This is a genomic window from Bradyrhizobium sp. 192 (genome assembly GCF_023100965.1).
Lineage (GTDB): Bacteria > Pseudomonadota > Alphaproteobacteria > Rhizobiales > Xanthobacteraceae > Bradyrhizobium > Bradyrhizobium symbiodeficiens.
Window position 1 is genome coordinate 576,277 of sequence record NZ_CP064690.1, and the last position, 55,225, is coordinate 631,501.

A 55,225-nucleotide genomic window follows, 5' to 3' on the forward strand; every position below is an offset into this window, starting at 1 on the left:
TGAATTCCGCGGTGGCCGTGGCGCATGATGGCCAGATCGTTTTCGAAGACGTCTCGGTTGCCCGCATGACCATGCGCGAGATGACCGAGGACGAGCTTTCAATCTATCTGGACGCTGCCGGCGACGCCGTCACCACCAGCGTCGGCGCCTATCAGCTTGAAAGCCTGGGCATCCATCTGTTCGAGCGGATCGAGGGCGATCATTTCACCATTCTTGGCCTGCCGCTGCTGCCGCTGCTTGCGTTCCTGCGACGCGAACGGCTAGTTGCCATGTGAATGACAGACATGTGAATAACAGACTTGGCTGGGCGCTGATGCGAATCCTGGGACTGACCGGCTCGATCGGGATGGGAAAATCCACCACCGCGAAACTATTCGCAGAGGCTGGTGTGCCCGTCTACGATGCCGATGCCGCCGTGCATCAGCTCTATGAGGGTGAAGCGGCGCCCGCGATCGAGGCCGCCTTTCCCGGCACCACCGTGTACGGCAAGGTGGACCGGCCAAAACTGTCGGCGCGCGTCGTGCATGATCCCGCTGCCATCAAGCAGCTCGAGCAGATCGTCCATCCGATGCTCGGCGCGTCCCGGCAAAAGTTCTTCGCCGAGGCGGAAGCCGCCAAGGCGCCGGTCGTGGTGCTCGATATTCCGCTGCTGTTCGAGACCGGTGGCGAGAAGCGCGTGGACGCCGTGGTCGTGGTCTCGACCTCGCCGGAACTCCAGCGTGAGCGGGTGCTGGCGCGCGGCACGATGGACGAAGCCAAGCTCGATGCGATCATCGCCAAGCAGACGCCCGATGCCGAGAAGCGCAAGCGGGCCGATTTCGTGGTGGATACGTCACACGGACTTGAACCGGTGCGCGCGCAAATCGCCCACATCCTGGCCGAGGTGGTTAAGATGCCGCAGCGGCGAGCCTGATTCGCCGCCTCAGACGGCTCTCAAAACACCGATCTCAAGGCATGCGCGAAATCGTTCTCGATACCGAAACCACTGGCCTCGATCCGATTCGCGGCGATCGTCTGGTCGAAATCGGCTGCGTCGAGATGCTCAATCGCATGCCGACGGGACAGACCTACCACGTCTATATCAATCCTGAACGGGACATGCCGGCGGAAGCCTTTGCGGTACATGGGCTGTCGGCCGAATTTCTGTCGACCAAGCCGCTGTTCCACGAGGTCGCCGATGCGTTCCTGGAGTTCATCGGCGATGCGCCGCTGGTGATCCACAACGCCTCGTTCGACATCGGCTTCATCAATGCCGAGCTCGACAAGATCAAGCGCGCGGCGATTCCGCGCGAACGGTTGGTCGATACGCTGCTGCTGGCGCGCCGCAAGCATCCCGGCGTGTCCAACCGGCTCGACGATCTCTGCTCGCGCTATGCGATCGACAACTCACGCCGCACCAAGCACGGCGCGCTGCTGGACGCCGAGTTGCTGGCCGAGGTCTATGTCGATCTGGTCGGGGCGCGGCAGTCGCAGCTGCTTCTGGCGTCGGAGGCTCAGGAGATTCGCGTCAATGCGGCTGGCGATGCGCCGCGGCGGCAACGGCTGGTGCCGCTCGCGCCACGGGTTTCCGATGCCGAGCGCGAGGCCCACCGGGCCTTCATCGCGACGCTCGGCGACAAGGCGATCTGGAACGAGTTTTTGCCCGCTCCAGCTCCTCCGGCTGGTTAGGCTTGGCCTATGCTTGGCCGCTCGTCGGGGCGGCCATTTGCCGCTCCATGTTCTGACGATAGAGACCGACGAAGTCGACCGGGTCCAGCATCAGGGGCGGGAACCCGCCGTCGCGCACCGCCGTCGCGATGATCTCGCGGGCGAACGGGAACAGCAGACGCGGGCACTCGATCATGACCAGCGGATGCAGATTTTCCTTCGGCACGTTGGCGATGCGGAACACGCCGGCATAGGCGAGCTCGAACGAGAACATGATCTTGCCCGCGGTCTCGGCCTTGCCCTCGACCGACAACGTCACCTCGAACTCCTGTTCGCTGAGGTTGTTGGCGCTGACATTGATCTGGATGTTGATCTGGGGGGGCTGGCTCTGCTGCTGGAGCGAGCTGGGCGCGTTCGGATTCTCGAACGAAAAGTCCTTGGTATATTGCGCCAGCACGTTGAGCTGGGGAGCCTGGGCCGCCTCGGGAGGGGTGCCGTTACCGTTGGTCATGAGAGTCTCTCCTTACCCGATTTGGGCTGAATTTCGCGGCGGTTGGCTAACATAGGGCCGCCTCATTCCACAAGGACGAACGGTCCCGGAGGCGGGATTGCGGCCGCGCCGCAACTGCCGCGTTGATCCGGCCTTTTCCGCTAAACTGCGCCTTAAATGATTGAAGATGCGCGATTTCCGGACAGGATCGGGTTTCCCCTTAAGCATAAAACGCGCTACACTCGGTGCTGTGCCAAAAGGCGCCATTGGCCCGGCAAGATTTCGTGCCTACATCCCACGGACCTGACGCGGCCCTAAAATGGTGATGTAGACTTGCCGTTCCCGTATGGAACGGTCTACTGGCCGGATTGATTTTCCCGGCGACGACCCCAAAGCGTGGACCCAGAGCAAAGACCAGAAAGCGAATCCGACGTGGACATCTACACCATCATCTTCCTGGCGCTGGCGGTCTTCATCTTTCTGCGGCTGCGCAGCGTGCTCGGGCAGCGGACCGGCAACGAGCGGCCGCCGTTCGATCGGACCGCCGCTCGCAATGCGCTCGGGGGTGCCCAGGACAACAACGTCGTGACCATGCCGGGCAAGGTGATCGACCAGGCCCCGCTGGCGCCGACGGCCGAGCCGACCCCGCCGTCCGACCGCTGGAAGGGTCTGACCGAGCCGGGCACCGCGCTGGCGCAGGGCCTGGATGCCATCGTCGAGAAGGATTCCACGTTCGACCCGCGTCATTTCATCTCGGGCGCCAAGGGTGCCTACGAGATGATCGTGCTGGCCTTTGCCAATGGCGACCGCCGCGCGCTGCGCGACCTGCTGTCGCCAGACGTCTATGAGAGCTTCGAGGCCGCAATTAAGGAACGCGAGACGAAAGAGCAGAAGACCGAGACCCGCTTCGTCTCGATCGACAAGGCCGAGCTCGTCGGCGCCGAACTGCGCGACCGCACCGCCCAGCTCACGATCCGCTTCGTCTCGCAGATGATCTCGGCCACCCGAGACAAGGCCGGCAACATCGTCGACGGCAGCGCCGACACGGTTGCCGACATCACCGATATCTGGACTTTCGCCCGCGACATCACCTCCCGCGATCCGAACTGGAAGCTGGTTGGCACCGGAAGCGCGAATTAAGGTCTTTCTGAAGACCGGCGCGACCGCGCTTTGCGCAGGCGTCGTCGCGCTGTCCTCGTTTTCGCTCGGCGCCGAAGCGGCGCGGCGCCACTATCGCAGCCATCACCATCATCCGCCGCAATTGCCTGCCGCTCCGCCGCGGGCCTTGCCCTATCCGCAGCTCCCGCTGCCGTTCGAAATTCCGGGCGCGCAATATCTGCCGCTGGCCTGGGCGGACGTGAAGGGCTGGAGCGATGACAATCACCTCGCGGCGTACAAGACGTTTCGCGCCAGCTGCAAGCCGATAAATGCACAAACCGGAGCGACTGAACCGAAGGCCGAATCAAAAGCAATTGGAGGTTCGTTGAGCGAACCTTGCCGGGTGGCGAAATCGCTCGAGCTCGGCGACGACGCCAAAGCAAAGACCTTCTTCGAGGAGAATTTCGCGCCGCTGCGAATTTCGCGCCTGGGCGAGCCCGACGGCTTCGTCACCGGCTATTACGAGCCGGTGCTGGAGGGATCGCGTACGCAGACCGACGTCTTCAACGTGCCGGTCTATCGCCGCCCCTCGAATCTGTTCGTGCGCGGCTACAAGCAGGATTCGGTCAGCCTGCCCAACAAGGGTCCGGTCTATCGCAAGATCGGCCGCCGCAAGCTGGTACCCTATTACGACCGCGGCGAGATCGAGGACGGCAAGATCGCCGGCCGCGGGCTCGAGATCGCTTGGTTGAAGGATCCGACTGACCTGTTGTTCGCGCAGATCCAGGGCTCGGCACGGATCAAGTTCGACGACGGCGGCACGGTCCGGCTGAATTACGACGCCTATAACGGCTATCCCTATACCGCCGTCGGGCGCGTCCTGATCGAGCGCGGCATCATTCCGAAGGAAGAGATGTCGATGCAGAAGATCAGGGAGTGGATGGCGCAAAATCCCGACGGTGCCAAGGATCTGCGTCGCCAGAACCGCTCCTACATCTTCTTTCGCGAGGTCAATCTCTCCGACAAGGAGGAGGCGGTGGGCGCGCAAGGTATTCCGCTGACGGCGGGACGCTCGATCGCGGTCGACAAGGCGCTGCATGTCTACGGCACGCCGTTCTTCATCGAGGGCGAGCTGCCGATCGAGTCCGAGCGCTCGAAAACACCGTTCCATCGGCTGATGATCGCGCAGGACACCGGCTCGGCCATCATCGGTCCCGCGCGCGCCGATCTCTATTTCGGCGCCGGCGCGGATGCCGGCCGCGTCTCCGGTCGGCTGCGCCATCCCATGCATTTCGTGATGCTGGTGCCGAAGGGCCTCGATCCCTCGGCGCGAGCTGCGCGGCTGCCGGTGCCTGATCCGCGCCCCTCGGAGAAGATCGCAAAGCTGTTTCCGCAAACCGATCCCGGGAAGGAAACGGCGAAGCCGGCCGCCGCGTCCGGCCCCGCGGAAACCAGGAGCGACACGGTCGCCATCGCGGGTCCAGTCCCGCTGCCGGCGCCGCGTCCGGTGATCGAGGCCGATCGCGAATCGCAGCGGCCAGCGAAGAAGCGTCCCCATCGGCAGCAATGAAGCGATCGTCCCGTCCGCCCGTGCTGGAGCCTCGCCCCTCGCCGCGCCGCCGCGCGCTGAGCGAGGAGGAGCGCGCGCTGTGGGAGGGCGTTGCCAAACAGGTGAAGCCGCTGAGGAAGCACCGCGCGGCGAAGGCGCATGCCGCTCCGCGCGCCGAGCCTTCGCCCGCAACACCGGTCACGCGGCCTGCGTCATCGCCACGGCAGGTTGCCGCTGCACCGGCGCCGCCGCGCGCCGCAAAACCGGCCGTCCCGCCCCTGGCGCCGCTCGGCAAGCGCGAGCGGACGAAACTGTCGCGCGGCCGCAGCGAGATCGAGGCGCGGCTCGATCTCCACGGCATGACCCAGACCCGCGCGCATCGCGCCCTGACTGGCTTCCTGCACCGCGCCCATCACGACGGCCTGACCTTCGTGCTCGTCATCACCGGCAAGGGCCGCAGCGGCGGCGAAAGCGGCGTGCTGCGCCGTCAGGTGCCGGAATGGCTGAGCCTGCCGGAATTCCGCAGCTTCGTCGTCGGCTTCGAGACGGCCCATATCGGCCATGGCGGCGAGGGCGCGCTGTATGTGCGGATCAGGCGGGCGAGGGGGTAGGAAATCAGCCGAGGACCGGGCTCCCTTTGCCTCTCCCGCTTGCGGGAGAGGTCGACGCGCGGAACGCGCGGCGGGTGAGGGTTCGCTCCTCTTGGGGCTTCCCGCTGCGGAGAAAGCGCTCTCCCCGACCCTCTCCCGCAAGCGGGAGAGGGAGCACACCGTCTAGAACGGCCGAATGATTCCGACGCGCGGGATCAGCGTGAGGATCAGGCCGAAGACGTTGGTCTTCCGATCCTCCGCCGGAATCAGCGGCGCCTCCCGCGCAGCCGGCAGCATCTTCACGGCGTGCAGGATCAGGAACATGCAGACCGCCCAGTTCGAGATCCAGCGCGAATAGTCGAACACCATCGCGAACATCACGAGATAAGCGAGGCTGACCCCGATCAGCGCCGCGAGCACGAGGCGGCGGTGCGTCTCGCTTGCGAGCGCGCCGATCAGGTTTGCGAAGAAGCGCCACAGCGGCGTGTGCAGCCAGATCAGCAGCGCGAACACGGGCACGCCGAGGATGTTGTGCGGCAGGCGGCCCCAGGTGTCCGAGACCTCCTTGGCCAGCGGTTGGTACCAGATGTAGGCGAATTGCAAGAGATCCGTGCGGGACGGATCGGCCATCCGCGTTTTCAGGTACGCAACGAAGTCGGCTTCAGGGATCGGCATCGTTCCCAAAAATTGCGCCGCAAAGAACAGCACCGCGACGATGGCGAGGGCGACGATGCCGAAGGCGACGTTGCTGCGATTGAGCCCGTAGGCAAGGTAGTGCCTGATCACCACGATGGTGACGATCGTCGGCACATACATCAGCAGATGAATGTGGTGGATCAGGACGAGCACGATCGAGAACAGTGCTGCCGTTGCCACGAACAGCAATGAGCCAGCCGGCATCAGCAGCAGGACGAGCGCCAGCGCACAGCCATAGATGTCGAAATGGCCGAGCGTGTGCATGAAGTTCTTCAGGAAGAACGGCGAGCCCGCGATGAAGACGAACAGCGGCAGCGTCTTCGCGGTGAAGCCAAAGCTCTTCTGAAACAGCCTTGCGTAGAGGGCCAGCGTCACCAGCCACGTCACCCCGCCGATCGCGAACACCGACCAGACCGGCACCTTGTCCGTGAACACCGCGACGATGGCCCCGATCAGTGCGCGCTTGATGAAGCCGAAATGGTAGTCGACCAGGAGATGGATATAGGGGACGTAAGGCGGCAGCTGGATCTTGTGGACGAACACGCCGACGATGACCGCCGCGTTGATCGCGAGCAGGAGCCGCCAGGGATTTTGCAGGATGCGTACGGTCACGCCGCATCAATAGCGTGACCGTTCCAAATTACAAAATGAACCGGCTCAGATCGGCGTTCTTGGCGAGGTCGCCGACGTGCTTCTGCACGAAATCCGCATCGACCCTGACGGTCTCGCCGCTGCGGTCGGGGGCGGTGAACGAGATCTCGTCCAGCACCCGCTCCATCACGGTCTGCAGCCGCCGCGCGCCGATGTTCTCGACGGTGGAATTGACGGCGACCGCGACGTCGGCGAGCGCGTCGATGGCGCCGTCGGTGACGTCGAGCGTCACGCCCTCGGTCTGCATCAAGGCGACATATTGCTTGATCAGCGAGGCCTCGGGCTCGGTCAGGATGCGGCGCATGTCGTCGCGGGTCAGCGCCTGCAATTCGACGCGGATCGGCAGGCGGCCCTGCAATTCCGGCAGCAGGTCCGACGGTTTGGCGACGTGGAAGGCGCCGGACGCGATGAACAGGATGTGGTCGGTCTTGACCGCGCCGTGCTTGGTCGAGACCGTGGTGCCTTCGATGAGCGGCAACAGATCGCGCTGCACGCCCTCGCGCGAGACGTCGCCGCCGGCACGGCCTTCGCGCGCGCAAATCTTGTCGATCTCGTCGAGGAACACGATGCCGTTGTTCTCGACCGCGTTGATCGCCTCCTGCGTCAGCTGATCCGTGTCCAGCAGCTTGTCGGATTCCTCGTTGACGAGAATCTCGTGCGAGTTCTCAACCGTCAGCCGCCTTGTCTTGCTGCGGCCGCCGAGCTTGCCGAAGATATCGCCGATCGAGATCGCGCCCATCTGCGCGCCCGGCATGCCGGGGATCTCGAACATCGGCATGCCGCTGCCGGACGATTGTGTCTCGACCTCGATTTCCTTGTCGTTGAGCTCGCCGGCCCGCAGCTTCTTGCGGAAGGATTCGCGCGTCGCGGAAGAGGCGTTGGCCCCCACCAGCGCATCGAGCACACGTTCCTCGGCGGCGAGCTGCGCGCGGGCGTGCACGTCCTTGCGCTTCTTCTCGCGAACCTGGGCGATCGCGACCTCGACGAGATCGCGCACGATCTGCTCGACGTCGCGGCCGACATAACCGACCTCGGTGAATTTGGTCGCCTCGACCTTCAGGAACGGCGCATTTGCGAGCTTGGCGAGCCGCCGCGCAATTTCTGTCTTGCCGACGCCGGTCGGGCCGATCATCAAAATGTTCTTGGGCAGCACCTCTTCGCGCAACGAGCCGGTGAGCTGCTGCCGCCGCCAGCGGTTGCGCAGCGCGATCGAGACGGCGCGCTTGGCATCAGCCTGGCCGACGATGAAACGGTCGAGTTCGGAAACGATTTCACGGGGAGAGAAGTCTGTCATGGGACCTTAGCTAGGGTCAGATGCGGGGTAGGACAAGCCGGATTTTGCGTCAGATGATGGGCGGGCCGGATTGCCATTGCTTTACGGCCTCGATCGGATGGATCAGCATCAGGATGTTGAGTGTCAGATTGTCGCGAATGTGCAGCGCCAGCATGATCTCGAAGGCGAGTCCGAACAGGACGGTCACGCTGACAGGCAGCACGCGTGCGGCGAGGAACCCCAGCATCATGGCCAGATTGTCCGACGCCGAATTGACGATGCTGTCGCCGAAATAATCCAGCGAGATCGTACCGGCGCGGTAGCGCTCGATGATGAAGGGCGAGTTCTCGACGATCTCCCAGGCGCCTTCGATCAGCATGGCGATGATCAGTCGCGCCGGCCACGACAAGGACAGGAACGGCATCCGCACGAACAGAAGCCAGGTAAGGCCATAGAACAGGAAGCCGTGCAGGACGTGCGAGAAAGTGTACCAGTCGGCGATGTGCTGGGAATTCTCCGAGCTGTTCACCACGCCGTGCCACAGCTTGACATAGCCGCAGGTGCAGATCGGCACCCGTCCCATGCCGAACAGGATGGCGGCCTGCAGCGCCAGCAGCAACAGCGCGATGCCGATCCAGGTGGCTGGGGGGATCGTCGTCTTGATGCTCTGAGGCGCGAGGGTCATGAGGGGGCCGTCTCGCAGTCCAAGCGGCGGTGCGCTCCCTCTCCCGCTTGCGGGAGAGGGTTGGGGAGAGGGTGCCTCCACATTGGGACAGCCCCCAAGAGGCGAGAGCCCTCACCCGGCACTACGCGCCGACCTCTCCCGCGAGCGGGAGAGGTTACACCGAATCCTGAGCGCCGCCGTTCGATCACAGCTCTAGCCGGTCGCCAGCGCTTCGACGGTCAAATTCCGGTTGGTGTAGACGCAAATATCCGCGGCGATGTCGAGGGAGCGGCGGACGATGGCCTCGGCGTCCTTGTCGGTGTCGAGCAGCGCCCGTGCCGCCGCCAGCGCGTAATTGCCGCCGGAGCCGATCGCCATGACGCCCGCCTCGGGCTCCAGCACGTCGCCGGTGCCTGTCAGCACCAGGGAGACGTCCTTGTCGGCCACGATCATCATGGCCTCCAGCCGGCGCAGATAGCGGTCCGTGCGCCAGTCCTTGGCGAGCTCGACCGCAGCCCGGGTCAGCTGCCCCGGATATTGCTCGAGCTTGGCTTCCAGCCGCTCAAACAGGGTGAAGGCGTCAGCGGTCGCGCCGGCAAAACCGCCGATCACGTCGCCCTTGCCGAGTTTCCGGACCTTTTTGGCGTTGGACTTGATGACCGTCTGACCGATCGAGACCTGGCCGTCGCCGCCGACCACCACCTTGCCGCCCTTGCGGACCGTCAAGATCGTGGTGCCGTGCCAGCCCGGCGAGCTGTTTTGGGAAGCCTGCATGAATGATCCTCGCTATCCGCCTGATTTAGGCGGTCCGGCGCAGGCGCACAACGGGCCGTTCCGGGCCGAATTTCGCTCACCATAGGTGGAAGTGCCGGCCTGCCAAGGCGATCCCGCGGTAGCGAAGGCGTCATTTGGCTGTTAAAAGACCGGCGTTTTCGGCCCCGAGCCAGGATGAGAGCTAGTTTCAATGCGCACCGCGAAGATCAAGCGCAAGACCAAGGAAACCGAGATCGAGGTCACCGTGAACCTCGATGGCACCGGCGCGGCTGATATCGCGACCGGCATCGGCTTTTTCGACCATATGCTCGATCTCCTCGCCCGCCATTCCCGCATCGACCTCACGGTCAAGGCGGTCGGCGATTTGCACATTGATTATCACCATACCACCGAAGACACCGGCATCGCGCTCGGCCAGGCGGTCAGGCAGGCGCTCGGCAACATGGCGGGCATCACCCGCTATGCCGGCGTGCACATGCCGATGGACGAGACGTTGTCGCGCGTGGTCATCGACATCTCGGGCCGCCCGTTCCTGGTGTTCAAGGCCGACTTCCCCCGCGACAAGATCGGTGAGTTCGACACCGAGCTGGTGCGCGAGTGGTTCCAGGCCTTCGCCATGAATGCCGGCGTGACTCTCCACGTCGAGACCCTATATGGCGATAACAGCCACCATATCGCCGAGTCCTGCTTCAAGGGGCTGGCTCGGGCGCTGCGCACCGCGGTCGCGATCGATCCGAAAGCGGTGGGAGAGATCCCGTCGACCAAGGGCTCGCTCGGCGGCTGACGTCTTTCGGCCGGCGGCACGCGCCGCTTGCGGTATCACTGAATTCCTGGAAACGGGGCATCACCATGCCTGTCTATACAATTCATGCTCCCTCCCCCGCCGGAGCCGATCTGCGCGCGACCGACAAGTTCGTGTTCGTGCGCGACGGATTCCATTTCTGGGCGATGATCTTCGGTCCGCTCTGGCTGCTGTGGAACAGGCTGTGGCTGGCGCTGATCGGCTATCTGGTCTTCGTCGCCGCGTTCAACGCGGGGCTGTCCAGCCTCGGTGTCGGGCGCGCTTCGATCTTCTTCGCCGATGTCATCGTCGCGCTCCTGACGGGCTTCGAGGCCTCGAGTCTGCGCCGCTGGACGCTTTCGCGCGGCAAATGGCGGCAGCTCGACGTGGTGGTCGCCGATGACGAGGACACCGCCGAGCGCCGCTTCTTCGAGCGCTGGAGCCAGAAGCAGCGCGGCATCGTCAACGATCAATGGGCCGTCGACCGCGGTGGCCCGCCACCGACCCGCAGCGTGCCGGGTCAGCAATTCTCGAACCCGCCGCCGATTCCGGCCGGTGGCATCATCGGGTTGTTTCCAGAACCGGGAGGGTCAAGATGAGCGTCGCCATCATCGATTACGGTTCCGGGAATCTGCATTCCGCCGCCAAGGCGTTCGAGCGCGCCGCGCGCAGCCTCGAAAATCCGCAAAAGGTTTTCGTGACCAGCGACCCAGATCAGGCCTACGAGGCCGACCGACTGGTGCTGCCGGGCGTCGGCGCCTTCGCCGATTGCCGGCGCGGGCTGGATGAAGTCAACGGCATGGTCGAAGCAATCACGGAAGCGGTGCGGGTCAAGGCGCGGCCGTTCTTCGGTATCTGTGTCGGCATGCAACTGATGGCGAGCCGCGGCAAGGAGCATGTCATCACCGAAGGTCTGAACTGGATCGGCGGCGATGTCGAGAAGATCGCGCCGCGCGACGAGAGCCTGAAGATCCCGCACATGGGCTGGAACACGCTCGACCTGTTGCAGGAGCATCCGGTGCTGAACAAGCTGCCGCTCGGCCCGAAAGGCCAGCACGCTTATTTCGTGCACTCCTATCACCTCAATGCTGCCAATGAGGCGGACGTGCTCGCGCGCGCCGACTATGGCGGGCCCGTCACCGCGATCGTCGGCAAGGACACCGCCATCGGCACGCAGTTTCACCCCGAGAAAAGCCAGCGTTTCGGATTGGCCCTGATCTCGAACTTTTTGCGATGGAAACCGTGATTCTCTTTCCCGCGATCGATCTCAAGAACGGCCAGTGCGTGCGCCTCGAGCAAGGCGACATGGCGCGCGCGACCGTGTTCAACCTCAATCCGGCCGCCCAGGCGCAGAGCTTCGTCGAGCAGGGTTTCGAGTATCTCCACGTCGTCGATCTCGACGGTGCGTTCGCCGGCAAGCCGGTGAATGCCGAGGCCGTCGAGGCGATGCTGAAGACGATCAAGATTCCGGTGCAGCTCGGCGGCGGCATTCGCGATCTCGAGACCGTCGAAGCCTGGCTCGACAAGGGCATCACCCGCGTCATCATCGGCACCGCCGCGGTCCGCGATCCGGAGCTGGTGAAGGCTGCCGCGAAGAAATTCCCGGGCCGCGTCGCGGTCGGGCTGGATGCGCGCGACGGCAAGGTCGCGGTCGAAGGCTGGGCCGAGACCTCGCAGGTGACGGTGCTGGAGATCGCGCAGCGTTTCGAGGATGCCGGCGTTGCCGCCATCATCTTCACCGACATCGCGCGCGATGGCCTGCTCAAGGGCCTGAACCTCGACGCGACCATTGCGCTAGCCGACGCCATCTCTATTCCCGTCATTGCCTCCGGCGGCCTCGCCTCGATCGAGGACGTCAAGGCGATGCTGACGCCGCGCGCCGAAAAGCTTGCCGGCGCGATTGCCGGCCGCGCGCTCTATGACGGCCGGCTCGATCCCGCCGCCGCCCTCACCTTGATCCGCAACGCGCGTGCGCCCGGGAGCTGACACATGTTCAAGGTGCGCGTGATCCCCTGCCTCGACGTCAAGGACGGCCGCGTCGTCAAGGGCGTCAACTTCGTCGACCTGCGCGATGCCGGCGATCCCGTCGAAGCGGCGATCGCCTATGACGCCGCCGGCGCCGACGAGCTCACCTTCCTCGACATCACCGCGACCCATGAGAACCGCGGCATCATGCTGGACGTGGTCCGGCGCACGGCGGAGGCCTGCTTCATGCCCGTGACCGTCGGTGGCGGCGTGCGCGAGGTCAACGACATCAAGACGTTGCTGCGCGCCGGCGCGGACAAGGTCTCGATCAACAGCGCGGCGGTGTCTCGTCGCGAGTTCGTCAAGGAGGCTGCCGAGAAATTCGGCGAGCAGTGCGTGGTGGTCGCGATCGACGCCAAGCGGGTCAAGCGCGCCGGTGGCGGTGAGCGCTGGGAGATCTTCACCCATGGCGGTCGCAACTCAACCGGCATCGACGCCATCGAATATGCCCAGGAAGTGGTCTCGCTCGGCGCCGGTGAAATCCTGCTGACCTCGATGGATCGCGACGGAACGAGGCAGGGATTCGACATCCCGCTGACCCGTGCGATCGCCGACAGCGTTGCCGTGCCCGTGATCGCATCGGGCGGCGTCGGCAATCTCGACCACCTCGTCGACGGTATCCGCGACGGCCACGCTACGGCCGTGCTGGCCGCCTCGATCTTCCATTTCGGGGAATTCACCATTCGTGAAGCCAAGGAGCACATGGCCCGGCGCGGACTGGCCATGCGCCTCGATGCCTGACGACTCCCGTTCATAAAAGTGCTACATGAAGTAGCGGGGAATGGTCTCCATGGCCAAGTGTGTTGCCAAGTGTTCTGACAAGCGTGTTTCCGAGTAATTCCGATGCCGCGTTTCACGATCCACGATCTGGCCGAGACCATCGACGTCCGCGCAGCGGCCGGCGGCGAAGCGTCCTATACCCGCAAGCTTCTCGACAAGGGCGCCGAGCATTGCGCCAAGAAGTTCGGTGAGGAAGCAGTCGAAACCGTAATCGCAGCAGTCGAAAACGATCGCGCGCATCTGATCGCTGAAGGTGCCGATCTGCTCTATCACTTCCTTGTGCTGCTCAAGTCCCGCGGCGTAAAGCTGGAAGAGGTGGAAGCCGCGCTCGACAAGCGTACGAATATGTCGGGGTTGGAAGAGAAAGCGTCGCGTAAGGGCTGACATAGCTCCAACGGAGAAGGTCGCGTCATGGATATCCGCGCACCCGAGCAGCAATATAATCCGTACCGCATCTATACGCGCCAGGAGTGGGCGCGTCTGCGCGACGATACGCCGATGACGTTGGAGCCGGGCGAGTTCGACCGGTTGCGCTCGCTGCACGATCGCCTCGATCTCAAGGAAGTCGAGGACATCTATCTTCCGTTGTCGCGCCTGCTCTCGATCTATGTCGACGCGATGCAGCGCCTGTATTACGCCGAGCGCCAGTTCCTTGACATCCGCGACCGCAAGGTGCCCTACATCATCGGCGTCGCCGGCTCGGTCGCGGTTGGGAAATCCACCACGGCTCGTGTGCTTCAAGCGCTGCTGGCGCGCTGGTCGCCCCGGCCGAAGGTCGAGCTGATCACGACCGACGGATTTCTCTATCCCAACGCGGTGCTCGAGCGGCAGGGCATCATGCAGAAGAAGGGCTTTCCGGAGAGTTACGACCTGCCGCTGCTGCTCAGCTTCCTTTCCGACATCAAATCCGGCCGCCGCCACGTGCGCGCCCCGGTCTATTCACATCTGACCTACGACATCGTGCCGAGCCAGTGGGCCGAGATCGATCAGCCCGACATTCTGATCGTGGAGGGCGTGAACGTTCTGCAGACCGGCAAGCTGCCGCGCGACGGCAAGGCGGTGCCCGTCGTCTCCGACTTCTTCGACTTCTCGGTCTATATCGACGCCGACGAAGCGGCGCTGCGGCAATGGTACATCAAGCGCTTCCTGGCGCTGCGGGACACCGCGTTCACCAACCCGAAATCCTATTTCAATCGCTACGCGCTGCTGTCGGACGAGGAAGCCACCGCCACGGCGATCGCAATCTGGGAGCGCACCAACCTCGCCAACCTCGAGGACAACATTTTGCCGACCCGCCCCCGCGCGACGCTGATCCTGAAGAAGGGCGCCGACCACACGGTGGAGAGCGTGGCGCTCAGGCGGCTGTAAACGCGGCGGCGGACAGGGGCCCCAGCGCATTCGCGCAGGAGTGTCTTTTATTGCAGACCGGCAAAAGGTATTGAGTTATGACCTTCGAAAACGCGAGGGTTCGATGGTTGATCGTCTCAGAAGCGCTGCGGAACAACTCGAAGCACCGACCTGCCCGGATTGCCATGTCGAGATGCGGTGGTACCGTTCGGAGCTGCTCGCGGACGAGCCGGTTCCGGTGATCGCGCATCTGTTCGTCTGCCCGCATTGCAAGCGCGCGGCAAAGACCGACACGATATTCGAGGACACTCAGGGGCCGCCCGAGAAGCTCTCCGCGCCGCGCTTCATAGCCTACGCCGCGTAGCAGGTCATTTGCGGACTTCCCGTTGCTCTTTCGAGCGGACGAAGACCTGCCAGGCCGTCAGGAACATGGCGGCGACGAGTGGGCCGATGACGAAGCCGTTCGCCCCGAAAGCCGCGAGACCGCCCAGGGTGGCGAGCAACACAATGTAGCTCGGCATCCGGATCGACTGTCCCACCAGGATGGGGCGGAGAAAGTTGTCCGCGAGGCCAATCACGAAAGTGCCGAAAGCGAGCAGGATGATCCCCTTCGTGACGGGGCCGGCCACAAGCAGATAGAGTCCGACCGGAGCCCAGACCAGGGCGGAGCCGAGCACGGGCAGAAGTGAAAGTAGCGCCATGATGGCGCCCGCCAGCAGCGGCGCAGTCAGGCCGAGCAGCCAGAAGATCACTCCGCCAAGCGCGCCTTGAATCAGGGCAACCAGGATGATTCCCTTGATCGTCCCGCGCACCGCGAGGGTGAACGCATCCATGATCTCGGCGGTGTGGCTCGCGCGCAGCGGCAGCGCGCCGCGGATGCGCAGGTTCAGCTCATCCCCGTCGCGCAGCAGGAAGAACAGCACGTAGAGCATCACGAGCACGCTCGCGACAAACTCAGCCGTGAACTGACCTATGTTGAGCGCGTGCCCCGCCAGCTGCTGGCCGGCCGGGACCACCAGGCTCGACAGGCGTTCTTTCAGGGATGTCAGATCGATGCCGGCCAGGCGATCCGACATCGACACGGCCCAGTCCGGCAGCGCGGCTTTCAGTTGCTGTAGCGGATGAGTCAGATCGATCTCGCCGGTCTGAACGCGCTGAACCACCTCGCCACCTTGGTCGACGAGCGAAGCGATCACGACCCCGATGGGGATCAGGACCATGACGACCACGACGATCACGGTGAATAGTGCGGCGAGATTATGCCATCCCGGCAATGTTTCCAGGCACCGTCGATAGAATGGCGCGAAAATGATCGCCAGCAGCGTGGCCCACAGCAATGCGCCGGAAAATGGCCAAAGCACCCAGCCGAACGCGATGGAGATGACGCCAAGCCAGACCAGGAATGAGCGGTCTTCCGATGTTTTCACCTGCCGTTGGCCCTTCGGTCGCGACTGAAGGGACGTTGGTAGCACAGGACCGTGGCGGGGCGAAAAGTCATGCTCCTCTCGGGCCGGTTCCCGCGAAATTCCGGATCAGACGGCCAGCCGCCGTGACGCCGCAAGCCCTGCCAGTGCTTCGTCCAGCTTGTCGCGATCGAGCGGCTTGATCAGGAATCCATTCATGCCCGCCTCGAAGCAGGCATAGCGATCCTCTACCAGAGTATTGGCGGTGAGTGCGAGGATCGGCGTGTGGTGGCCGCCGGTCGCGGCCTCATGCGCGCGGATGCGCTTGGTCGCCTCGATGCCGTCGAGCTGTGGCATCTGGATGTCCATCAGCACGAGATCATAGGGCGTGCCGGCCGATGATGCGGCGAGCCAGGACTCCAGCGCGGCCTCGCCGTGCACCGCGATGACGACGCGATGGCCGAGCTTCGTCAGCAGCGAGCGCATCAACAGCGCATTGATCTCATTGTCCTCGGCGACGAGGATCGACAGGCCTTTCGAAGCGGCCGCGCCGGCGGCGTCAGCCGGCGGTTCCGGCGCGAGATCTGGTGAGGCGACCTCCGGCGTCAGCGCGAGGCGCGCGGCGAGCGAGGCCGCCCGCAATGGCTTCACCAGAAAGCCGGTGAAGGCCGGCGACAGCTTTTCATGGCGCGAGCCCGACGTCAGCAGCACGAGACGCTGCAGCGCATGCGCGCGGGCCGTTTCGCCCAGCTGGTCGGCCGCGGCGGGGCCGACCGCACGATCGATCAGCACCGCGTGCCATGAGCGTTCCGGCAGCAGCGCTTCGGCGACCGCCACATCCGCAACCATGCAGGTCTGGCCACCCCAGCGCTCGAGGCGTCGCGCGATCAGCGAGGCCTCGATGCCGTCGGCGACGAGAAGCATCGACTTGCCGGCGAGGTCGGGGCTTGGAAAGGCCGTCTGCCCCGCGCTGGCTTGCGACGGCGGAAGCGGCACCGCGATCTCGAAGGTCGAACCTTTGCCCGGCTCGCTCACGAGCGTGATCCGGCCGCCCATGCGCTTGACGATGCGCTCGCTGATGGAAAGGCCAAGCCCGGTGCCGCCATAGGTGCGGGCGATGCGTTCGTCGGCCTGCTCGAATTCGCGGAAGATGCGCTGCTGCGCCTCCGGCGCAATGCCGATGCCGGTGTCGCGGACCAGGAAGCTGATCTCGTTCGGCCAGATGCCGGGCTCGACGATCAGCGCGACGCCGCCGTTGCTTGTGAACTTGATGGCGTTGCCGGCGAGATTGAGCAGCACCTGGCGCAGCCGCGCGGCATCGCCGACCACCTCGAGCGGCAGGCGTTCGTCGACATAGGCGGCGATCTCGAGCGACTTGGCCTGCGCGCGCGGCGCGAGCAGCTCGGTGATCTCCTCGATCAGGGTCGAGAGCGCGAAGGGACGTTGTTCGAGGTCGAGCTTGCCGGCCTCGATCTTGGAATAATCGAGCAGTTCCTCGATCAGCGCCATCAAGGCTTCGCCCGAGGTTTTCACCGCCTTGGCATAGGTCGCCTGCTCCTGGGTCAGCGTGGTGTCGAGCAGGAGGCCGCCCATGCCGATGATGCCGTTCAGGGGGGTGCGGATTTCGTGCGAGGCCATCGCGAGGAAGCGCGATTTGGCGCGGTTGGCAGCGTCGGCCTGGTCGCGCGCGTCGGACAAGGCGCGTTCGGTCTCGGTGCGGTCGGTCACGTCGCGTCCCACGCTCTGCAATTCGGCGGGCTGTCCGGCATCGAGGCGGACATAGCCTTCGCGCCAGGCGATCCAGCGCGCGCCGAGCGGGGTTGCGATCTTCTGGTCGTGGATGCGTGTGCCGCTGCTCTCGCGGGCGCTGTCGCCCTGCTCCAGCAGGTCGAAATCGAAACGCGTGCCGACCAGCGCGCTACGCGGCTGTGCTGCCAGCGCGCAATAGGCTTCGTTGGCAAAGGTGATGCGGCCATCGGTAGCGCGCAGCACGATGAGGTCGCCCTGCTGCTCGAACAGGCTGCGGGCGCGTTCTTCCGCTTCCTTCAGCTCCCAATTGCGATCGATCAGCGCCTCGTTGTGGGCGGCAAGCGTACGCAGCCGCTTGTTCACGAAGCGCAGGCGCATGCTCAGCGTCGCAAGTCCGAGGCAAGCGAGCGCGAACAGGAAGCTCGCGCCGATCGCAAAGGTGTAGGGATCGTAACCGGAGTTCTCGGACCGGCTGCCGGACACGAAACCGTAGGCGCCGCCGAAGGTCGCCGAGAAAATCATGAAGGAGCGGATCGCGAAGGCGATACGGGGATGCTGTCGCCTGAAGCGGCGCATGCGCACCTTGATCCGGAACGTCCGACCCATCGCCACCGACCCCGACTCTTTTTGTGGAATCCTGCCACCCGCCGGCTGCGACGATGTCGCGCCGACCTTGCGAACAGCTTGAGGCTTTGGCGTCGCCTCCAAACAGGGTTGACGAGGTGTTAACGCCTCAAGATCCCGGCGCGCGTCAGAGCGAAGCGGCCTGAAGCGGGAGCGGGCGATGGCCGCCATGGGCGCCGACGATCAGCGCCGCGGCCTCGCGCTGCGAAAACGACTTCGAGCGCACATAGATGCGGTAATCCGCCGGACCCTCAGTGGAGAGATAGATCACCTGGCCGCCATCGACGGGCTGAGCGGCAATCGAGACCAGGCGCGTCGAGGGATTGGCCTGGCAGGACTCCGGCTCGGACCCGAGACCGTCGTCGACCACGACAAAGTCCGCGGCGTCGGCATCGTCGGTGATCTGAACCCGCACCGTGGCCCGGGCGGGATCTTCGGTGAAGGCGACATGGACGCCGGCGGTCCAGAACAGCGAGGTGAGCTCGATCGAGGTTTCGCCGAGGGCGATGCAGGGATGCGAGACCGATCCGATCTCCGAGCGCGCGAACACCGCAGCCGCCAACAAGGGAACAACCGAGGCCAGGATCTTGAAACGCAACATGACGCTCTACTCGCCGGGCCCGGTACGGGAACTCAGTGGGCCTTATGGTTTGCAGAGCGTAAAGGAAACTCGTTACCGCCGGGTTGATGGCGTGGAATGATCAAGCCAGCTGCCGCACATCCTCCGCGAGTGCGCGGTAGGACAGCGCTTCGGCCAGATGCAACCGGCCGATCTTGTCGGCGCGATCGAGGTCGGCGAGCGTGCGCGCCACCCGCAGCACGCGGTGATAGCCGCGCGCCGACAGCCGCATGGTTTCGGCGGCCTCGCGCAGCAGCTTCTGGCCTTGCGCGTCCGGCTTTGCGATCTCTTCCAGCACGGAGGCCGGGGCTTCGGCATTGGTGCGAACCTTGGGCAGGCCGGCATCGGCATAACGCGCGAGCTGGATGTCGCGCGCGGCCGCCACACGGGCGGCGACTTCGGCGGAGCCTTCCGCCGGTGGCGGTAGGATCAGATCGGCGGCGGTCACAGCGGGAACTTCGATGCGCAGATCGATGCGGTCCATCAGCGGGCCGGAGATGCGCGCCTGGTAGTCGCCGGTGCAGCGGTCGACACGGCCGCGCTTGCAGGCATAGCCGGGCTCGAAGGCGTTGCCGCAGCGGCACGGATTCATCGCGGCGACCAACATGAAGCGCGCAGGGTAAGTCACGCGATGATTGGCGCGCGACACCGCGACCTCGCCGTTCTCCAGAGGCTGCCGCAGCGAATCCAGCACGCGCGGATCGAACTCCGGCAATTCGTCGAGGAACAGCACGCCCTGATGCGCCAGCGAGATCTCGCCGGGTTTTGCGCGCATGCCGCCGCCGGTGAGCGCGGCCATGCTCGCGGAATGATGCGGCGAGCGGAATGGCCGCCGCGCGGTCAGCGCGCCGTCCTTGATCTCGCCGGCCACGGAGGCGATCATCGAGACCTCCAGCAGTTCGCCCGGCGACAGCGGCGGCAGGATCGAGGGCAAGCGCGCTGCCAGCATCGACTTGCCGGCACCGGGCGCGCCGATCATGAGCAGATGATGGCCGCCGGCGGCCGCGATCTCCAGCGCCCGTTTGGCGCTTTCCTGACCCTTGATGTCGCGCAAATCGAGCGTGGAGGCGGCGGGCTCGTGCACCTTCGGTGACGGCCGCGACAGCACCTGCGTGCCCTTGAAGTGGTTGGCGATCTGGATCAGCGAGCTTGCTGCGATGATCTGGATGTCCGGGCTCGCCCACGCCGCCTCGGAACCGCACGAGGCCGGACAGATCAGCCCTTCCTCGCGCATATTGGCGCCGAACGCGGCGGGAAGAACCCCGGCCACGGGCGCGATCGAGCCGTCGAGGCCGAGCTCGCCGAGCACGGTGAAGCCGGTGAGTGCATCCGGCGGGATCGCGCCGATCGCCGCCATCAGCCCGAGCGCGATCGGCAGGTCGTAATGGCTGCCTTCCTTCGGGAGGTCGGCCGGCGCCAGATTGACGATGATCCGCCGCGCCGGCAGCGCCAGCCCCGAGGCAATCAGCGCCGAGCGCACCCGCTCGCGCGCCTCCGACACCGCCTTGTCCGGCAGGCCGACGATCGCGAACGCCGGCAAACCGGGCGCGACCTGCACCTGCACGTCGACCGCACGGGCCTCGATCCCCTCAAAGGCGACGGTGGAAACCCGCTGAACCATGCTCAAACCAGCCTGCCCCTTTTCACAATTAGGGGTAGCAGAGCCGTGCGCGCTTCGGTCGTGCCTCAGTTTGAAATTTCTGCGGTCTGATCCCGCTTCTTGTAGGGGCCGCGCTTCTTTGCCGGGCCTTCGCGCAAATCGATCAAGTTTACTACGTCGATCATAGTCATGGGGTCGGAGACGAGACCGGCCGCCATCGCAGGCGTAGCGCCCTTAAGTGATTTGTGCGCCTTCATGAAATTATACCACACGAAGTAGAGCGAGAGTGCGTGATAGTGGTTCTCCACCTTTTTCGAGAAGGCGTTAGTCAGGCGGGTAAAGCGGCGCATTGACATACGCATGGTGAGGTTCTGGCGCTCCACATAGGACGTGGAGACGTGCGCCATATCGGGCGAACCAAGGATCAAATCCTTTTCGATGCCAACAAGCTTAGCCGGGCTGTAACGCCTCTGAGGCTGCGGGTCGCTGCCGTAAATCTTCACAAGCATACCGTAGTCGATGCCGTCCGGCCCGAACTCCTCGCTAATCGCATTGAGGTAGGACTTGTGGCCGTCCGTGGTGAGCTGGACGCGGTTGGCAAGACGCGGCTTGAGATCGGCAATGAACGCGCTGGCCGCGCCCGCGTCGCGGTCCCCAACCAGCCAGGTCAGGATCAGCTTGGAGTCGGCATCGATGGCCGTCCACGTCCATACATCGCCAGAGCCAATCGGAGCAGCCTTGGCGCTATGGACATTCTTGGCCTTAGCGTAGGCAAAACTCCAGATTTCATCGCACTGAATTCGCTGAGACTTCACGTTTCGCACCGTTGCGTCATGGAAGGCTGCGCAGGCGCTGCCAGCATCAACCAGAAGCTTAGTGACAGTGTTCAACGAAACGTCCGCCACCCGCGAAATGGAGCGCATGGAGGAACCCTCGCAGAGCATCTGGAGGATTTGGGCACGCTTCTGAGTGTCAAGTTTGTTCATGCAGTTGAAAGTAATGCGTTCTGGATGTTTGTAAAGATAAAAGTTCAGTTTGAAAACGGTAATTGCGTCCGCGCAGTTGGCCCCGCGCAGAAAATGTTGCTGAATCAATAATATGTGCTATATTGAGGTGGCCCCGGCGACGGGGTTCGGACCCGTGACCTCCCGTTTAGCAAACGGGTGCTCTGTCCAGCTGAGCTACGCCGGGGAAGGACCTCAAGTCGGCCGCAAGGCAACGATCACGCTCGCAACGCGATCATTGCCCCGGTACCGATAGCTTCATGTTGTCATGTACCACCTACCTTTCGACCCGCCTTCAACGGGTGCCACACTTGGTTAGATCGGACTGAGTTATCCGGGGCCGTTAGGCCCCGGATTCCGTTAGGAGGTCTGGACCTCGGCTATTGCCCCATTCGGCAAGGCCATAACCTCCATATTCGCGCACGTTGTTGAGGGCATTCGAGTTCGACAAATATGCTGAGAGAGCCTTCACTGGCTCCGCTCCAGTGATGTCGATTCCCGCCGCAACCATTGCCGTTAGCAATTCGCTAGCGGGCGCCCTTGCAGCTTTGCTTTGAAGATATTTTACGGCGGCCCGTTCAATGCGCTGTGTCTTGGTTGTTAGGAACAGCCGACGAGCTGGCTGAGGACCTCCAGCCGGGATAGTTCGCATAACAACAGGGCCGCTAGGTTTCGGCCTTCCGAAATTAGCTGCGTGCTCTCCGATATACGCTGCATCTGGCGTGGCCCGATATAGCTCCACCACCTTCCTCGCGAGCTGAAGCTTTTGGTAGGCGGGGGTTGCCTCCAATTCGCGCTCAAGGCGCTCAACTTCTGCTTCTGCGGCCCTCAGCATGTCAGAGTTGGACATGGTTAATCCTCTGTTACTAAAGTCCCAGTATCAGAGGTTCTGAGTCGCTTCAAGAGATTCTGGCTCAGAGATCCAGATTCACACTAAAAAAGTGAGGGGAGGCTAGTTTGCTACCCGTCTTTCTTGGCTCTTGCGCTCGCGGCCTTTCGCGCAATGTGGGCGCGCTCAGATGGATCAAGCGATTGGGCTCTTGCCTTGCCCCCGGCCCTGCCCCCTTTTGCCCGGTTCGGGGCCTTGCTGGGCATGTCCTCGACCTCGCCAGTGGCAATCCTGCCGATCAGCATTGCGTTTTGTACGGTGTCGGCGTGGCGCTTCTCGCCTTTTGGCCCCTTGGGCATGGCAAAACCTTCATTTGTCTGGGTGGAACAAATATGGTAATAACTTCTTGCTGTTATCGGTTGAACGGATTGACTTTCACTCCATTTAGAGTCCATGAGCCACAAACATAAGATTCGGTGTGCGCGATGTGAAGAGAACGGCTTTGTAGCCGGGCTACTCAGTGGCATGCGCCCATTTTCTTCCTGGCTTTCCATGTATTATGAGCCTGACCATACGGTCAGCGTTCGGGGCAATTTAGCAGAAGATTGGTACCGTGTCGGACGGGACATCTCAAAATCCGCAGACCGATTCTGGGCGGGGCATAGAGACGAAAAGTGACGACGCTAACCCGTCCAATGGTCGGGACCTCGTTGAAGTTTCCCGTCAGGAACTCCAAGCAGAACTAACGAAACGGCTTCAGCCCCTTCTCCGCCACGAGAAGATGGGTGAGCTAATCACAAACGTGCGGCAGGCGGTGGTCCAAACCACCTCAGTGCAGCATCGCGGACCTATTCCATCGCCAGAGTCATTTGGAGGGTACGAAAAAATTCTTCCTGGTTCTGCTGACCGCATCCTCAAGATGGCTGAAAAAGAGCAGGGCCATCGGCAAGACTGGGAACGAAGGCACCTACGATGGGACGGGGTCATAAACCTCGTCTCTTTGGGCTTCGGGTGGCTCTTGAGCGTGGTTCTCGTTGCTGCCGCTGTCTACTGCGTATCGCTTCATGAGCCGACCGTCGCGATTGCGCTGACCAGCGTCGCTGCTTTCGGCGCGGTCGGCAGTTTCCTCAAGGGGAAACGTTTGTTTAGTAAGGCTGATCATCAGGTTCCAGCTCAAACCCAGCAGCAGACTAAACCCCCTCAGTCAAACAAGCGCGGCCCGAAGAAGAAGCGTTAAATTTCAAACTGAGGCACGACCCGCGCTTCGCAAGAACAATACGGGAACGTATCCTCCGCGGCGACCAATCCCCTAACCCATCGTAAACGCCACGCCGACACTACGCCTCGAATGCAACCGGCTCCACTCAGCACATCCCAACAATTGTCAGCTACTCCTACGCTTGCGGGATGGGCCGTGGCTAACGGGTGAACAGTTCAAATGCTTGCAAATCGCCGGAGAAGCGAACGTCGGATGTGCAGCCGGCTCGCCAAGATCCATTTTGGCGCGGGCTCGCTGCCGCGGGACTGCACGATCACCGATATTTCGGATGGCGGCGTGAAAGTGGTAGCGGAATTCCTGGAAGTGCCGCCGCAATTCACCATCATCTTCGCCCCCGACTATTCCCGCCAGTGCCGCCTGCGCTGGCGCATCGGCTGCGAATTCGGTGCCGAGTTCACCGACTGAGCTCTCGCAGGCCGCTTCCTTAACGGGACTTTAGCGTTAATCGGTAAGCATCTCTGATCTGTTGCCGAGTGATCAGAGTATGTCCAAGCGTTCGCCCCTCGCCTCTCCCCCGGCGAGATTGCTGTTTCCCGCCTTTCTCGCCCTAGCGCTCGGCGGCTGCCAGACCGCCGGCATCGAGGATGTGACAGGCGCGCTTGGTGTCAGATCGGAAACGGCTGCCAAGGCCGACGCCAGGCCCGAATTGGACGCGTTGCGCGAGCGCTATCGCGCCAAGCCCAGTGATCCCAATGTTGCGCTCGCCTACGGCAAGGCGTTGCGCGAGAGCGGCCAGCGCGCGCAGGCGGTTGCGGTCATGGAGCAGGCGGTGCTCGCCCATCCCAGCAACAAGGCGCTGCTCGCCGGCTACGGCCGCGCGCTCGCCGACAGCGGCAGCTTCCAGCAGGCCTTCGACGTCCTCAGCCGCGCGCATACGCCCGAGGATCCGGACTGGCGCATCCTGTCGGCGCAGGGTGCGGCGCTCGATCAGCTCGGCCGTAACGAGGAGGCGCAGCAATATTATGCCGCGGCGTTGAAGATCGTGCCGGACGAGCCGACCGTGCTGTCCAATCTCGGCCTGTCCTATATGCTGCAAAACAATCTGCCGAAGGCCGAGCAGGTGCTCGGCCGCGCTTATCAGCGCAATCAGAACGATGCGCGGATCCGCGCCAATCTCGCGCTGGTGCTGGGATTGCAGGGCCGCGAGGCCGAGGCCGAAATCCTCGTGAAGGCCGATTTGCCGCCGGAGCAGGCCGCCGCCAAGGTCGCGGCGCTGCGGCAGTTGCTGGCGAAGAAGCAGCAGCAGCGGGCGGACAAATAATCCGCCCCTTTCTGTGTACCCTTATGACGCCTTGCGATGCGGCGCGGAGTTGCGGCTTGACCTGCCCTTCAGCTTCTTCAGCAGCGGCCCGAGCAGCGAGCGCTTCGGCTTCTTGACCTCGCCGCGGCCGGCGAGGCGGTTCGCCATGTTCTGGAACAGCTCGGTGGTGCGGTGGCTCTTGGAGACCTCCGCGATCATCTGGCCGTTATTGGCCGCGGTCGAGAACAGTTTCGAATCGAACGGGATCACCGCGATCGGCTGGCTTTCCATGGTCTTGGCGAACGATTTGACGTCGATCTCCGCGCGCTTGTGCATGCCGACCTGGTTGATGCAGTACAGCGGCGGCCGGTCGTTCGGTCGCGCCGCCTTCAGCACGCTCAGCATGTTCTTGGTGTTGCGCAAATTGGCAAGATCCGGCTCGGCCACGATGAGGATGTCGTCGGCGTTCACCAGCGCGCGCCGGGTCCAGCCGGACCATTGGTGGGGGACGTCGAGCACGATGCAGGGCGTGGTCATGCGCAGCGTGTCGAACACGGCGTCGAAAGCTTCGGCGCCGAAATCATAGACGCGGTCGAGCGTGGCGGGCGCTGCGAGCAGGCTGAGGCGCTCGGTGCATTTGGAGAGCAGGCGCTCCATCAGCGCGGTGTCCGGCCGGTCCTGCGACAGCACCGCATTGGCGATGCCCTGCACCGGGTCCTGGTTGTAGTCGAGGCCCGCGGTGCCGAAGGCGAGGTCGAGGTCGATCACGACGGAATCGAGCGCGAGGTCACGCGCGATGGTCCAGGCCAGATTGTGCGCGACGGTGGAAGCGCCGACGCCGCCCTTGGCGCCGACCACCGCGATAACGCGGCCGGTGATGATGGCCTCGGAGGCCGAGAACAGGCTGCAGATCGAGCGGACGACGTCGAGGGTTTCGACCGGTCCCACCACATAATCGTTGACGCCGCGGCGCACCAGCTCGCGATAGGGCGCGGTGTCGTTGGGATTGCCGATCACGACCACGCGGGTGCCGGGGTCGCAGACGCCGGCGAGGTCGTCGAGTCCCTCGAGGATGTCGCGGGTGCCGTCGGATTCGATCACGATCACGTTCGGCGTGGGCATCGTTTCATAGACTTCGATCGCCGCGGCAAGGCCGCCGTCCTTGGCGGTGAGGTGCGCCTTGGCCAGCCGGCGGTCCTGCCCCGCCGCAGTCACCGCGGCGAGCGTCTTCTCGGTTTCGCAAAAGGCCTGCACCGAGATGCGGGGAACCGGCGCAATGTGTTCCTCGGGGTGCTGCGGATCGTCCGCTTCTTCGTCGTGGATAACGGTCATTTGCCTGTGTCGCTGAGCTTGGCCTTGTCGGATTCAGAATTGGGAGTCGAGATCGCAGTGCCCTTGCGATAGCGGTCAAAGGCGATGTCGCGCCGCGCGGTATAGGCCGGCGTCTCGGATCGCGGCTGCTCGAGGTCGGCCGGATTGTCGATCATCGCGGCGAGATTGCGCTGGCTGGCGCAGCCGAGATTGAAGTAGGGGCGGTTTTCGTTGTAGCCGGGATCGAGGATCGAGGGGCCGAGGTCTTCCGGCCACAGCCCGCAGGGGCCGGCCACCGCGGCCATCTTCGAATAGCTCAGGCGGATGGTGGGCAGCAGCCCGGGATCTTCGGGACGATAGGGATGCTGGACGATGGCACGCGACGGCACGCCGCCGGATGCGAGCACGGAACGGATTTCCTGATAGGTCGCGGCCGCCGCGCGCGAATTCGCGCTGTCGACGGGAACGTCGACGACGACGGAGCCGGTGCCCTCGCGCACCCAGTCCCGGGCGATGCCCGCGACGTCCGAATGCTGCGGGGGCGACAGGCCACCCCTCGCCTTGCCGACGAAGATCACGATCGACTTCTTGCCTTCCTGCACCGCGATCGGGTGGCGCTGGCGATAGTCGGTCGGCACCGTCTGGGTGACGATCTCGCCGGTGGTGTTGCAGGCGCCCAGCATGACGGAGAGCCCCGTCAGTGCCAGCGCGATCTGCAGCTTGCGACGTCGATCGGCTGATGTTGTCGTCATCGCCTCATCCCCTCTTGCCCGAATCCTGCCCGTTCCCCAGCCGTCCGTTCGCCTCAGTCGATGATGAAGCCGAAATCGCCCGGCGTGCCGGCGATCGGGTCGACACGGCGCGCGACGCCATAGAGGCGGTTCATGCGGCCAAGCAGTGCGGTCTGCGCATCCGAGGCCGGTGCGAAGCCGTCGTCGGGCCGCGCCAATTCCTTCTGGGCGACCGCGCGCACCACGTAGGGCGTCACGATCACCATCAGTTCGGTCTCGTTGTTGACGAAGTCCTGGCTGCGGAACAGTGCGCCGATGATGGGCACCTGGTCGATGCCGGGAAGGCCGTTGATCGCCTGCTTGGTCTGCTGCTGGATCAGGCCGGCCATCGCCATCGAGCCGCCGGAGGGAATCTCCAGCGTCGTCTCGGCGCGGCGGGTCTGGATCGAGGGGATGGTGATCGAGTTGCTCGAGGTCGAGGACACCGCCTGCGTCAAGGTGATCGAATTCGTATTCGACAACTCCGAGACCTCGGTCATCACGCGCAGGCTGATGCGGCCTTCGCTGAGCACGACCGGGGTGAAGTTCAGCGAGATGCCGAACTTCTTGTAGGTGATCTGGGTGGTACAGACGTGGGTGACGGGATCGCAGGAATAGCCTGCTGGAATCGGGAATTCGCCGCCGGCGATGAAGGTGGCGGATTCGCCCGAGATCGCGGTCAGGCTCGGTTCGGCGAGCGTGCGCATGACGCCGGCGCTTTCCATCGCGCGCATGGTGGCGCTGACGGTGGCGATGCCCTTGGTGACGCCGGAGACGCCGAGCCCGTTGCTGCCGACGATCGGCCCGCCCGAGACCGAGAACGGGTTGGAATTGTTGAAATTCACCACCGCGGTGCCGGCGTTCAGGCTGGCGCTGAGATCGACGCCGAGCTGCTTGACGATGTCGCGGCGCACTTCTCCGACGACGACCTTGAGCATCACTTGGTCGCGGCCTCGCACGACGATGTTGTTGACGACCTTGTCCGAACCGCCGACCAGCTTTGCGGCGACGTCGCCGGCCTGCTGGGCCTCGACCGGGCTCGACACCGATCCGGTCAGCATCACGCTGTCGCCGACGCCTTCGATCTGAACGCCTGGCAGCGACTGGCGCAAGGCCGCGCGCATGCCGTTGAGATCGCGCTTCACTGCGATGTCATAGGCGGCGACCTGCTGGCCGTCGGCGGTGAAGAACACGACGTTGGTCTGGCCGACCTGACCGCCGATGATATAGGCGCGCTGGGCCGAGCGGATGACTGCATTGGCGATCTTGGGATCAGCCACCAGCACGTCCTTGACCTCGCGCGGCAGGTCGATGACGACGGATTTGCCGACGCCGAGCGAGAGAAAACGCGTCCTCGTCGGCGCGATCGTCGCAACCGACGACACGCCGAGATCCGGTGCCTGCATCGGCGCCTGGTCGCCGACCGGCGCATCCCCCGCACTGACGAGGTCTGGGGCCGCGAGCAGCCCCAGCATCAGCATCGTCCCCGTCCAGAACGAGCGCGTGCGCTTCCCCCGAAGGCGCAGGCCCGTCCGATCATCCCCGTAGTTCATGCGATTCCCACCATCACTTCTGTGACGTCAATTGCCGTGCCTGCACCCCGTAACGGATCACGTTCACGCCGCCCGCACGCTTGATCCCCTGGTCCTCAGGTGTGCCGTCCACTGCGTTGGCATCGACGATGCTCCGCAGCGCGAGCTGGAGCGTGCCGCCCTGGCGCGCGGCTGCGAGGACTGCGACCTGGTCGGGCCGGAGCTCGAGCGTCACGGTCTTGCCGACGACGGCGTTCTGGCCGTCCTTCTCCTTCGGCGCCTGATCGATCGCGAGCACGCGGATATTGGTCAGGATGACCTCGGACAGGACGAGGTCGTTGCCGCCGGTCGGACCATTGTTGTTGTTGCCGCCGTCGGCGTTCTTCAGGCGGCGGGTCAGGACGATGTCGACGCGGTCATTCGGAAGGATGAAGCCGCCGGCGGCGGTCTCGGCTGAAATCTCGGTGGAAACGGCGCGCATCCCGGCGGGCAGGATCGCGGCCATGAAGCCGGAGCCGTCGGCCTTGACCAGCTTCTGCTCGCGGATCGGCTCGCCCTGCATCAGCGGGACGCGGGCGATCGAGCCGGCGATCTGGGTCTGCGCCTCGGGCCTGCTGTCGCGGCGGATGAAGGCGCTGCTCGCGGTTGCCGCAGGCCAGGCCTGCCATTGCAGGTCCTCGGGCTTCACGGCCTGCCCGAGCCCGATGTCGGACTTGGCGACGAGGACCTCGACGGTCGGCAGCTTCTCGGCGGCAGGCAGGACCGGCGCGGGCTTGTTGTCGAAGCCGCTCGCCAGATAGGCCGCGACGCCGCCGGCGCCCAGCGCGATGACGAGAACGACGATACGTGCGGTGTTCATACGCTTTTACTCATACGCGGGGCACTCGAACCGCACGTGGCGGGTTCCCCAACGTCGATGAGTAGGTTGTAAAAGTATAAGGGGTGTTGCGAGGCCGAACGCGACGGCCAGCCACGATGCTGGTTCTCGGCAGATGGTGAACGAGGCGTTATTCGGTCGGCCAGCGGCCCCGTAGATTCACGCAGTGCGGCACGTTCGTTCGAATGACACGCACGGCATCATGGTGAATGGGCGGTTAGCGATGAGGGTGTTTGCGTGCCGCCGGGATCGCAGCTGCGCTCCACCACGCCCGGCGTTCGCCGGGGCGACGTTGAGGAGAGTTCGCGCTCTCCTCAACGCAGTCATTGCAGAGTGCTACTACTTTCTCTTCTGCTCGATGACGTCCCAGACTTTCGCCGCGACGTCTGGCCCGCCGAGGCGCGCGATGGCGCGGATGCCGGTGGGCGAGGTCACGTTGATCTCGGTGAGGTTGCCGTTGATGACGTCGATGCCGACGAACAGCAGGCCGCGCTCGCGCAGCGCCGGGCCGACGGTGGCGCAGATCTCGCGCTCACGCGGGGTGAGTTCGGTCTCCTGCGCCGCGCCGCCGCGCACCATGTTGGAGCGGAGGTCGTCGGCGGCCGGCACGCGGTTGACCGCGCCGGCGAACTCGCCGTTGACCAGGATGATGCGCTTGTCGCCGTGCCTCACCTCGGGGATGAATTGCTGGATCACCCAGGGCTCCCGGAACGTCACCGAGAACATGTCGTACAGCGAGCCGAAATTCATGTCCTGCGGCATCACGCGGAACACTGCCGCGCCGCCATGGCCGTGCAGCGGCTTCATGACGACGGCACCGTGCTTGTCGCGGAAGGCGTTGATCTCGTCCAGGTCGCGCGAGATCAGGGTCGGCGGCATCAGCTGCGGAAAGTTCATCACGAACAGCTTTTCCGGCGCGTTGCGCACCGAGGCGGGATCGTTGACCACAAGCGTCTTCGGATGGATGCGCTCCAGAAGATGCGTCGAGGTGATGTAGGCGAGGTCGAACGGCGGGTCCTGGCGCAGCAGAACCACGTCAAAGCCGTTCAGCGCCTCGCGCCTGGGTTCACCGAGCGTGAAGTGATTGCCGGGCTCGTCGCGCACGGTCAGGAGCTGAACGGGCGCCACGATCTCCTCGCCGACCATCGAGAGCTTGTCGGGCGTGTAATAGGACAGGCCATGGCCGCGCTTCTGCGCCTCCAGCAGCAGCGCAAAAGTGGAATCGCCCTTGATGTTGATGCGGGCGATGGGGTCCATCTGGACGGCGACGTTCAGTTTCATGGTCTGCCTTTCAGGTCGAGGCGTCGAATGCCGCCAACACATGGCGCGGAAGTCGCTTCGGCGCAATCAGCATGGCGTCGAATCGCAATTCGAATTCGGCATGCTCGGGATGCGCGACGAGCCAGCCTTGCGCGGCATTGATGATGCGCTGCTGCTGGCGCGGCGTCACGGCGAAGGCGGCGTCATCCAGCGTGGCGCGCGCCTTGACCTCGACGAAGGCGATCAGATTGCGGCGGCGCGCCACGATGTCGATCTCGCCATGCGGGGTGCGGTAGCGCTTGGCGAGGATGCGGTAGCCCTTGGCCATCAGATAGGCGGCTGCGCGACTCTCTGCGGAGATGCCGGTATGGAACGCGGCGACGCGCTCGGGCGAGGCGACCTTCGGTTCCGCCGGGACCTCAGTCTTCGCCATCGCCGCCCCTCAGGTCTTTGGCGAGCTCGAGCGCGCGGGCATAGACCTCGCGTCGCGGCCGGCCCGAGAGTGCGACCGCGTGCGCCACGGCATCCTTGACGCTGTGCGCGGCAAGCTGCTCGCGCAACAGATCGTCCAGCGCATCCGATGTCAGCATCTCGGCATCGGCCGCCGGCGGAGCGATCACCAGAACGAACTCGCCGCGCGTCTCCAGCGTATCGGCTTCGCGCGCCAGCTGGCTCAACGGTGCGCGCGAGATCTCCTCGTGCAGCTTGGTCAGCTCGCGGCAGATCGCGGCCTCGCGCGTACCCATGATCTCGGCGAGCTCTGCGAGTGTGTCCTGCACGCGGTTGCCGGAGTCGAACATCACCAGCGTGGCGTCGATGCGCGCAAGCTCCGTCAAGCGCGCCTTTCGCGCGGCTGACTTCGCCGGCAGGAAGCCTTCGAAAAAGAAACGGTCGGTCGGTAGTGCCGCGACCGACAGCGCCGCCAGCACCGAGGACGGGCCGGGCAGGGCATACACCGCATGGCCGGCGGCGCAGACCTCGCGCACCAGCTTGAAGCCGGGATCGGAGATCAGCGGCGTGCCGGCATCCGAGACCAGTGCAATCGAGCCACCCTGCCCCAGCGCCTCCAGGATTTTCGGACGCGCGGCTTCCGCATTGTGCTCGTGATATTGTTTGAGCTGCGCCGCGATGGCGTAGCGCTCGGTCAGGCGCCGCGTGATGCGGGTGTCCTCGCAGGCGATGACGTCGACGCCGGCGAGGGTCTGGAGCGCCCGCACTGTGATGTCGCCGAGATTGCCGATGGGGGTTGCGACCAGATGCAGGCCCGGTGCCGCCTTCGGCGCCGCAAGGCGATGGGCATCGATGGAGAAACCGCGCGAGGCGGCGTCTTGAGCTTCAGGCGTATTTATCGGGGCCGGCTTTGCGCGCATAATGAAGTCAACTTAGGCACGATCCGCAGGGCTGGGAACCGGCTCGCCGAAAAAGATCGTGCCGAGGTGAGGGGCGAGGAACGGACGGGAATGTGATCGATTCAGGATCAAGTCGAGAGGCAGTGAGGGCTCTCGCGCCATATTCGCGACCGAAACACCGCCTTGATGCTGAATGAGCGAGGGCAAACAGCTGCTGGAACAGGAAAGCGGCCGCGTTAAGCGGCTATTATCCTTTTGTTTCGGTTAACTATTTGCCGACAATATGCCTGAATCCGCGGCTTGTGTCGTGGAAAGAATACCGTGACCGGCCGGCGCCGGCGGGTCAGAAGAGAAGCTGCATGGTGGGCCCGCGTTATCCAAAATCTCCCGTTCCGGGGCCCCTGATGTCAGGGGCGACCCGCCGGAGCGCGCTCGGCCTGCTGCTCGGCGCGCCCCTGCTGTCGGCCTGTGCCGGCGTGCAGCAGAGCCTGAGCCAGTTCTCCAGCCCGTTCTCGAGCTCGACGCCGCCGGCTCAGCCGGCAGGTCCCCCGCAACAGGCAACGACCGCGGGCACCGGCGGCGTGAAGGTCGCCGTGATCCTGCCACTCTCGGCCGCGGGTAATGCCGGCCTTGCCGCGCAATCCATGCGCAACGCCGCCGAGATGGCGCTGGCCGAGTTCCAGAACCCGAACATCCAGCTGCTGATCAAGGACGACAATGGCAGCCCGCAAGGCGCGCAGGCTGCCGCGCAGCAGGCTGTCGACGAAGGCGCCGAGATCATTCTGGGACCGCTGTTCGCGCAATCGGTGCCGGCGGTGGCGCAAGTCGCACGCACGCGCGGCATATCGGTGATCGCGTTCTCGACCGATTCCAGCATCGCCGGCCGCGGCGTCTATCTGCTTTCCTTCCTGCCGGAGTCCGACGTCAACCGCATCGTCGAATATTCCGCCAGCGTCGGAAAGCGCTCCGTCGCCGTGCTGGTCCCCGACAATGCCTATGGCAACGTCGTCGAGGCCGCGGTGAAGGCGGCCGTGCCGCGGCGTGGCGGACGCATCGTCGCCTTCGAGAAATACGGCGCCGATCGCGCCACTCCGGCGCGCACCGTGGCGCAGCAGCTCGGCAGCGCCGATGCGCTGTTCATCGCCGATGACGGCGATGCCGTGGTGTCGGTCGCCGATGCGATGACGGCGGCGGGCGCCAACTTGCGCAACATCCAGCTGCTCGGCACCGGCCTGTGGGACAATCCCCGCGTCTATGCCAATGCCAGCCTGCAAGGCGGCCTCTACGCCGCGCCAGATCCGGCCGGTTTTCGCGCGTTCTCCGGCCGCTACCGTACCAAATATGGCGCGGAGCCGATCCGCACCGCGACGCTGGCCTATGATGCGGTCGCCCTCGTCGCCGCGCTGGCGCGTACGCAAGGCACCACGCGCTTCTCGTCTGACGTGCTCACCAATCCGTCGGGATTCGCCGGCATCGACGGCCTGTTCCGCTTCCGCGCCGACGGCACCAATGAGCGGGGGCTCGCGGTGATGAAGGTGACGCAAGGTGGCGGCGTCGCGGTCGCCGGCTCGCCGAAGAGTTTTGGGGCGTAGTTCGACGACGGCATCTCGTTACGCCGCGAGATCCGCGACCACCGCATCGAGCACCGGAAATCCACTGCTCGTCACGCGCAGGCGGCCCGTCGCATCGACCGTGATCGCGCCCTCCTCGCGCAGCAGCGCGATACGCTTGGGGTCGAGCGGGCGGCCGGAGAGAGCTTTGTAACGCTCGGGGTCGATGCCCTCGGCTAAACGCAATCCCATCAGCAGGAATTCGTCGGCGCGCTCTTCGCTGTTGAGGAGATCGTCGGTGACGACACCATGGCCGTTGGTCTCGACCCGCATCAACCAGGCCTCGGGACGCTTCTCGGTGGCGATGGCATGCCTGATGCCGTCGATGTCGAGCCGGCCGTGGGCGCCCGGGCCGATGCCGGCATATTCCTCGCCGCGCCAGTAAACCAGATTGTGCCGGCACTCGGCGCCGCGCCGCGCGTGATTGGAGATCTCGTAGGCGGGCAGACCAAGCTTGTCGCAAGTCTCCTGCGTGACGTCGTAGAGCGCGCGCGCGACCGCTTCGTCCGGCGTCTTCAGCTTGCCGGCCTGGTGCAGGCCGAAAAACGGCGTGCCTTCCTCGATCGTCAATTGATAGAGCGACAGATGCTCGGCGGCTTCATCGATGGCGAGGCGCAATTCATCGGCCCACATCGCCGGCGTCTGGTCGGGGCGGGCGTAGATCAGGTCGAACGAATAGCGGTCGAACGAGCGGCGCGCGATGGCGACGGCGTCGAGCGCCTCGCGCGCGCTGTGCATGCGGCCAAGCGCCTTCAGCGAGGCATCGTCGAGCGCCTGCACGCCGAGCGAGACACGGTTGACGCCGGCTGCGCGATAGCCGGCAAAGCGCGTGGCTTCGACGCTGGTCGGATTCGCCTCAAGCGTCACTTCGACGTCGCCGGCGACGGTCCAGTGCTTGCCGATGGCATCGAGCACCGCGCCGACGGTTGCCGGCTGCATCAGCGACGGTGTGCCGCCGCCGAGAAAGATCGAGGTGACCTCACGGCCCGGCGAGCGCTGCGCGGTCGTTTCGATCTCGCGTGCGAAGGCGGAAGCGAAGCGCGCCTCGTCGATCGCGGCGTGGCGGACGTGGCTGTTGAAGTCGCAATAGGGGCACTTCGACAGGCAGAACGGCCAGTGCACGTAGACGCCGAAGGCTTCGGATTCTTGTTGTGACGCGTTTTCCTGGCGCGAACCGGTATCCACTTCGCTCGATAACGCTCTAGCGCGGCTCAAGGCAGATCTCCGCCAGTTTCACGAAGGCGCGGGCGCGATGCGACAGGCCGAGGCCGAGCGGCGGCAGGCCGTGCTTCTCGATGCTTTCCATCTCGCCGAAGGTGCGGCTGTGGCCGTCGGGCAAGAACATGGGGTCATAGCCGAAGCCGGCGGTGCCGCGCGGCGGCCAGACCAGCGTGCCGTCGACGCGCGCCTCGACCTCTTCGAGATGATCGTCGGGCCAGGCGACGCAGAGCGCGGAGACGAAGTGGGCCTTGCGCTTGTCCGGTGTGGTCGCGCCGCGCTCCTGCAACAGGCGCTCGATCTGCGCCATCGCCGCGTTGAAATCCTTGATCGGACCGGCCCAGCGTGCGCTGTAGATTCCGGGTGCGCCGTCGAGCGTGTCGACTACGATGCCGGAATCGTCGGCAAACGCGGGAAGCCTGGTCGCCTGCGCCGCCGCGATCGCCTTGATCGCGGCATTGCTGCGGAAATCGTTGCCGGTCTCGTCGGGCTCGTCCAGGCCGAGTTCACCCGCGGACACCGCCTCGATGCCGTAAGGCGCCAAAAGCTCGCGCATCTCGGCGAGCTTGCCGGGATTGTGGGTGGCGATGACCAGCTTTCCGGTGATTCGGCGGTGCATGAGCTTATTGACTACGCGACAGCCAGTTTCTGCAAGTCCACCAGACGCGCGATGCCCTTCTGGGCCAGCGCCATCAGTGCCAGGAACTCGTCCTGCGTGAACGGTTCGCGTTCCGCGGTGCCTTGCACCTCGATGATGCGGCCATCGCCGGTCATGACGAAATTGGCGTCGGTCTGGGCTTCCGAATCCTCGGCGTAGTCGAGATCGAGCACCGGCGTGCCGTTGTAGATGCCGCAGGAGATCGCAGCGACGTTGTCGCGCATCACGTTGGCCTTGATCATGTTGCGCGCCTTCATCCAGCTGATGCAATCGGCGAGCGCGACCCAGGCGCCGGTGATCGAGGCCGTGCGCGTGCCGCCGTCGGCCTGGAGCACGTCGCAATCGACCGTAATCTGACGCTCGCCGAGCGCTTCGAGATTGACGATGGTGCGAAGCGAGCGGCCGATCAGGCGCTGGATCTCGACGGTGCGGCCGCTCTGCTTGCCGGCGGCGGCCTCGCGGCGCGTTCGTTCGGAGGTCGCGCGCGGCAGCATGCCGTACTCGGCGGTGACCCAGCCGCGGCCCTGGCCCTTCAGCCACGGCGGCAGGCGATCTTCCAGCGTGGCGGTCACCAGCACATGGGTGTCGCCGAATTTCACCAGGCAGGAGCCTTCCGCATATTTGACCACGCCGCGCTCCAGCGTCACGGGGCGCAATTCGTCGGGCGCACGGCGGCTTGGCCGCATGGGAAATCCTCCAAAACTCGTCGGTGTAGGGCTGTTCGCGGTGCTTGTAGGTGGGGTGAGGGTATGCGGCAAGGGGAAAGGACAAGGCTTTTTCACCCTCCGGTTCTCCGCCCTGCAATCGCGACGCTTGTCAGAACCCTCCCGGATGGACAGATTACATGCGTCTGACAGGAGTTACCGTCTGTGGCCCATCACGATCCGATCCATCTGATCGCGCCGCGCGCGGGCCTCGCCCAGCTCAACGAGCGTTCCCGCGACATCTTTCGTCAAATTGTCGAAAGTTATCTCGCGACCGGTGAACCCGTGGGCTCGCGCAATATCTCGCGCCTGATCGCCATGCCGCTGTCGCCGGCCTCGGTCCGCAACGTCATGGCCGATCTGGAACAGCTAGGCCTGATCTATGCGCCCCACACCTCCGCCGGCAGGCTGCCGACGGAACTCGGCCTGCGCTTCTTCGTCGATGCCCTGATGCAGGTCGGCGACCTCAACGAGGCCGAGCGGCAATCGATTCAGAGCCAGCTCACCTCCGTCGGCCAGGCGCACTCGGTCGAGGCGGCGCTGGACCAGGCGCTGACGCGGCTGTCGGGCCTGACCCGCGCTGCCGCGGTGGTGCTGACGCCGAAATCCAATGCGCGGCTGAAGCACATCGAATTCGTCCGGCTGGAACCGGAAAAGGCGCTGGTGATTCTGGTCGGCGAGGACGGCCAGGTCGAAAACCGCGTGCTGTCGCTGCCCCCCGGAGTTCCCTCCTCGGCGATCACCGAGGCCGGCAATTTCCTCAATGCGCGCATCCGCGGCCGGACCCTGGCCGAGGCCCGGCTCGAGCTCGAGACGGCGCTTGGAGAGGCCCGCGCCGAGCTCGATCAGCTGGCACAGAAGGTGATTTCCGCCGGAATCGCCAGCTGGTCCGGCGGCGAGACCGAGGACCGCCAGCTTATCGTCCGCGGCCACGCCAATCTGCTCGAAGATCTGCATGCGCTGGAGGATCTGGAGCGGGTTCGGCTCTTGTTCGACGATCTCGAGACCAAGCGCGGCGTGATCGACCTGTTGGGGCGCGCCGAGACCGCCGAGGGCGTGCGCATCTTCATCGGCAGCGAGAACAAGCTGTTTTCGCTGTCGGGGTCCTCCACCATCATCTCGCCCTATCGGGATGCCGCCGGCCATATCGTGGGCGTTTTGGGTGTAATCGGGCCGACGCGGCTGAATTATGCCCGCGTGATCCCGACCGTGGACTACGCCGCCCGCATCGTCAGTCGCCTGCTGGGAGGCTGACCGGCGTTTGATCCGTTCACGGGCGCTTGATTTTCGGCGCCCGAAGCACGATATCCGGGCCAGAAAAAGTCCCACGCGACTTCAAAACCAGACCAATTCGAGAAATGAGCCGATGACCGATCGAGACCGGCAACCCGAAGACACGACTGCTGCGACCGGCGAGCCCGTGGTGTCGAAACCCTACATCATGCCCGACGATCCCGAGCCCGGCTCGGTCGAAACGTTGCAGAAGGAAGCCGCCGAGGCGCGCGACCGCATGCTGCGGACGCTGGCCGAGATGGAGAATTTGCGCAAGCGCACCACCAAGGAAGTCGCCGACGCCCGCCTCTACGGCATCACCGGCTTTGCCCGCGACGTTCTCGACATTGCCGACAATCTCCAGCGCGCGCTCGATGCCGTTCCACCCGAGGCCCGCGCCACGGCCGATCCCGGCCTGACCGCGCTGATCGAGGGTGTCGAGCTCACCGAGCGTTCGCTGCTCAACGCGCTGGAAAAGCACGGCGTGAAGAAGCTGGATCCGCAGGGCCAGAAGTTCGACCCGAACTTCCACCAGGCGATGTACGAAGTGCCTGATGCGTCGGTGCCGTCAGGAACCGTCGTGCAGGTCATGCAGGCCGGCTACACGATCGGCGAGCGCGTGCTTCGCCCGGCCCTGGTCGGCGTCGCCAAGGGCGGCGCGAAGCCCGCGCCGGCCGCCAACACCAATGAGCCGAACAGCGCGGCGAACTGATCGATCCTCATGGTGAGGAGGCGCATTAGCGCCGTCTCGAACCATGCAGGCCAGGCTGCCGTATCGGGGCCTTCATCCTTCGAGACGCGCGCGAAGAAGCGCGCTCCTCAGGATGAGGGTCTTGCAGTTTCGCGCCGATTACGTGCTCACCGCGATATCCGCAGACTGAATCCGCTTCACGCCGGCCTTGGCCATATCGGCCCAGGCTTTGGCGAGCGATCCCTGATTGTCGATGCCGCGGCAGGCGTCTTCCACCACATAGACCTCGAAGCCCGCCTTGCGCGCGTCGAGCGCGGTCCAGGCGACGCAGAAATCCGTCGCGAGGCCCGCGACGAAGACGCGCTTGATCTTGCGGCTCTTGAGATAGCCGGCAAGGCCCGTCGAGGTCTTGCCGTCGGCTTCGAGAAAGGCCGAATAGCTGTCGACGTCCTTGTGAAAGCCCTTGCGGATGATCAGCTCGGCGTGCGGGATCGCGAGGTCCTTCGACAGCGAAGCGCCGTCGGTGCCCTGCACGCAATGGTCGGGCCACAGCACCTGCTTGCCGTAGGGAAGGTCGACGGTCTCGAACGGCTTCTTGCCGGAATGCACTGACGCAAACGAGATATGGCCCGGCGTGTGCCAGTCCTGCGTCATCACCACGTTGGCAAACGCCTTCGAGATCTTGTTGATGACGGGCACCACCTGCTCGCCCTCTTTCACCGCGAGGCTGCCGCCGGGCAGGAAGCAGTTCTGCACGTCGATCACGAGCAGCGCGGATGCATCGTCCGGCTTGATCGATGCCGCTGCAAAGAGTGCCGTTGGCGCGAGAGTCGCAAGCGCCGTCGTTCCAAGCATTGCGAGGATCTGCCGTCGATCCAGCATCGTTTGCCTCCCTTCAGGGTGATCCAACGGGAGCGAAGCCTAGTTCCGTTCGTACACGAACAGAAGCGCGAAAATGCGGCCGGCATTGGTGAGGGGTTGGCCTGACAAGCCCACAGCACCGTCATCCCGGGGCGCGCAAAGCGCGAGCCCGGGATCCATAACCACAGGGAGAAGTTTGGCGAAGACCTTTTTGCAACCGCGAGCTCACGCGGTATGGACCCCCGCTTCCGCGGGGAGACACCGAATGTGTTTCGCGCCTCAGCCCTTCGGCTGAATTCCGTCGCGCACGGCGCGGAAGCGGGTGAAGGCGGCCGGCCACTGGTCGCGCGGGGCGCTGGCGACGATGCGCAGCGAGGCGCCGCCGGTCGAGAAGCGGATCCACTGCACCACGGTGACCGGGACCTTGTCCTTGCCGCTGACGCCTTCGATCCGGGTCTCGAAACCCTGCTGGCCGTTGATGCGGATCGGCTCGGACATGGTGACGCGCGATTCGCGCACGCCGGGGATCTGCAGCGCCGCCTCCTGGGCGAAGCGGGCGCGGTCGTCGGCCTGCTGCGGCGTGGCGCCGATCACGCCGAGGATCATGAACGGCTTCGACTCATAGCCGGTACTCTCGTCGCCGTCGGCCAGGATGATGCTCGAGCCCGGCGCCAGCGTGCGGATGTCCTTGAATTCGGCGAGATCGGTGATCTTGAACGGCATCAACCCGATCTGCTCCTCTGCCGAGACCTGCTTGCGGGTGGTGGCGCTCGCGAACATCTGCCGCACCGCCTCATCCGTGTAGATCTTGGTCGCATTCTCCGGCACTTGCACCGCGACATAGCCGGAGAAGCCGGCGCCCGGCACGATCATCGAATAGCGCTTCACCGGGGTGTCGCCGGCCTTGCCGCTCTCGGTGGTGAAATAGGCGAGGCCTGCGAGTGTCTCGATCTTGTCCTGTTTGACGCCGCCTGTGCCGGCCGGATTGGAATTGAAGGCGCTCGCGACCTCGCCATAGGCCGCCGGCGGCAGCTCGGTGATCAGCACCTTGACGCTGCCGTCCTCGCTCTCGAAGCCGGGAAAGGTTTTTGCCGTGCTGAGGCCGACCAGCGGCACCATGCCGAGGCGCAAGCCGGGTGGAAACACGGCGTCGGCGGCGAGGGCCTGAAACGCGGAGGCTATCAGGAGGGCGAGCGCTGCGAGGGGACGGATCAGCTTCATGGGCACTCTGATTGGTTCACATTGAGGCCGTTCGATGGTCGGCGACCGGGCCGCTTTGTCGCGTGGAGCAGCCGTGGCGGCTGCCCGGCCGGTCCGCCTTTTACCGGGTTTGGGCTTGCGGCAACAGGGCGGGCGGGCTTGCGGTAGCCGGGGCTTGCTGACGCCTGAACCTGTTAATAATTCCTCACCCGCAAGGGCGGCGCAGCCCGGATATCATCATCCAAAACCCAATGTTTTCACGGCAGAAACCTAGCTTCGGTCCTTGCGGGCCCCTCCCCCCCTCCTATATGAGCCTCAATCTTCGCAATATCGCGGATGTTTGATCTTAGGGGGTTTCGGTCGGGTGCCTTCTGGGCCCAGCCAACCTGCCGCAAAAACAAGGATACAGGACCATGGGAAAGGTCATTGGGATCGATCTCGGCACCACGAATTCGTGCGTCGCCGTGATGGATGGCAAGAACGCCAAAGTCATCGAGAATTCCGAAGGCATGCGCACGACGCCTTCGATCGTCGCCGTGACGGACGACGGTGAGCGCCTCGTCGGCCAGCCGGCCAAGCGCCAGGCCGTTACCAATCCCGAGCGAACCTTCTTCGCGGTGAAGCGCCTCATCGGCCGCCGCTACGACGACCCGATGGTCGAGAAGGACAAGAAGCTCGTCCCCTACAAGATCGTGAAGGCTTCCAACGGCGATGCCTGGGTCGAGGCCGACGGCCAGACCTACTCGCCCTCGCAGGTCTCGGCGTTCATCCTGCAGAAGATGAAGGAGACCGCGGAAGCCCATCTCGGCCAGAAGGTCGATCAGGCCGTCATCACCGTTCCCGCCTACTTCAACGACGCCCAGCGCCAGGCGACCAAGGACGCCGGCAAGATCGCGGGCCTTGAAGTGCTGCGCATCATCAACGAGCCGACCGCGGCTGCGCTCGCCTATGGCCTCGACAAGACCAAGGCCGGCACGATCGCCGTGTACGATCTCGGCGGCGGCACGTTCGATATCTCCATTCTCGAAATCGGCGACGGCGTGTTCGAGGTGAAGTCGACCAACGGCGACACCTTCCTCGGCGGCGAAGACTTCGACATGCGTCTGGTCGGCTATCTCGCCGACGAATTCCAGAAGGAGCAGGGCATCAACCTGCGCAACGACAAGCTCGCGTTGCAGCGCCTGAAGGAAGCCGCTGAAAAGGCCAAGATCGAGCTGTCCTCGACGACGCAGACCGAGATCAACCTGCCCTTCATCACCGCGGACCAGACCGGCCCGAAGCATCTGACGATGAAGCTCACCCGCGCCAAGTTCGAAGCGCTGGTCGACGACCTCGTCCAGAAGACCGTCGAGCCCTGCCGCAAGGCGATCAAGGACGCCGGCCTCACCGCCGGTGAGATCGGCGAAGTGGTTCTGGTCGGTGGCATGTCGCGTATGCCGAAGGTCCAGGAAGTCGTGAAGCAGCTGTTCGGCAAGGAGCCGCACAAGGGCGTCAACCCGGACGAGGTCGTGGCGATCGGCGCTGCGATCCAGGCCGGCGTGCTCCAGGGCGACGTCAAGGACGTGCTGCTGCTCGACGTCACCCCGCTGTCGCTGGGCATCGAGACGCTTGGCGGCGTGTTCACCCGCATCATCGAGCGCAACACCACGATCCCGACCAAGAAGAGCCAGGTGTTCTCGACCGCCGAGGACAGCCAGAACGCGGTGACCATCCGGGTCTTCCAGGGCGAGCGTGAAATGGCGGCCGACAACAAGATGCTCGGCCAGTTCGACCTGATGGGCATTCCGCCGGCTCCGCGCGGCATGCCGCAGATCGAGGTGACTTTCGACATCGACGCCAACGGCATCGTCAACGTCTCGGCCAAGGACAAGGCCACCGGCAAGGAGCAGCAGATCCGCATCCAGGCCTCCGGCGGCCTGTCGGAAGCCGACATCGAGAAGATGGTCAAGGACGCCGAGGCCAATGCCGAGGCGGACAAGAAACGCCGCGAGGCCGTGACCGCCAAGAACGAGGCGGATGGTCTGGTGCATTCGACCGAGAAGGCTTTGGCCGAGCACGGTTCGAAGGTCGGCGAGACCGAGCGCCGCGCCATCGAGGATGCCGTCGGCGACCTCAAGGAAGCGCTGAAGGGCGACGATGCCGAGGCGATCAAGGCCAAGACCCAGACGCTGGCCCAGGCTTCGATGAAGCTCGGCGAGGCCATGTACACGCAGCAGGCCGAGGCCGATGCCAAGAGGGACGCGGCCAAGGACGACGTCGTCGATGCGGAGTTCACCGAAGTCGACGACGACAAGAACAACAAGAAGTCCGCCTGATCCCCAAGAGGGTGATGATGTGGACGGCTTGGCCCCCACACGCTCTACCGGCCTCCCCCTTCGCGGGGGAGGCCGTCGCGTCGGGACGGACGGGCGGGTCGCCCGTTACGATCGATCAGTTCCCAGCCGTTATGCTGAACGCCGCCAGGCGGCCCTCTGCCGCCAAGCAGAAGGCTGCCTATATCTTCGCGTGGCGCCGTCGTTTTGCTCCGACTTGAATCGCGATTGGATAGACCGAGTCCCACATGTCCACGTCCACCAAGCGCTGCTATTACGAAACCCTCGAAGTCGAACGCGATGCCGACGAATCCGTCCTGAAATCGTCGTTCCGCAAGCTGGCAATGAAGTTTCACCCCGACCGCAATCCCGGGGACGACACCAGCGAAGTCAAGTTCAAGGAAATCAACGAGGCCTACGAGGTCCTCAAGGACAAGGACAAGCGCGCGGCCTATGACCGCTACGGCCATGCCGCCTTCGAGCAGGGCGGCGGTGGCGCCGGCTTCGGCGCGGGCTTCGCCTCGTCCTTCTCCGACATTTTCGAAGATCTGTTCGGCATGGCCGGGCAGCGCGGTCGCGGCGGCCGCGAGCGTGGCGCCGACCTGCGCTACAACATGGAAATCACGCTCGAGGAAGCCTTCGGCGGCAAGACCGCGCAGATCGAGATTCCGGTCTCGGTCACCTGCGAGGCCTGCTCGGGCATCGGCGCCAAGGCCGGCACCAAGCCGAAGACCTGTTCGACCTGCGGCGGCGCCGGCCGCGTGCGGCAGTCACAAGGCTTCTTTACGCTGGAGCGGACCTGTCCGGGCTGCCAGGGCCGCGGCCAGATGATCGAGGATGCCTGCCCGTCCTGCTCGGGCCAGGGCCGCGTCACCCGCGAGCGGAATCTTTCGGTCAACATTCCGCCGGGTGTCGAGGACGGCACGAGGATCAGACTCGCCGGCGAGGGCGAGGCGGGGGTCCGCGGCGGCCCGCCCGGCGACCTCTACATCTTCCTGTCGCTGACCCAGCACCAGTTCTTCCAGCGCGACGGCGCCGATCTGCATTGCCGTGTCCCGATCTCGATGGTGACGGCCGCTCTCGGCGGCGAATTCGAGGTGCCGACCATCGAGAAGGGCAAGACCAAGGTGAAGGTGCCGGCCGGGACCCAGTCGAACCGCCGATTCCGCATTGCATCAAAAGGCATGCCGGTGCTGCGGTCGCGCCAGATGGGCGACATGTATGTTCAGGTCGTGGTCGAGACCCCGCAGAACCTCACCAAGAAACAGCAGGAATTGCTGGCCGAGTTCGAAAAGCTGTCCAGCGGCAACACCCAACCGGAATCCGAGGGCTTCTTCGCCAAGGTCAAGGATTTCTTCGGTAATCGGGCGAGTTGACTCGGCTTGACCGTATCGCCTTCGGCCTATACGTCTTTATGACCATTTTCTGACACGCGTTCCTGCGGTCCCGTCCGGTCCTGACATGCCATTGCCATCGTCCGCGCGTGCGTTGAAGAAGCCTCGTCTCGACGACGAGGTGCGCTTTCTCAGATCGTGGATCGAAAAGCCCCTGCACATGGGCGCGGTGATGCCGTCGGGCAAGCTGCTGGCCCGGACCATGGCCCATTACGTCGATGTCGATTCGGACGCGCCCGTGGTCGAGCTCGGACCCGGCACCGGCGCCATCACTTCGGCGCTGGTCGAGCGCGGTGTCGATCAGAAGCGTCTCGTCCTCGTCGAATACAATCCCGGCTTCTGCGCGCTGCTGCGCGACCGCTATCCGCAGGCCAAGGTGGTGCAGGGCGATGCCTATCGCCTGCGTGACACGCTGTGGAACGTCCTGAGCGCGCCGGCCTCCGCGGTCGTCTCCGGCCTGCCGCTGGTGACAAAACCGATGCTGACACGGCTGCGGCTGATCCGCGATGCCTTCACGGCGCTCGCGCCCGGCGCTCCTTTCGTTCAATTCACCTATGCGGTAGTGCCGCCGATCCCGAAATCGCTGCCCGGCGTGTCCACAGAGGCGTCGGAGCGGATCTGGATGAACCTTCCGCCCGCCCGCGTCTGGGTGTATCGCAAGGACTAATTCCGCCGGCTAACTCTCATGCGCGGCGGGCATGTATCGCCGAACGCATGGAAGCGGATGCCCGCACCCAAAATTCTGGTCATTCCCGGCTCGCTGCGCACCGGTTCGCACAATGCGAAGCTGGCGGCAGTCGCCGCCTATGAATTCGCCCGGGCCGGCGTGGACGTCACTCGCATCTCGCTCGCCGATTTTCCGCTGCCGATCTATGATGGCGATCTCCAGGCCAAGTCCGGTGTGCCCAAGCATGCGGTCAATCTCAAGCGCATGATCGGCGCGCATCATGGCGTGCTGATCGTCTCGCCGGAATACAATGCCTCGGTGCCGCCGCTGCTGAAGAACGCGATTGACTGGGTCAGCCGCGTGCAGGATCCACACGAGGCGCGCGGCGAAGTGTTCCGCAACCGGGCCTTTGCCCTTGCCGGCGCCTCGCAGAGCCGGCTCGGCGCGACCCGCGCGCTGCAGGCGCTCAGGCTGATCCTGACCTCCTGCCAAGCCAACGTGATTGCCAGCCAGCTCACGCTCGCCTTTGCCGACCAGGCCTATGACGATATGGACAGGCTCAAGAACGAGACCGATATCGCCGCGTTGAAGGAGCTGGTGGCGCAGTTGATCGACATTTCCCAACGCATGATGTGAGGTGACATGAGGCCAGCCGAGATCGCCCCCAAGGACCGCCTGATCGTCGCGCTCGATCTGCCCAGCGTCGATGCCGCGCAGGCGACCATCAATCGTCTCGGCGACAGCGTCACCTTCTACAAGATCGGCTATAGGCTCGCTTATGCCGGCGGATTGCCGCTGGTTGGCAAGCTCGCCGACAAGGGCAAGAAGGTCTTTCTCGATCTCAAGCTGCACGACATCGGCAACACCGTGATGCAGGGCGTCGAGAGCATCACCAGGCTCGGCGCCACCTTCCTCACCGTGCACGCCTATCCGCAGACCATGAAGGGCGCGGTCGAAGGCCGCGGCAATTCGAGCCTGAAGATCCTCGCCGTCACGGTGCTGACCTCCTACAACGAGGACGATCTGCATGCCGCCGGCTATCGGCTCGGTGTCTCCGAACTGGTCGAGGCGCGCGCGCAGCAGGCGCAGGTGCTTGGCATCGACGGCCTCGTCTGCTCGCCGGAAGAGGTCGGCAACCTGCGCAAGATCGTCGGCCACCAGATGAGCCTCGTCACCCCCGGTATCCGGCCGGCAGGTTCGGCGACCGGTGACCAGAAGCGCATCATGACGCCCAGCCGTGCGATCACGGCCGGCGCCGATTATCTCGTCGTTGGGCGGCCGGTGCTGGAAGCCGCCGACCCCAAGGCCGTCGCAGAGGCAATCCATGCCGAGATCGCGCAAGCGCTCGGTTGAGCAACAACAGGGAGAAGAACAATGGCAAAAGGCTACTGGATCGGACGTGTCGATGTGAGCAGTGACGAGGGCTACAAGCCCTACGCCGTCGCCAACGGTCCGATCTTCAAGAAATGGGGCGGTCGCTTCGTCGTCCGCGCCGGCAAGTTCACCACCGTCGAAGGCGCCAGCCGCTCCCGCAACGTCGTGATCGAATTCCCGGACTACGAGACCGCGATCGCCTGCTACAATTCGCCGGAATACCAGGCCAACATCAAGGTGCGCCAGCCGCACTCGATCGCCGACCTCATCATCATCGAGGGCTATGACGGCCCGCAGCCGTCTGACGGGTGAGGCGCCCTCTCGGGCCTGCATGATTCGAGACGCCCGCTCGCGCGGGCTCCTCACCATGAGGGTCTGATATCTCGCCGCGAAACGAGACCTCATCCTGAGGGCCCGCCGGAGGCGGGCGTCTCGAAGGATGGCCGCAGGCGACCTGCCTGACCCCCTCGGTTGCCGGAACTGCATCCCCCGGCTAAAACGGCCCTGAGAGGATCACACAATGTCCGACATGCGCCTGATTGTTGCTGGAGCCGGTGGCCGCATGGGCCGCGCGCTGGTGCGGGCGATTGGCGAGAGCAAAGGCGCTGTGCTGGCGGGCGCGCTTGAGATGCCGGGCTCGGAGCTGCTCGGCAAGGACGCCGGTGTGCTCGCAGGCCTGCCGGCCAACGGCATCAAGCTCTCCGCCGACCTCTGGGCGATGTCGAAGGAGGCCGACGGCATCCTCGATTTCACCGTGCCGGCCGCGACCATCGCCAATGTCGCGATCGCGGCCGAGCGCGGTATCGTGCATGTCGTCGGCACCACCGGATTGTCCGGCTCCGACAATGCTGTGATCAAGAGCGTCACCAACCGCGCCGTCGTGGTGCAGTCGGGCAATATGAGCCTCGGCGTCAACCTGCTTGCCGCAGTGGTCAAGCGCGTTGCCAAGGCGCTCGACCAGAGTTTTGATATCGAGATCGTCGAGACCCATCATCGCATGAAGGTCGACGCGCCATCCGGCACTGCGCTGATGCTGGGACAGGCTGCCGCCAGCGGTCGCGGCGTCATGCTCGATGAACATTCCGAGCGCGGCCGTGACGGCATCACCGGCGCGCGCAGGCCGGGCAATATCGGTTTCGCCTCGCTGCGCGGCGGCACCGTCGCCGGCGATCACAGCGTCACCTTCCTCGGGCCCTTCGAACGCCTGACGCTGTCGCATCAGGCTGAGGACCGCATGCTGTTCGCCCACGGCGCGCTGAAGGCGGCGCTGTGGGCGCACGGCAAGAAGCCGGGGCATTACTCCATGGCCGACGTGCTCGGCTTGTCTGACATTTGAACGAAACGGAAAGCAGTCGATGAGTGAACGTCTCCTCGTGCTCGTGCGCCACGGCCAGAGCGAATGGAATCTGAAGAACCTGTTCACGGGGTGGAAGGATCCCGACCTCACCGAGCTCGGCGTCAAGGAAGCCACGGAAGCCGGCCGCAAGCTGAAGGCGCAGGGCCTCGTGTTCGACGTCGCCTATACCTCAGTGCTCACGCGCGCGCAGCACACGCTCGATCTCATTCTCGGCGAGCTCGGCCAGAAGGGCTTGCCGACGACGAAGAACCTCGCGCTGAACGAGCGCGACTACGGCGATCTCTCCGGCCTCAACAAGGACGACGCCCGCAAGAAATGGGGCGAGGACCAGGTGCTGATCTGGCGCCGCTCCTACGACGTGCCGCCGCCCGGCGGCGAAAGCCTGAAGGACACGCTCGCGCGGGCCTTGCCGTACTACGTGCAGGAGATCCTGCCCGGCGTGCTCAACGGCAAGCGCACGCTGGTCGCCGCCCACGGCAATTCGCTCCGCGCGCTGATCATGGTGCTGGAAAAGCTGTCGCCCGAAGGCATTCTGAAGCGCGAGCTCGCCACCGGCGTGCCGATCATCTATCGGCTCAACGCGGATTCGACGGTGGCGTCAAAGCTGGATCTGGCGGGTTAGGCGAGATCTCGTAGGGTGGGTTAGCGCAGCGTAACCCACCATCTTTGCCGCAACGGAAACAGAAGAGGTGGGTTACGCCTGCGGCTAACCCACCCTGCGACATCGGCCTTACTGCATCCCCAGCTGCCCGGCTTCCCAGCCCAGCATCGCCTGCTTGCGGGTGATGCCCCAGTGATAGCCGGTGAGCGTGCCGCTCTTGCCGAGCGCGCGGTGGCAGGGCACGACGAACGAGACCGGGTTCTTGCCGACCGCCGCGCCGACGGCCCGTGAGGCCTTCGGGCTGTTGATGTTGCAGGCGATGTCCGAATAGGACACCGCGCGTCCCATCGGGATCTTCAGCAGCGTCTCCCACACCCGCACCTCGAAATCGGTGCCGATCATCACCACGCGCAACGGCTGGTCGGGCCGCCACAGCCTGGTGTCGAAGATGCGAGCGGCGAGCGGCGCGGTGCCTTCGTGGTCTTCGACATAAAGGGCGTTCGGCCAGCGCCGCGTCATGTCGGCGAGTGCGACCTTCTCCTCGCCGTGATCGGCAAAGGCCAGGCCTGACAGGCCACGGTCTGTCGCAATCACGATCGCGGTGCCGAACGGCGAGGGGTGAAAGCCGTAACGCAAGGTCAGGCCGGCGCCGCCGTTCTTCCATTCACCCGGCGACATGGCTTCATGGGTCACGAAGAGATCGTGCAGCCGGCCCGGTCCCGATAATCCCGAGTCGAGCGCGGCGTCGAGGATGCTCGCGGAATCCCGCAGCAATCCCTTGGCGTGATCGAGCGTCAGCGCCTGCATGAAAGCCTTCGGCGTGATCGAGGCCCAGCGGCGGAACAGATGGTGCAGCTCATCCGGCGTGACGCCGGCCGCATCCGCCATCGCCTCGATGGTCGGCTGCGCGCGCCAGTTCTCCGAAATGAAGGCGATCGCCCGACGCACCGAATCATAGTCGCGCAGCGCGGCGTTCTGGGGGCCCGGCTTGGTCAGGCGCTGGTCATGTATGGCGAGTGTCATCATGACCGGAAATGTAGGGGAGGGACGGCTGGGAAACCACCCGATTTCTGACTGTGCTCAAGTCACCGGATTGTAGGTCGGGCCGCGTCGGGCGGCATTCAGGGCGCCAACCAAGGCTTTGTAGAAACTCGCCTTTTCCTCAGGCCCGAGAAAGCCGGCGATGCGCAGCCGGCGGCTGCGCGAGATCAGATAGAGGTGCTCGATGCCGTATTCCTCGTCGACCTCCTGGTCGAGCCGGACCCAGAGCGGATTGAAGGTCCATTCCGAGACCTGGCCGCGATGGCTGACGCGTCGCACCCGCAGCTCCGAGGGCGTGACCAAGATCTCCTCGCTGGCCCGCGCCGCGCGAAAATTGGCCTTGAAGGCCCACCAGATCACGAGAACGTCGAGGCCGAAGAAGCCGAACACCGGCCAGGCACCCATCATCAGGAAGACGAGGCCCGTGACGAAGCTGACCACGCTCAGGAACAGCATCACGGCGAGGAAGCCGGTGCGGTTCAGCGAGCGATGCGGCGTCAGCAGCGCGGAGAAGATCTGCACGTCGCGCGGATCAGGATCGCTGCGCTCAATTTCGTTGCCTGTGCTCATCGTCCCTCAGTATATCCCGATCATGGCGAAAATCACCCGCAAGCCGGCTCCGCGGAAGGCGGATGTGCCGAAGAAGAAGGCAAAGGCGGTCGTCGCGAAGCCCAACGCGCCCGCCAGGAAGACGCTCAGGGCGATAAAGCGCTGGACGCCCGCCGAGGTCCACGAAGCCTTCAGCCGCTTTCGCAAGGCCAATCCGGAGCCGAAGGGCGAGCTCGAGCACGTCAATCCGTTCACGCTGCTGGTCGCCGTGGTGCTGTCGGCGCAGGCAACCGATGCCGGGGTCAACAAGGCGACGCGCGCCTTGTTCGAGGTCGCAGATACCCCGCGGAAGATGCTCGATCTCGGCGAGGAGCCCTTACGCGAGTACATCAAGACTATCGGTCTCTACCGCACCAAGGCCCGGAATGTGATCGCGCTGTCGGCCAAGCTGCTCAGCGAATTCGGCGGCGAGGTGCCGCGCACGCGCGCCGAGATCGAATCATTGCCGGGTGCGGGACGCAAGACCGCCAACGTCGTGCTCAACATGGCCTTCGGCGAGCACACCATGGCGGTCGACACGCATGTCTTCCGCGTTGGTAACCGTACGGGGCTGGCGCCGGGCAAGACGCCGCTCGAGGTCGAGCTCGGTCTCGAAAAGGTGATTCCGGCCGAGTTCATGCTCCATGCCCATCATTGGCTGATCCTGCACGGCCGCTATACTTGCCTCGCGCGCAAGCCGCGCTGCGAAGTTTGCCTGATCAACGATCTCTGCCGATGGCCGGAGAAGACGGTGTGACGGCGATAAGAGCAGAGCGTCTCGGGGTGAAATCGTGAGTCAACAGGAACAAGTCCCGCCCCCGGCTGTCGCCGCAACGCCGGCCCCGTCAGCGAAGCCGACGCAGCGGCCGGCCGCTTCGCTGTGGAGCCGGTTCGCGCTCCCGCTGTTCGCCGTGATCGTCGCGCTCGGCTTCGTCGCGCTGGCGACGCTGCGCTTCGACGAATGGGTCGGCAATGCCGTGATCCAGACCACCAATGATGCCTATGTGCGCGCCGAGCTGACGCGGCTGTCGAGCCGCGTCGCGGGCGAAGTTCTGACCGTCGCCGTCACCGACTTCCAGCGCGTCAAGTCCGGCGATCTCCTGGTCCAGATAGATCCCGCCGATTACGAGGCCCAAGTCGCACAGGCCGACGCCAATGTCGCCGCCGCGCAGGCAACCCTCGACAATCTGGCCAACCAGATCGAGCTGCAATATGCGACGATCGCGCAGGCGCAGGCTGCCCGGCTCTCGGCCGAAGCCATTGAGGTCGAGGCACGGCAGGAGCAGGAGCGCCAGCAATCGCTGTCGCAGACCGAATCCGGCACGCGGCAGAGGTTCGAGCAAGCCGTCGCGGCCTACGCCAAGGCGCAGGCCGACGTGCGCGCGAGCCGCGCCGTGATCGCGGCCCAGCAGCACCAGCTCGAGGTCCTGCAAGGCACCCGAAAGCAGCGTGCCGCCGACGTCGCGGCGGCCAAGGCGACGCTGGCGGGCGCCAAGCTCAAGCTCGGCTATACCAGGATCACAGCGCCGTTCGACGGCGTCGTCGGCGAGCGGCAGGTGCAGCCCGGCGACTACGTCAATATCGGCACCAACCTCATCAACGTGGTGCCGCTGCCGCAGGTCTATGTGATCGCGAACTACAAGGAAACCCAGCTCACGCACGTGGCGCCCGGGCAGCCTGTCGAAATCACCGTCGACAGTTTTCCGCGCCAGACGCTGCGCGGCAAGGTCGAGCGCATCGCGCCGGCGACGGGCTCGCAGGTCGCGCTGCTGCCACCTGACAACGCCACCGGCAATTTCACCAAGGTGGTGCAGCGCATCCCCGTGCGCATCCAGTTCGACGACAACCAGCCGCTGCTGGCGCGCCTGGTGCCGGGCATGTCGGTGGTCACCCGCATCGACACCAAGGACGGCAATGGCGGAAAATGACGACGCCGATCGCGGACCGCTCTCGCGCGGCGGCGTCGCGCCGCAGCCGCTGTTCGCCGTGGCGGCGGTGCTGCTCGGCTCGTTTCTCGCCAATTTCGACAGCCGGCTGACCACGGTCGGCCTGCCCGACCTGCGCGGCGCGTTCTCCCTCTCGTTCGACGAGGGCGCCTGGCTCTCCACCGCCGGCATCGGCTCGCAGATCTTCATCGCGCCCGCGGTGGCCTGGCTTGCCACCGTATTCGGCCTGCGCCGCGTGCTCGGCATTCCGAGCGTGGCCTATGCGCTGATCTCGCTGATCATTCCGTTCGTGCACGACTATCCGACGCTGCTCGCGCTTAGCGTCGTGCACGGCCTCTTGCTCGGCACCTTCGTGCCGGCGACGCTGATGATCGTGTTCCGCAACCTGCCGATCCGCTGGTGGCTGCCGGCGATCTCGATCTACTCAATCCGCGTCGGCTTCGCACTGGACACCTCGACCTCGCTGGTCGGATTCTATGTCGAGCATCTCGGTTGGCAATGGCTGTACTGGCAGGGTGTCGTGATCGCGCCGCTGATGGGCCTGATGGTGTATCTCGGCACGCCGAACGAGCCGGTGAACCGCGCGCTTCTGCGTGAGGCCGATTGGGGCGGCATGCTGCTGCTCGGCGCAGGGGTTGCGATGGTCTATGCCGGGCTCGATCAGGGCAACCGGCTGGACTGGCTGGGTTCGGGCACGGTGATGGCGTTGCTCGCTAGTGGCGCGGCGTTGCTCGTGGCCTTCCTGATCAACGAGTCGCTGGTGCGGCAGCCCTGGGCGCATGTGAACGTCTTGTTCTCGCGCAATATCGGCTTGGGACTGGTTCTGATCCTGCTCTACACGCTGACCAGCCTGTCCAATGCCTCGCTGGTGCCGAACTTCCTTGCCACCATCACCCAGCTCAGGCCGGAGCAGAGCGGCGTGCTGCTGCTCACCTATGGCGCGCTGCCGATGTTCGTGCTGGTGCCGCTCTCGATCTGGCTGCTGCGACATTTCGATACGCGGACCGTGGTGATCGCTGGATTTGCCTGCTTCGCCGCCGCCAATCTCTGGGGCACGCAGCTCACCCATGACTGGGCGCGCGAAGACTTCGCCGGCATCGTGCTGCTGCAGGCGATCGGGCAGGCGCTGACCCTGCTGCCGCTGATCATCACGCTGTTGTCGAACTCCGACCCGAGCCGCGCGACCTCGTTCGCCGCCTATATCCAGATTATGCGGCTCGGCGGTGCCGAGATCGGTGTCGCGCTGATGGGGACGTGGCTGCGCGTGCGCGAGCAGGTCCATTCCTTCTATCTCGGCCAGAACCTCGGCGTCGGCGATCTCGACGTGGTTCGTATCCTGAAGCAGCTCACCGATCAATTCGCCGCCCATGGGACAGGATCGGCGCAGGCCCGCGCGGTCGGAACGCTCGCCGGCTTCGTACAGCGCGAAGCCAATGTGCTCGCCTATATCGACGGCTTCTGGCTTTGCTTCTGGCTCGCAGTGGCCGCCCTCGGCGTCGTCGCACTGATCACCCGCGCGCCGCCCGGTCCGTTCACGCCAGCGCCGTTCGGCTTCGCCAAGACGGTGCTGCGGAAATGCGGCGTGCAGGTGACGTAGAGCGCGTCACCGCATCTGCCGCGACGGCTCGATCAACTCGGGCCGCGGGCCTGACAGCCGCTTGTGCATGTGGACCATGAAGGCCATGCCGAAGATCGGCGTCGCCAGGTTGACGATCGGGATCGAGACGAAGGCGGCGATGAACAGGCCGGCAGTGAAGATGGTGGCGGCATTGTCGCGCCGCATCGCCTTGGCCTCCTCCGGTGAGCGGAAGCGCATCGCGGCGAGCTCGAAATATTCCCGGCCGAGCAGCCAGGCGGCGGCGAGGAAGAAGACCAGGAAGCCGGCACCGGCGAACAACACCAGCGGCAAGGCGATCAGATAGACCACGATCGTCAGCAGGGCGGTCCTGACGCCTTCGAGAATCGCCTGGCCCACGGGCAGCGCCACGCCCGGCCGCTCGGCCGGGTAATGCTCGCGCTCGACGATGTCAGCGACGTCGTCGACGAACAGGCTCGCCACCAGCGAGGTGATCGCGGGCATCAGGAACACGCCGCCGAACACGACGCCGAGGCCCGCCGCGATCGAAACGATCCAGGACAAGACCTCGATAGAGGTGTGCCAGCCCGGCCCAAGCAGGCCTTCCAGCCAGACCTCACCAGAGGTCGCAAACCAGCTCAGCAGCCGCTGCAGGCCGATCGCCAGCACGGTGATCAGCACGAGCGCAAGACCGATCGACCGCCACAGGATCGAGCGCATCGGCGGCGAGATCATTTGCGACAGCGCCTTGATGGCGGCATCCAGCATGGGGGACCCTCGGTGGTGAATGACTTGCGAGAGGTAGACACCGATTGCCGCTTCGGCAAGGGAGGGTGGTTGCCTTGGACACCGCCGTGTCCCGGACGCGGCGCGGCATGAAATGACGCGCTGCTGAGCCGGGACGCGGGAGCTTGAGGCGAGGTGGGCCTCGGCTCTGCACCGCACCGCTACTGGACGATGCTTCGCATCGCCAGGGAAGCGTTGCCCTGCGTCCGGGGCGCGCAGCGCCTCAGCTACCCGTGCCGGTGCCCGTGCTTCCGCGCCTTCGCCGGCTTGCCCTCGCCGGTCGGGATCATCACCACGCGGCCGTAGCGGACGCCGCGTTCGGCGATGATGTGGTCGGCGAAATGCTTGACCTCGTCGGCCGACCCCTTCAGCGCCGTCATCTCCATGCAATTGTTGTCGTCGAGATGGACGTGCAGGGTCGCCAGCGCGAGGTCGTGATGGCCGTGGAATTCCTGCACCAGCCGTTTCGAGAGATCGCGCGCGGCGTGGTCGTAGACATAGACGAGGCCGGCGACGCATTGGCCGGTCTGAGCGGTGTCCTCGGTGCTCTGCTGCAGGCCGGCGCGGGCGAGATCGCGGATGATCTCGGACCGGTTCTGATAGCCGCGCGCCTCAGCCGCCGCGTCGATTTCCGCCAGCAGATCGTCCTCGATCGTGATCGTAATTCGCTGCATCAGATCCCCTTCGTACGTCTCGCCTGTGTCCCGTGAACCGTAGCCCGGATGGAGCGAAGCGCAATCCGGGACGGTGCCAATATGCGGGCAAGGCCCCCGGATTTCGCTTGCGCTCCATCCGGGCTACGCGGTGTCCTCACAGCCGCGTCGCCCGGAGCCGCAGCGCATTTCCAACCACGCTCACCGAGGACAAGGCCATCGCCGCCGCGGCGACGATCGGCGAGAGCAGCAGGCCGAAGGCCGGATAGAGGATGCCGGCCGCGATCGGGATGCCGGCGGCGTTGTAGATGAAGGCAAAGAACAGGTTTTGCCGGATGTTGCTCATCGTCGCCTGCGACAGCTTTCGCGCACGGACGATGCCGACGAGATCACCCTTGAGCAGGGTGATGCCGGCGCTCTCCATCGCGACATCGGTACCGGTGCCCATGGCGATGCCGACTTCGGCGGCGGCCAGCGCCGGTGCGTCGTTGACGCCGTCGCCAGCCATCGCGACGATGCGGCCGGCCTTTTGCAACCTGGTGACCACCGCGCTCTTCTGATCCGGCAGCACCTCGGCCTCGACATCGGCGATGCCGAGCCGGCGAGCCACGGCCTCCGCCGTCGTCCGGTTGTCGCCGGTCAGCATGATCACCTTGATGCCTTCGGCCGCGAGCGCCTTCAGCGCCTCCGGGGTCGAAGCCTTGACCGGGTCGGCGATCGCGAACAGGCCGGCGAGCCGGCCATCGACGGCCATGTTGATCACCGTGGCCCCGTCCTGGCGCAGCCGTTCGGCCTCGGCGTGGAGTGTCGTCGTGTCGATCCCGAGCGAGGTGAGATATCCGGCATTACCGAGCGCGATGGTCTTGCCGTCGACCTTGCCGGTGGCGCCCTTGCCGGTCGGCGAG

Annotated in this window: 58 protein-coding genes and 1 tRNA gene (2 of these 59 running past the window's edge); 31 read left to right on the forward strand and 28 right to left on the reverse strand. The window is 64.8% G+C overall.

The annotated features are described in order from the left end of the window. The 3 genes in view from IVB24_RS02685 to dnaQ are tightly spaced (at most 41 nt apart) and all read left to right on the forward strand, a layout consistent with a single transcriptional unit that may run on beyond the window. On the forward strand, positions 1-275 hold the end of the coding sequence (locus tag IVB24_RS02685) for a Maf family nucleotide pyrophosphatase (RefSeq protein ID WP_247774274.1). 334 nt of this gene lie to the left of the window's left edge; 275 of the gene's 609 nt are visible here — the last part of the coding sequence; its start codon lies off the left edge, out of view; the stop codon is at positions 273-275. Positions 276-313: 38 nt separating this feature from the next. Further along, on the forward strand, positions 314-913 hold the full coding sequence (gene coaE / locus IVB24_RS02690; RefSeq protein ID WP_140483671.1) for a dephospho-CoA kinase: 600 nt from the start codon (positions 314-316) through the stop codon (positions 911-913). A gap of 41 nt (positions 914-954) precedes the next feature. Beyond that, entirely contained in the window at positions 955-1,668 is a 714-nt protein-coding gene (gene dnaQ / locus IVB24_RS02695) for a DNA polymerase III subunit epsilon (RefSeq protein WP_247771981.1), read from the forward strand. A gap of 7 nt (positions 1,669-1,675) precedes the next feature. On the opposite strand, the gene secB is transcribed toward dnaQ, so the two are convergent. Further along, entirely contained in the window at positions 1,676-2,158 is a 483-nt protein-coding gene (secB, locus tag IVB24_RS02700) for a protein-export chaperone SecB (protein ID WP_094975984.1), read from the reverse strand. 411 nt (positions 2,159-2,569) lie between these two features. On the opposite strand from secB, the gene IVB24_RS02705 reads away from it, so the two are divergent. From IVB24_RS02705 to IVB24_RS02715, 3 genes are read left to right on the forward strand one after another with little or no spacing between them, the layout of a single operon-like run. Continuing rightward, positions 2,570-3,277: a Tim44/TimA family putative adaptor protein gene (locus IVB24_RS02705; RefSeq protein WP_140481784.1), complete on the forward strand. Its 708-nt coding sequence runs from the start codon at positions 2,570-2,572 to the stop codon at positions 3,275-3,277. Then, positions 3,255-4,805, forward strand: a complete 1,551-nt coding sequence (locus tag IVB24_RS02710) for an MltA domain-containing protein (protein ID WP_247771982.1) — start codon at positions 3,255-3,257, stop codon at positions 4,803-4,805. Before IVB24_RS02705 ends, IVB24_RS02710 begins: the two co-directional genes overlap by 23 nt. Continuing rightward, positions 4,802-5,395: a Smr/MutS family protein gene (locus tag IVB24_RS02715; protein ID WP_247771983.1), complete on the forward strand. Its 594-nt coding sequence runs from the start codon at positions 4,802-4,804 to the stop codon at positions 5,393-5,395. The genes IVB24_RS02710 and IVB24_RS02715 overlap by 4 nt, the downstream gene beginning before the upstream one ends. Positions 5,396-5,557: 162 nt before the next feature. Here the strand turns inward: IVB24_RS02715 and IVB24_RS02720 are convergent, their stop codons facing one another. The 4 genes from IVB24_RS02720 to hslV all read right to left on the reverse strand — a co-directional run bounded on the left by IVB24_RS02720 (position 5,558) and on the right by hslV (position 9,432). After that, positions 5,558-6,682, reverse strand: a complete 1,125-nt coding sequence (locus IVB24_RS02720; protein ID WP_247771984.1) for a hypothetical protein — start codon at positions 6,680-6,682, stop codon at positions 5,558-5,560. Positions 6,683-6,710: 28 nt separating this feature from the next. After that, positions 6,711-8,015, reverse strand: coding sequence for an ATP-dependent protease ATPase subunit HslU (gene hslU / locus IVB24_RS02725; protein ID WP_094975988.1), 1,305 nt, complete (start codon positions 8,013-8,015; stop codon positions 6,711-6,713). A 49-nt stretch (positions 8,016-8,064) separates the two neighbouring features. Beyond that, positions 8,065-8,679, reverse strand: coding sequence for a DUF2585 domain-containing protein (locus IVB24_RS02730; protein WP_247771985.1), 615 nt, complete (start codon positions 8,677-8,679; stop codon positions 8,065-8,067). A gap of 192 nt (positions 8,680-8,871) precedes the next feature. Next, positions 8,872-9,432 (reverse strand): ATP-dependent protease subunit HslV, encoded by a 561-nt coding sequence (hslV, locus tag IVB24_RS02735; RefSeq protein WP_094975991.1) that lies wholly within the window; start codon positions 9,430-9,432, stop codon positions 8,872-8,874. Between the two features lie 190 nt (positions 9,433-9,622). On the opposite strand from hslV, the gene hisB reads away from it, so the two are divergent. The 8 genes from hisB to IVB24_RS02775 all read left to right on the forward strand — a co-directional run bounded on the left by hisB (position 9,623) and on the right by IVB24_RS02775 (position 14,729). Further along, complete coding sequence (gene hisB, locus IVB24_RS02740) at positions 9,623-10,216, forward strand: imidazoleglycerol-phosphate dehydratase HisB (RefSeq protein ID WP_247771986.1); 594 nt, start codon at positions 9,623-9,625, stop codon at positions 10,214-10,216. Between the two features lie 65 nt (positions 10,217-10,281). After that, on the forward strand, positions 10,282-10,812 hold the full coding sequence (locus IVB24_RS02745; RefSeq protein ID WP_094975993.1) for a DUF2628 domain-containing protein: 531 nt from the start codon (positions 10,282-10,284) through the stop codon (positions 10,810-10,812). Then, positions 10,809-11,459 carry an imidazole glycerol phosphate synthase subunit HisH gene (gene hisH / locus IVB24_RS02750; RefSeq protein WP_140481779.1) on the forward strand — a complete coding sequence of 217 codons (651 nt, stop codon included), beginning with the start codon at positions 10,809-10,811 and terminating at the stop codon, positions 11,457-11,459. The genes IVB24_RS02745 and hisH overlap by 4 nt, the downstream gene beginning before the upstream one ends. Next, a complete protein-coding gene (hisA, locus tag IVB24_RS02755) occupies positions 11,456-12,199 on the forward strand; it encodes a 1-(5-phosphoribosyl)-5-[(5-phosphoribosylamino)methylideneamino]imidazole-4-carboxamide isomerase (RefSeq protein ID WP_247771987.1) in 744 nt (247 codons plus the stop codon). The genes hisH and hisA overlap by 4 nt, the downstream gene beginning before the upstream one ends. A 3-nt stretch (positions 12,200-12,202) precedes the next feature. After that, positions 12,203-12,979, forward strand: a complete 777-nt coding sequence (hisF, locus tag IVB24_RS02760; protein ID WP_094894083.1) for an imidazole glycerol phosphate synthase subunit HisF — start codon at positions 12,203-12,205, stop codon at positions 12,977-12,979. Positions 12,980-13,081: 102 nt separating this feature from the next. Beyond that, positions 13,082-13,402 (forward strand): phosphoribosyl-ATP diphosphatase, encoded by a 321-nt coding sequence (locus IVB24_RS02765; RefSeq protein WP_094975995.1) that lies wholly within the window; start codon positions 13,082-13,084, stop codon positions 13,400-13,402. Positions 13,403-13,429: 27 nt separating this feature from the next. Further along, entirely contained in the window at positions 13,430-14,386 is a 957-nt protein-coding gene (gene coaA / locus IVB24_RS02770) for a type I pantothenate kinase (RefSeq protein WP_094975996.1), read from the forward strand. Positions 14,387-14,489: 103 nt separating this feature from the next. Continuing rightward, entirely contained in the window at positions 14,490-14,729 is a 240-nt protein-coding gene (locus IVB24_RS02775; protein ID WP_094975997.1) for a hypothetical protein, read from the forward strand. A 4-nt stretch (positions 14,730-14,733) separates the two neighbouring features. On the opposite strand, the gene IVB24_RS02780 is transcribed toward IVB24_RS02775, so the two are convergent. From IVB24_RS02780 to IVB24_RS02805, 6 genes are all read right to left on the reverse strand, one after another. Next, a complete protein-coding gene (locus IVB24_RS02780; protein WP_247771988.1) occupies positions 14,734-15,792 on the reverse strand; it encodes an AI-2E family transporter in 1,059 nt (352 codons plus the stop codon). Between the two features lie 105 nt (positions 15,793-15,897). After that, positions 15,898-18,123 (reverse strand): PAS domain-containing hybrid sensor histidine kinase/response regulator, encoded by a 2,226-nt coding sequence (locus IVB24_RS02785; RefSeq protein ID WP_247771989.1) that lies wholly within the window; start codon positions 18,121-18,123, stop codon positions 15,898-15,900. A gap of 145 nt (positions 18,124-18,268) precedes the next feature. After that, positions 18,269-18,742, reverse strand: a complete 474-nt coding sequence (locus IVB24_RS02790) for a hypothetical protein (RefSeq protein ID WP_094976001.1) — start codon at positions 18,740-18,742, stop codon at positions 18,269-18,271. Positions 18,743-18,842: 100 nt separating this feature from the next. After that, a complete protein-coding gene (locus tag IVB24_RS02795) occupies positions 18,843-20,381 on the reverse strand; it encodes a YifB family Mg chelatase-like AAA ATPase (protein ID WP_247771990.1) in 1,539 nt (512 codons plus the stop codon). Between the two features lie 65 nt (positions 20,382-20,446). After that, complete coding sequence (locus IVB24_RS02800; protein WP_247774275.1) at positions 20,447-21,346, reverse strand: DDE-type integrase/transposase/recombinase; 900 nt, start codon at positions 21,344-21,346, stop codon at positions 20,447-20,449. Positions 21,347-21,474: 128 nt separating this feature from the next. Beyond that, positions 21,475-21,551, reverse strand: a tRNA-Ser gene (locus IVB24_RS02805). Between the two features lie 1,423 nt (positions 21,552-22,974). Between IVB24_RS02805 and IVB24_RS02810 the strand changes: the two genes are divergently transcribed. The 3 genes from IVB24_RS02810 to IVB24_RS02820 all read left to right on the forward strand — a co-directional run bounded on the left by IVB24_RS02810 (position 22,975) and on the right by IVB24_RS02820 (position 24,733). After that, on the forward strand, positions 22,975-23,430 hold the full coding sequence (locus tag IVB24_RS02810) for a DUF2335 domain-containing protein (RefSeq protein ID WP_247771991.1): 456 nt from the start codon (positions 22,975-22,977) through the stop codon (positions 23,428-23,430). Positions 23,431-23,631: 201 nt separating this feature from the next. Further along, complete coding sequence (locus IVB24_RS02815; RefSeq protein WP_091965316.1) at positions 23,632-23,877, forward strand: PilZ domain-containing protein; 246 nt, start codon at positions 23,632-23,634, stop codon at positions 23,875-23,877. 79 nt (positions 23,878-23,956) lie between these two features. Next, positions 23,957-24,733: a tetratricopeptide repeat protein gene (locus tag IVB24_RS02820; RefSeq protein ID WP_247771992.1), complete on the forward strand. Its 777-nt coding sequence runs from the start codon at positions 23,957-23,959 to the stop codon at positions 24,731-24,733. 21 nt (positions 24,734-24,754) lie between these two features. On the opposite strand, the gene IVB24_RS02825 is transcribed toward IVB24_RS02820, so the two are convergent. The 7 genes from IVB24_RS02825 to rsmI form a co-directional block, all read right to left on the reverse strand. Next, positions 24,755-26,044, reverse strand: coding sequence for an AAA family ATPase (locus IVB24_RS02825; RefSeq protein ID WP_094976004.1), 1,290 nt, complete (start codon positions 26,042-26,044; stop codon positions 24,755-24,757). Then, positions 26,041-26,775: a CpaD family pilus assembly protein gene (locus IVB24_RS02830; RefSeq protein ID WP_166467621.1), complete on the reverse strand. Its 735-nt coding sequence runs from the start codon at positions 26,773-26,775 to the stop codon at positions 26,041-26,043. Before IVB24_RS02830 ends, IVB24_RS02825 begins: the two co-directional genes overlap by 4 nt. Positions 26,776-26,828: 53 nt before the next feature. After that, complete coding sequence (locus IVB24_RS02835) at positions 26,829-28,346, reverse strand: type II and III secretion system protein family protein (protein WP_094976006.1); 1,518 nt, start codon at positions 28,344-28,346, stop codon at positions 26,829-26,831. Positions 28,347-28,359: 13 nt separating this feature from the next. Beyond that, positions 28,360-29,184, reverse strand: coding sequence for a Flp pilus assembly protein CpaB (cpaB, locus tag IVB24_RS02840; protein WP_247771993.1), 825 nt, complete (start codon positions 29,182-29,184; stop codon positions 28,360-28,362). A gap of 357 nt (positions 29,185-29,541) precedes the next feature. Next, a complete protein-coding gene (gshB, locus tag IVB24_RS02845) occupies positions 29,542-30,483 on the reverse strand; it encodes a glutathione synthase (protein WP_094976008.1) in 942 nt (313 codons plus the stop codon). 10 nt (positions 30,484-30,493) lie between these two features. Next, complete coding sequence (locus IVB24_RS02850) at positions 30,494-30,895, reverse strand: YraN family protein (protein ID WP_247771994.1); 402 nt, start codon at positions 30,893-30,895, stop codon at positions 30,494-30,496. Beyond that, positions 30,882-31,832, reverse strand: coding sequence for a 16S rRNA (cytidine(1402)-2'-O)-methyltransferase (gene rsmI, locus IVB24_RS02855; protein ID WP_247771995.1), 951 nt, complete (start codon positions 31,830-31,832; stop codon positions 30,882-30,884). The genes IVB24_RS02850 and rsmI overlap by 14 nt, the downstream gene beginning before the upstream one ends. 338 nt (positions 31,833-32,170) lie before the next feature. Here rsmI and IVB24_RS02860 point away from each other — a divergent pair, with 338 nt between their 5' ends. Beyond that, positions 32,171-33,403, forward strand: coding sequence for a penicillin-binding protein activator (locus IVB24_RS02860; protein WP_181955129.1), 1,233 nt, complete (start codon positions 32,171-32,173; stop codon positions 33,401-33,403). Between the two features lie 18 nt (positions 33,404-33,421). On the opposite strand, the gene hemW is transcribed toward IVB24_RS02860, so the two are convergent. The 3 genes from hemW to rph are packed head-to-tail and all read right to left on the reverse strand — an operon-like array spanning position 33,422 to position 35,983. Beyond that, positions 33,422-34,606 carry a radical SAM family heme chaperone HemW gene (hemW, locus tag IVB24_RS02865; RefSeq protein ID WP_094976012.1) on the reverse strand — a complete coding sequence of 395 codons (1,185 nt, stop codon included), beginning with the start codon at positions 34,604-34,606 and terminating at the stop codon, positions 33,422-33,424. A 16-nt stretch (positions 34,607-34,622) separates the two neighbouring features. After that, positions 34,623-35,258, reverse strand: coding sequence for an RdgB/HAM1 family non-canonical purine NTP pyrophosphatase (gene rdgB / locus IVB24_RS02870; protein WP_247771996.1), 636 nt, complete (start codon positions 35,256-35,258; stop codon positions 34,623-34,625). A gap of 11 nt (positions 35,259-35,269) precedes the next feature. Beyond that, entirely contained in the window at positions 35,270-35,983 is a 714-nt protein-coding gene (gene rph, locus IVB24_RS02875; RefSeq protein ID WP_094976014.1) for a ribonuclease PH, read from the reverse strand. 183 nt (positions 35,984-36,166) lie between these two features. Between rph and hrcA the strand changes: the two genes are divergently transcribed. Both hrcA and grpE read left to right on the forward strand, forming a co-directional pair. Next, the gene (hrcA, locus tag IVB24_RS02880) at positions 36,167-37,255 is read left to right on the forward strand and encodes a heat-inducible transcriptional repressor HrcA (RefSeq protein WP_094976015.1); all 1,089 of its coding nucleotides are present in this window, start codon (positions 36,167-36,169) and stop codon (positions 37,253-37,255) included. A 112-nt stretch (positions 37,256-37,367) separates the two neighbouring features. Next, positions 37,368-37,985, forward strand: coding sequence for a nucleotide exchange factor GrpE (grpE, locus tag IVB24_RS02885; RefSeq protein ID WP_094976016.1), 618 nt, complete (start codon positions 37,368-37,370; stop codon positions 37,983-37,985). Between the two features lie 138 nt (positions 37,986-38,123). On the opposite strand, the gene pncA is transcribed toward grpE, so the two are convergent. Then, positions 38,124-38,846, reverse strand: a complete 723-nt coding sequence (gene pncA, locus IVB24_RS02890; RefSeq protein ID WP_247771997.1) for a bifunctional nicotinamidase/pyrazinamidase — start codon at positions 38,844-38,846, stop codon at positions 38,124-38,126. Positions 38,847-39,104: 258 nt separating this feature from the next. After that, the gene (locus IVB24_RS02895; protein WP_247771998.1) at positions 39,105-40,046 is read right to left on the reverse strand and encodes a hypothetical protein; all 942 of its coding nucleotides are present in this window, start codon (positions 40,044-40,046) and stop codon (positions 39,105-39,107) included. Between the two features lie 392 nt (positions 40,047-40,438). On the opposite strand from IVB24_RS02895, the gene dnaK reads away from it, so the two are divergent. The 8 genes from dnaK to IVB24_RS02935 all read left to right on the forward strand — a co-directional run bounded on the left by dnaK (position 40,439) and on the right by IVB24_RS02935 (position 47,751). After that, positions 40,439-42,340: a molecular chaperone DnaK gene (gene dnaK / locus IVB24_RS02900; RefSeq protein ID WP_094976019.1), complete on the forward strand. Its 1,902-nt coding sequence runs from the start codon at positions 40,439-40,441 to the stop codon at positions 42,338-42,340. A 245-nt stretch (positions 42,341-42,585) separates the two neighbouring features. Beyond that, positions 42,586-43,713, forward strand: a complete 1,128-nt coding sequence (gene dnaJ / locus IVB24_RS02905) for a molecular chaperone DnaJ (RefSeq protein WP_094976020.1) — start codon at positions 42,586-42,588, stop codon at positions 43,711-43,713. 85 nt (positions 43,714-43,798) lie between these two features. Further along, complete coding sequence (locus IVB24_RS02910; RefSeq protein ID WP_027534962.1) at positions 43,799-44,398, forward strand: rRNA adenine N-6-methyltransferase family protein; 600 nt, start codon at positions 43,799-43,801, stop codon at positions 44,396-44,398. Positions 44,399-44,455: 57 nt separating this feature from the next. After that, a complete protein-coding gene (locus tag IVB24_RS02915; RefSeq protein WP_140481768.1) occupies positions 44,456-45,034 on the forward strand; it encodes an NAD(P)H-dependent oxidoreductase in 579 nt (192 codons plus the stop codon). Positions 45,035-45,040: 6 nt separating this feature from the next. Further along, positions 45,041-45,751, forward strand: coding sequence for an orotidine-5'-phosphate decarboxylase (gene pyrF / locus IVB24_RS02920; protein ID WP_247771999.1), 711 nt, complete (start codon positions 45,041-45,043; stop codon positions 45,749-45,751). Between the two features lie 21 nt (positions 45,752-45,772). Continuing rightward, entirely contained in the window at positions 45,773-46,084 is a 312-nt protein-coding gene (locus tag IVB24_RS02925) for a DUF1330 domain-containing protein (RefSeq protein WP_247772000.1), read from the forward strand. A 208-nt stretch (positions 46,085-46,292) separates the two neighbouring features. Further along, on the forward strand, positions 46,293-47,108 hold the full coding sequence (gene dapB / locus IVB24_RS02930) for a 4-hydroxy-tetrahydrodipicolinate reductase (RefSeq protein ID WP_247772001.1): 816 nt from the start codon (positions 46,293-46,295) through the stop codon (positions 47,106-47,108). 19 nt (positions 47,109-47,127) lie between these two features. Beyond that, on the forward strand, positions 47,128-47,751 hold the full coding sequence (locus IVB24_RS02935) for a 2,3-bisphosphoglycerate-dependent phosphoglycerate mutase (RefSeq protein ID WP_097660446.1): 624 nt from the start codon (positions 47,128-47,130) through the stop codon (positions 47,749-47,751). Between the two features lie 108 nt (positions 47,752-47,859). On the opposite strand, the gene IVB24_RS02940 is transcribed toward IVB24_RS02935, so the two are convergent. Further along, complete coding sequence (locus tag IVB24_RS02940; protein WP_166467627.1) at positions 47,860-48,756, reverse strand: bifunctional helix-turn-helix domain-containing protein/methylated-DNA--[protein]-cysteine S-methyltransferase; 897 nt, start codon at positions 48,754-48,756, stop codon at positions 47,860-47,862. A gap of 54 nt (positions 48,757-48,810) precedes the next feature. Further along, positions 48,811-49,341: a DUF2244 domain-containing protein gene (locus IVB24_RS02945; protein ID WP_094976026.1), complete on the reverse strand. Its 531-nt coding sequence runs from the start codon at positions 49,339-49,341 to the stop codon at positions 48,811-48,813. 22 nt (positions 49,342-49,363) lie between these two features. Here IVB24_RS02945 and nth point away from each other — a divergent pair, with 22 nt between their 5' ends. From nth to IVB24_RS02960, 3 genes are read left to right on the forward strand one after another with little or no spacing between them, the layout of a single operon-like run. Further along, entirely contained in the window at positions 49,364-50,116 is a 753-nt protein-coding gene (nth, locus tag IVB24_RS02950) for an endonuclease III (RefSeq protein ID WP_162308829.1), read from the forward strand. Between the two features lie 34 nt (positions 50,117-50,150). Further along, positions 50,151-51,287 carry an HlyD family secretion protein gene (locus IVB24_RS02955; RefSeq protein WP_247772002.1) on the forward strand — a complete coding sequence of 379 codons (1,137 nt, stop codon included), beginning with the start codon at positions 50,151-50,153 and terminating at the stop codon, positions 51,285-51,287. After that, entirely contained in the window at positions 51,274-52,902 is a 1,629-nt protein-coding gene (locus IVB24_RS02960) for an MFS transporter (RefSeq protein ID WP_247772003.1), read from the forward strand. The genes IVB24_RS02955 and IVB24_RS02960 overlap by 14 nt, the downstream gene beginning before the upstream one ends. 6 nt (positions 52,903-52,908) lie before the next feature. Here the strand turns inward: IVB24_RS02960 and IVB24_RS02965 are convergent, their stop codons facing one another. From IVB24_RS02965 to IVB24_RS02975, 3 genes are all read right to left on the reverse strand, one after another. Continuing rightward, positions 52,909-53,649, reverse strand: coding sequence for a sulfate transporter family protein (locus IVB24_RS02965; RefSeq protein WP_247772004.1), 741 nt, complete (start codon positions 53,647-53,649; stop codon positions 52,909-52,911). Between the two features lie 245 nt (positions 53,650-53,894). Then, the gene (gene nikR / locus IVB24_RS02970; RefSeq protein ID WP_094976030.1) at positions 53,895-54,341 is read right to left on the reverse strand and encodes a nickel-responsive transcriptional regulator NikR; all 447 of its coding nucleotides are present in this window, start codon (positions 54,339-54,341) and stop codon (positions 53,895-53,897) included. A gap of 136 nt (positions 54,342-54,477) precedes the next feature. Next, positions 54,478-55,225, reverse strand: partial view of a heavy metal translocating P-type ATPase gene (locus IVB24_RS02975; protein ID WP_247774276.1) — the 3' portion only. It continues 1,700 nt past the right edge of the window; only the last 748 of its 2,448 coding nucleotides appear in the window; the start codon falls outside the window, past its right edge — the gene reads right to left on this strand; its stop codon occupies positions 54,478-54,480.

Coding starts and splice junctions, on each gene's coding strand:
- coaE (WP_140483671.1), top strand. CDS start 314: ATGCGAATCCTGGGACTGACCGGCTCGATCGGGATGGGAAAATCCACC.
- dnaQ (WP_247771981.1), top strand. CDS start 955: ATGCGCGAAATCGTTCTCGATACCGAAACCACTGGCCTCGATCCGATT.
- secB (WP_094975984.1), bottom strand. CDS start 2,158: ATGACCAACGGTAACGGCACCCCTCCCGAGGCGGCCCAGGCTCCCCAG.
- IVB24_RS02715 (WP_247771983.1), top strand. CDS start 4,802: ATGAAGCGATCGTCCCGTCCGCCCGTGCTGGAGCCTCGCCCCTCGCCG.
- hslU (WP_094975988.1), bottom strand. CDS start 8,015: ATGACAGACTTCTCTCCCCGTGAAATCGTTTCCGAACTCGACCGTTTC.
- IVB24_RS02730 (WP_247771985.1), bottom strand. CDS start 8,679: ATGACCCTCGCGCCTCAGAGCATCAAGACGACGATCCCCCCAGCCACC.
- hslV (WP_094975991.1), bottom strand. CDS start 9,432: ATGCAGGCTTCCCAAAACAGCTCGCCGGGCTGGCACGGCACCACGATC.
- hisB (WP_247771986.1), top strand. CDS start 9,623: ATGCGCACCGCGAAGATCAAGCGCAAGACCAAGGAAACCGAGATCGAG.
- IVB24_RS02745 (WP_094975993.1), top strand. CDS start 10,282: ATGCCTGTCTATACAATTCATGCTCCCTCCCCCGCCGGAGCCGATCTG.
- hisH (WP_140481779.1), top strand. CDS start 10,809: ATGAGCGTCGCCATCATCGATTACGGTTCCGGGAATCTGCATTCCGCC.
- hisF (WP_094894083.1), top strand. CDS start 12,203: ATGTTCAAGGTGCGCGTGATCCCCTGCCTCGACGTCAAGGACGGCCGC.
- IVB24_RS02765 (WP_094975995.1), top strand. CDS start 13,082: ATGCCGCGTTTCACGATCCACGATCTGGCCGAGACCATCGACGTCCGC.
- coaA (WP_094975996.1), top strand. CDS start 13,430: ATGGATATCCGCGCACCCGAGCAGCAATATAATCCGTACCGCATCTAT.
- IVB24_RS02775 (WP_094975997.1), top strand. CDS start 14,490: ATGGTTGATCGTCTCAGAAGCGCTGCGGAACAACTCGAAGCACCGACC.
- IVB24_RS02785 (WP_247771989.1), bottom strand. CDS start 18,123: ATGGGTCGGACGTTCCGGATCAAGGTGCGCATGCGCCGCTTCAGGCGA.
- IVB24_RS02790 (WP_094976001.1), bottom strand. CDS start 18,742: ATGTTGCGTTTCAAGATCCTGGCCTCGGTTGTTCCCTTGTTGGCGGCT.
- IVB24_RS02795 (WP_247771990.1), bottom strand. CDS start 20,381: ATGGTTCAGCGGGTTTCCACCGTCGCCTTTGAGGGGATCGAGGCCCGT.
- IVB24_RS02800 (WP_247774275.1), bottom strand. CDS start 21,346: ATGAACAAACTTGACACTCAGAAGCGTGCCCAAATCCTCCAGATGCTC.
- IVB24_RS02810 (WP_247771991.1), top strand. CDS start 22,975: ATGGGTGAGCTAATCACAAACGTGCGGCAGGCGGTGGTCCAAACCACC.
- IVB24_RS02815 (WP_091965316.1), top strand. CDS start 23,632: ATGCTTGCAAATCGCCGGAGAAGCGAACGTCGGATGTGCAGCCGGCTC.
- IVB24_RS02820 (WP_247771992.1), top strand. CDS start 23,957: ATGTCCAAGCGTTCGCCCCTCGCCTCTCCCCCGGCGAGATTGCTGTTT.
- IVB24_RS02825 (WP_094976004.1), bottom strand. CDS start 26,044: ATGACCGTTATCCACGACGAAGAAGCGGACGATCCGCAGCACCCCGAG.
- IVB24_RS02830 (WP_166467621.1), bottom strand. CDS start 26,775: ATGACGACAACATCAGCCGATCGACGTCGCAAGCTGCAGATCGCGCTG.
- IVB24_RS02835 (WP_094976006.1), bottom strand. CDS start 28,346: ATGAACTACGGGGATGATCGGACGGGCCTGCGCCTTCGGGGGAAGCGC.
- cpaB (WP_247771993.1), bottom strand. CDS start 29,184: ATGAACACCGCACGTATCGTCGTTCTCGTCATCGCGCTGGGCGCCGGC.
- gshB (WP_094976008.1), bottom strand. CDS start 30,483: ATGAAACTGAACGTCGCCGTCCAGATGGACCCCATCGCCCGCATCAAC.
- IVB24_RS02850 (WP_247771994.1), bottom strand. CDS start 30,895: ATGGCGAAGACTGAGGTCCCGGCGGAACCGAAGGTCGCCTCGCCCGAG.
- rsmI (WP_247771995.1), bottom strand. CDS start 31,832: ATGCGCGCAAAGCCGGCCCCGATAAATACGCCTGAAGCTCAAGACGCC.
- IVB24_RS02860 (WP_181955129.1), top strand. CDS start 32,171: ATGGTGGGCCCGCGTTATCCAAAATCTCCCGTTCCGGGGCCCCTGATG.
- rdgB (WP_247771996.1), bottom strand. CDS start 35,258: ATGCACCGCCGAATCACCGGAAAGCTGGTCATCGCCACCCACAATCCC.
- rph (WP_094976014.1), bottom strand. CDS start 35,983: ATGCGGCCAAGCCGCCGTGCGCCCGACGAATTGCGCCCCGTGACGCTG.
- grpE (WP_094976016.1), top strand. CDS start 37,368: ATGACCGATCGAGACCGGCAACCCGAAGACACGACTGCTGCGACCGGC.
- pncA (WP_247771997.1), bottom strand. CDS start 38,846: ATGCTGGATCGACGGCAGATCCTCGCAATGCTTGGAACGACGGCGCTT.
- IVB24_RS02895 (WP_247771998.1), bottom strand. CDS start 40,046: ATGAAGCTGATCCGTCCCCTCGCAGCGCTCGCCCTCCTGATAGCCTCC.
- dnaK (WP_094976019.1), top strand. CDS start 40,439: ATGGGAAAGGTCATTGGGATCGATCTCGGCACCACGAATTCGTGCGTC.
- dnaJ (WP_094976020.1), top strand. CDS start 42,586: ATGTCCACGTCCACCAAGCGCTGCTATTACGAAACCCTCGAAGTCGAA.
- IVB24_RS02910 (WP_027534962.1), top strand. CDS start 43,799: ATGCCATTGCCATCGTCCGCGCGTGCGTTGAAGAAGCCTCGTCTCGAC.
- IVB24_RS02915 (WP_140481768.1), top strand. CDS start 44,456: ATGCCCGCACCCAAAATTCTGGTCATTCCCGGCTCGCTGCGCACCGGT.
- pyrF (WP_247771999.1), top strand. CDS start 45,041: ATGAGGCCAGCCGAGATCGCCCCCAAGGACCGCCTGATCGTCGCGCTC.
- IVB24_RS02925 (WP_247772000.1), top strand. CDS start 45,773: ATGGCAAAAGGCTACTGGATCGGACGTGTCGATGTGAGCAGTGACGAG.
- dapB (WP_247772001.1), top strand. CDS start 46,293: ATGTCCGACATGCGCCTGATTGTTGCTGGAGCCGGTGGCCGCATGGGC.
- IVB24_RS02935 (WP_097660446.1), top strand. CDS start 47,128: ATGAGTGAACGTCTCCTCGTGCTCGTGCGCCACGGCCAGAGCGAATGG.
- IVB24_RS02940 (WP_166467627.1), bottom strand. CDS start 48,756: ATGATGACACTCGCCATACATGACCAGCGCCTGACCAAGCCGGGCCCC.
- IVB24_RS02945 (WP_094976026.1), bottom strand. CDS start 49,341: ATGAGCACAGGCAACGAAATTGAGCGCAGCGATCCTGATCCGCGCGAC.
- nth (WP_162308829.1), top strand. CDS start 49,364: ATGGCGAAAATCACCCGCAAGCCGGCTCCGCGGAAGGCGGATGTGCCG.
- IVB24_RS02960 (WP_247772003.1), top strand. CDS start 51,274: ATGGCGGAAAATGACGACGCCGATCGCGGACCGCTCTCGCGCGGCGGC.
- IVB24_RS02965 (WP_247772004.1), bottom strand. CDS start 53,649: ATGCTGGATGCCGCCATCAAGGCGCTGTCGCAAATGATCTCGCCGCCG.
- nikR (WP_094976030.1), bottom strand. CDS start 54,341: ATGCAGCGAATTACGATCACGATCGAGGACGATCTGCTGGCGGAAATC.